60 protein-coding genes and 1 riboswitch (1 of these 61 cut by a window edge) are annotated in these 57,671 nt (G+C 40.3%); of the genes, 43 read left to right on the top strand and 17 right to left on the bottom strand.

Annotated features, from left to right (window positions below; translation table 11 throughout):
• From celB to ES896_RS04300, 4 genes are all read left to right on the top strand, one after another.
• A protein-coding gene (gene celB, locus ES896_RS04315; protein ID WP_007497888.1) for a PTS cellobiose transporter subunit IIC crosses the window boundary here: on the top strand, positions 1 to 684 show its 3' portion. 666 nt of this gene lie to the left of the window's left edge; the window shows 684 of its 1,350 coding nt (coding positions 667-1,350); its start codon lies off the left edge, out of view; it ends in the stop codon at positions 682 to 684.
• Positions 685 to 710: 26 nt separating this feature from the next.
• A complete protein-coding gene (locus ES896_RS04310; RefSeq protein ID WP_135226457.1) occupies positions 711 to 1,037 on the top strand; it encodes a PTS lactose/cellobiose transporter subunit IIA in 327 nt (108 codons plus the stop codon).
• Positions 1,034 to 2,362 (top strand): 6-phospho-beta-glucosidase, encoded by a 1,329-nt coding sequence (locus ES896_RS04305; protein WP_007497885.1) that lies wholly within the window; start codon positions 1,034 to 1,036, stop codon positions 2,360 to 2,362. Before ES896_RS04310 ends, ES896_RS04305 begins: the two co-directional genes overlap by 4 nt.
• A gap of 117 nt (positions 2,363 to 2,479) precedes the next feature.
• Entirely contained in the window at positions 2,480 to 2,878 is a 399-nt protein-coding gene (locus ES896_RS04300) for a hypothetical protein (RefSeq protein ID WP_007497884.1), read from the top strand.
• Between the two features lie 324 nt (positions 2,879 to 3,202).
• On the opposite strand, the gene ES896_RS04290 is transcribed toward ES896_RS04300, so the two are convergent.
• The gene (locus ES896_RS04290; RefSeq protein WP_007497882.1) at positions 3,203 to 4,294 is read right to left on the bottom strand and encodes a branched-chain amino acid aminotransferase; all 1,092 of its coding nucleotides are present in this window, start codon (positions 4,292 to 4,294) and stop codon (positions 3,203 to 3,205) included.
• Between the two features lie 359 nt (positions 4,295 to 4,653).
• Here ES896_RS04290 and ES896_RS04285 point away from each other — a divergent pair, with 359 nt between their 5' ends.
• The 5 genes from ES896_RS04285 (at position 4,654) to ywaC (ending at position 10,904) form a co-directional block, all read left to right on the top strand.
• Positions 4,654 to 6,081 (top strand): DUF1565 domain-containing protein, encoded by a 1,428-nt coding sequence (locus ES896_RS04285; RefSeq protein ID WP_135226455.1) that lies wholly within the window; start codon positions 4,654 to 4,656, stop codon positions 6,079 to 6,081.
• Positions 6,082 to 6,198: 117 nt separating this feature from the next.
• Positions 6,199 to 6,308: riboswitch (SAM riboswitch) on the top strand.
• Between the two features lie 172 nt (positions 6,309 to 6,480).
• Positions 6,481 to 7,599 carry a sugar ABC transporter substrate-binding protein gene (locus ES896_RS04280; protein WP_007497873.1) on the top strand — a complete coding sequence of 373 codons (1,119 nt, stop codon included), beginning with the start codon at positions 6,481 to 6,483 and terminating at the stop codon, positions 7,597 to 7,599.
• 72 nt (positions 7,600 to 7,671) lie between these two features.
• On the top strand, positions 7,672 to 9,168 hold the full coding sequence (locus ES896_RS04275; RefSeq protein WP_135226454.1) for a sugar ABC transporter ATP-binding protein: 1,497 nt from the start codon (positions 7,672 to 7,674) through the stop codon (positions 9,166 to 9,168).
• Positions 9,165 to 10,178 carry an ABC transporter permease gene (locus ES896_RS04270; RefSeq protein WP_017368303.1) on the top strand — a complete coding sequence of 338 codons (1,014 nt, stop codon included), beginning with the start codon at positions 9,165 to 9,167 and terminating at the stop codon, positions 10,176 to 10,178. Before ES896_RS04275 ends, ES896_RS04270 begins: the two co-directional genes overlap by 4 nt.
• A 93-nt stretch (positions 10,179 to 10,271) precedes the next feature.
• Positions 10,272 to 10,904 carry a GTP pyrophosphokinase YwaC gene (gene ywaC / locus ES896_RS04265; RefSeq protein ID WP_007497867.1) on the top strand — a complete coding sequence of 211 codons (633 nt, stop codon included), beginning with the start codon at positions 10,272 to 10,274 and terminating at the stop codon, positions 10,902 to 10,904.
• 50 nt (positions 10,905 to 10,954) lie between these two features.
• Here ywaC and ES896_RS20045 read toward each other — a convergent pair whose 3' ends face one another.
• A complete protein-coding gene (locus ES896_RS20045; RefSeq protein ID WP_167764438.1) occupies positions 10,955 to 11,104 on the bottom strand; it encodes a hypothetical protein in 150 nt (49 codons plus the stop codon).
• Positions 11,105 to 11,123: 19 nt separating this feature from the next.
• On the bottom strand, positions 11,124 to 12,209 hold the full coding sequence (locus ES896_RS04260) for a Rap family tetratricopeptide repeat protein (RefSeq protein ID WP_024719506.1): 1,086 nt from the start codon (positions 12,207 to 12,209) through the stop codon (positions 11,124 to 11,126).
• Between the two features lie 529 nt (positions 12,210 to 12,738).
• Here ES896_RS04260 and ES896_RS04250 point away from each other — a divergent pair.
• The 3 genes from ES896_RS04250 (at position 12,739) to ES896_RS04240 (ending at position 14,943) form a co-directional block, all read left to right on the top strand.
• A complete protein-coding gene (locus tag ES896_RS04250) occupies positions 12,739 to 13,503 on the top strand; it encodes a transporter substrate-binding domain-containing protein (protein WP_135226452.1) in 765 nt (254 codons plus the stop codon).
• Between the two features lie 70 nt (positions 13,504 to 13,573).
• Positions 13,574 to 14,218: an amino acid ABC transporter permease gene (locus tag ES896_RS04245; protein ID WP_039165129.1), complete on the top strand. Its 645-nt coding sequence runs from the start codon at positions 13,574 to 13,576 to the stop codon at positions 14,216 to 14,218.
• Entirely contained in the window at positions 14,215 to 14,943 is a 729-nt protein-coding gene (locus ES896_RS04240; RefSeq protein ID WP_007497858.1) for an amino acid ABC transporter ATP-binding protein, read from the top strand. The genes ES896_RS04245 and ES896_RS04240 overlap by 4 nt, the downstream gene beginning before the upstream one ends.
• 80 nt (positions 14,944 to 15,023) lie before the next feature.
• Here ES896_RS04240 and ES896_RS04235 read toward each other — a convergent pair whose 3' ends face one another.
• Positions 15,024 to 15,407 (bottom strand): VOC family protein, encoded by a 384-nt coding sequence (locus ES896_RS04235; protein ID WP_008345541.1) that lies wholly within the window; start codon positions 15,405 to 15,407, stop codon positions 15,024 to 15,026.
• Positions 15,408 to 15,524: 117 nt separating this feature from the next.
• Here ES896_RS04235 and ES896_RS04230 point away from each other — a divergent pair, with 117 nt between their 5' ends.
• Complete coding sequence (locus ES896_RS04230; protein WP_135226451.1) at positions 15,525 to 16,706, top strand: class I SAM-dependent rRNA methyltransferase; 1,182 nt, start codon at positions 15,525 to 15,527, stop codon at positions 16,704 to 16,706.
• A gap of 37 nt (positions 16,707 to 16,743) precedes the next feature.
• Here ES896_RS04230 and ES896_RS04225 read toward each other — a convergent pair whose 3' ends face one another.
• Together ES896_RS04225 and ES896_RS04220 are read right to left on the bottom strand one after the other, a co-directional pair.
• Positions 16,744 to 17,424: a CidB/LrgB family autolysis modulator gene (locus tag ES896_RS04225; RefSeq protein WP_007497850.1), complete on the bottom strand. Its 681-nt coding sequence runs from the start codon at positions 17,422 to 17,424 to the stop codon at positions 16,744 to 16,746.
• On the bottom strand, positions 17,418 to 17,801 hold the full coding sequence (locus ES896_RS04220; RefSeq protein ID WP_017360157.1) for a CidA/LrgA family holin-like protein: 384 nt from the start codon (positions 17,799 to 17,801) through the stop codon (positions 17,418 to 17,420). The genes ES896_RS04225 and ES896_RS04220 overlap by 7 nt, the downstream gene beginning before the upstream one ends.
• 165 nt (positions 17,802 to 17,966) lie before the next feature.
• Here ES896_RS04220 and cidR point away from each other — a divergent pair, with 165 nt between their 5' ends.
• From cidR to ES896_RS04195, 4 genes are all read left to right on the top strand, one after another.
• The gene (gene cidR / locus ES896_RS04215; protein ID WP_017360156.1) at positions 17,967 to 18,854 is read left to right on the top strand and encodes a cidABC operon transcriptional activator CidR; all 888 of its coding nucleotides are present in this window, start codon (positions 17,967 to 17,969) and stop codon (positions 18,852 to 18,854) included.
• 17 nt (positions 18,855 to 18,871) lie between these two features.
• The gene (gene thiM / locus ES896_RS04210) at positions 18,872 to 19,696 is read left to right on the top strand and encodes a hydroxyethylthiazole kinase (RefSeq protein ID WP_017360155.1); all 825 of its coding nucleotides are present in this window, start codon (positions 18,872 to 18,874) and stop codon (positions 19,694 to 19,696) included.
• Positions 19,683 to 20,372 (top strand): thiamine phosphate synthase, encoded by a 690-nt coding sequence (gene thiE, locus ES896_RS04205; RefSeq protein ID WP_081114246.1) that lies wholly within the window; start codon positions 19,683 to 19,685, stop codon positions 20,370 to 20,372. The genes thiM and thiE overlap by 14 nt, the downstream gene beginning before the upstream one ends.
• A gap of 314 nt (positions 20,373 to 20,686) precedes the next feature.
• The gene (locus tag ES896_RS04195; protein WP_008345523.1) at positions 20,687 to 21,061 is read left to right on the top strand and encodes a nuclear transport factor 2 family protein; all 375 of its coding nucleotides are present in this window, start codon (positions 20,687 to 20,689) and stop codon (positions 21,059 to 21,061) included.
• Between the two features lie 30 nt (positions 21,062 to 21,091).
• Here ES896_RS04195 and ES896_RS04190 read toward each other — a convergent pair whose 3' ends face one another.
• The 3 genes from ES896_RS04190 to ES896_RS04180 all read right to left on the bottom strand — a co-directional run bounded on the left by ES896_RS04190 (position 21,092) and on the right by ES896_RS04180 (position 23,948).
• Complete coding sequence (locus ES896_RS04190) at positions 21,092 to 22,630, bottom strand: solute symporter family protein (protein WP_017360150.1); 1,539 nt, start codon at positions 22,628 to 22,630, stop codon at positions 21,092 to 21,094.
• On the bottom strand, positions 22,627 to 22,941 hold the full coding sequence (locus tag ES896_RS04185; RefSeq protein ID WP_017360149.1) for a DUF485 domain-containing protein: 315 nt from the start codon (positions 22,939 to 22,941) through the stop codon (positions 22,627 to 22,629). Before ES896_RS04185 ends, ES896_RS04190 begins: the two co-directional genes overlap by 4 nt.
• Positions 22,942 to 23,276: 335 nt before the next feature.
• Positions 23,277 to 23,948: a hypothetical protein gene (locus ES896_RS04180; protein WP_135226450.1), complete on the bottom strand. Its 672-nt coding sequence runs from the start codon at positions 23,946 to 23,948 to the stop codon at positions 23,277 to 23,279.
• A gap of 412 nt (positions 23,949 to 24,360) precedes the next feature.
• Here ES896_RS04180 and ES896_RS20040 point away from each other — a divergent pair, with 412 nt between their 5' ends.
• From ES896_RS20040 to ES896_RS04165, 3 genes are all read left to right on the top strand, one after another.
• Complete coding sequence (locus tag ES896_RS20040) at positions 24,361 to 24,528, top strand: hypothetical protein (protein WP_155403686.1); 168 nt, start codon at positions 24,361 to 24,363, stop codon at positions 24,526 to 24,528.
• Positions 24,529 to 24,754: 226 nt separating this feature from the next.
• On the top strand, positions 24,755 to 25,882 hold the full coding sequence (locus ES896_RS04170; protein WP_047946596.1) for a response regulator aspartate phosphatase: 1,128 nt from the start codon (positions 24,755 to 24,757) through the stop codon (positions 25,880 to 25,882).
• Entirely contained in the window at positions 25,872 to 26,156 is a 285-nt protein-coding gene (locus tag ES896_RS04165; protein WP_048003004.1) for a hypothetical protein, read from the top strand. The genes ES896_RS04170 and ES896_RS04165 overlap by 11 nt, the downstream gene beginning before the upstream one ends.
• 342 nt (positions 26,157 to 26,498) lie before the next feature.
• On the opposite strand, the gene ES896_RS04155 is transcribed toward ES896_RS04165, so the two are convergent.
• The 3 genes from ES896_RS04155 to ES896_RS04145 all read right to left on the bottom strand — a co-directional run bounded on the left by ES896_RS04155 (position 26,499) and on the right by ES896_RS04145 (position 28,288).
• On the bottom strand, positions 26,499 to 27,167 hold the full coding sequence (locus ES896_RS04155; RefSeq protein WP_046526772.1) for a glycosyltransferase family protein: 669 nt from the start codon (positions 27,165 to 27,167) through the stop codon (positions 26,499 to 26,501).
• On the bottom strand, positions 27,160 to 27,849 hold the full coding sequence (locus ES896_RS04150) for a class I SAM-dependent methyltransferase (RefSeq protein ID WP_057078891.1): 690 nt from the start codon (positions 27,847 to 27,849) through the stop codon (positions 27,160 to 27,162). The genes ES896_RS04155 and ES896_RS04150 overlap by 8 nt, the downstream gene beginning before the upstream one ends.
• Before the next feature lie 298 nt (positions 27,850 to 28,147).
• Positions 28,148 to 28,288: an anti-repressor SinI family protein gene (locus tag ES896_RS04145; protein WP_008345506.1), complete on the bottom strand. Its 141-nt coding sequence runs from the start codon at positions 28,286 to 28,288 to the stop codon at positions 28,148 to 28,150.
• 458 nt (positions 28,289 to 28,746) lie between these two features.
• On the opposite strand from ES896_RS04145, the gene ES896_RS04140 reads away from it, so the two are divergent.
• Both ES896_RS04140 and ES896_RS04135 read left to right on the top strand, forming a co-directional pair.
• Positions 28,747 to 29,130: a GtrA family protein gene (locus tag ES896_RS04140; protein ID WP_024719496.1), complete on the top strand. Its 384-nt coding sequence runs from the start codon at positions 28,747 to 28,749 to the stop codon at positions 29,128 to 29,130.
• A 26-nt stretch (positions 29,131 to 29,156) separates the two neighbouring features.
• Entirely contained in the window at positions 29,157 to 29,414 is a 258-nt protein-coding gene (locus ES896_RS04135) for a hypothetical protein (RefSeq protein WP_008345502.1), read from the top strand.
• A gap of 34 nt (positions 29,415 to 29,448) precedes the next feature.
• On the opposite strand, the gene ES896_RS04130 is transcribed toward ES896_RS04135, so the two are convergent.
• Positions 29,449 to 30,294: an AraC family transcriptional regulator gene (locus ES896_RS04130; RefSeq protein WP_007497828.1), complete on the bottom strand. Its 846-nt coding sequence runs from the start codon at positions 30,292 to 30,294 to the stop codon at positions 29,449 to 29,451.
• A gap of 181 nt (positions 30,295 to 30,475) precedes the next feature.
• Here ES896_RS04130 and ES896_RS04125 point away from each other — a divergent pair, with 181 nt between their 5' ends.
• The 8 genes from ES896_RS04125 to qoxD all read left to right on the top strand — a co-directional run bounded on the left by ES896_RS04125 (position 30,476) and on the right by qoxD (position 39,744).
• A complete protein-coding gene (locus ES896_RS04125) occupies positions 30,476 to 31,654 on the top strand; it encodes a galactokinase (protein ID WP_072367419.1) in 1,179 nt (392 codons plus the stop codon).
• The gene (gene galE, locus ES896_RS04120; protein WP_024719494.1) at positions 31,654 to 32,646 is read left to right on the top strand and encodes a UDP-glucose 4-epimerase GalE; all 993 of its coding nucleotides are present in this window, start codon (positions 31,654 to 31,656) and stop codon (positions 32,644 to 32,646) included. The genes ES896_RS04125 and galE overlap by 1 nt, the downstream gene beginning before the upstream one ends.
• A gap of 31 nt (positions 32,647 to 32,677) precedes the next feature.
• Complete coding sequence (galT, locus tag ES896_RS04115; protein ID WP_135226449.1) at positions 32,678 to 34,198, top strand: UDP-glucose--hexose-1-phosphate uridylyltransferase; 1,521 nt, start codon at positions 32,678 to 32,680, stop codon at positions 34,196 to 34,198.
• A 7-nt stretch (positions 34,199 to 34,205) separates the two neighbouring features.
• Positions 34,206 to 35,288 (top strand): M24 family metallopeptidase, encoded by a 1,083-nt coding sequence (locus ES896_RS04110; protein ID WP_008345497.1) that lies wholly within the window; start codon positions 34,206 to 34,208, stop codon positions 35,286 to 35,288.
• 514 nt (positions 35,289 to 35,802) lie between these two features.
• Positions 35,803 to 36,759, top strand: a complete 957-nt coding sequence (qoxA, locus tag ES896_RS04105; RefSeq protein ID WP_089374137.1) for a cytochrome aa3 quinol oxidase subunit II — start codon at positions 35,803 to 35,805, stop codon at positions 36,757 to 36,759.
• 27 nt (positions 36,760 to 36,786) lie between these two features.
• The gene (gene qoxB / locus ES896_RS04100; RefSeq protein ID WP_008345496.1) at positions 36,787 to 38,745 is read left to right on the top strand and encodes a cytochrome aa3 quinol oxidase subunit I; all 1,959 of its coding nucleotides are present in this window, start codon (positions 36,787 to 36,789) and stop codon (positions 38,743 to 38,745) included.
• Positions 38,745 to 39,362: a cytochrome aa3 quinol oxidase subunit III gene (qoxC, locus tag ES896_RS04095; protein ID WP_007497820.1), complete on the top strand. Its 618-nt coding sequence runs from the start codon at positions 38,745 to 38,747 to the stop codon at positions 39,360 to 39,362. The genes qoxB and qoxC overlap by 1 nt, the downstream gene beginning before the upstream one ends.
• 1 nt (position 39,363) lies before the next feature.
• On the top strand, positions 39,364 to 39,744 hold the full coding sequence (qoxD, locus tag ES896_RS04090) for a cytochrome aa3 quinol oxidase subunit IV (protein ID WP_007497818.1): 381 nt from the start codon (positions 39,364 to 39,366) through the stop codon (positions 39,742 to 39,744).
• 77 nt (positions 39,745 to 39,821) lie between these two features.
• On the opposite strand, the gene ES896_RS04085 is transcribed toward qoxD, so the two are convergent.
• Entirely contained in the window at positions 39,822 to 40,085 is a 264-nt protein-coding gene (locus ES896_RS04085; RefSeq protein ID WP_008345491.1) for a spore morphogenesis/germination protein YwcE, read from the bottom strand.
• 477 nt (positions 40,086 to 40,562) lie between these two features.
• Between ES896_RS04085 and ES896_RS04080 the strand changes: the two genes are divergently transcribed.
• From ES896_RS04080 to ES896_RS04070, 3 genes are all read left to right on the top strand, one after another.
• Positions 40,563 to 41,774 carry an FtsW/RodA/SpoVE family cell cycle protein gene (locus ES896_RS04080; protein ID WP_008345489.1) on the top strand — a complete coding sequence of 404 codons (1,212 nt, stop codon included), beginning with the start codon at positions 40,563 to 40,565 and terminating at the stop codon, positions 41,772 to 41,774.
• Positions 41,775 to 41,884: 110 nt separating this feature from the next.
• Positions 41,885 to 42,634: an oxygen-insensitive NADPH nitroreductase gene (gene nfsA / locus ES896_RS04075; RefSeq protein ID WP_008345486.1), complete on the top strand. Its 750-nt coding sequence runs from the start codon at positions 41,885 to 41,887 to the stop codon at positions 42,632 to 42,634.
• Positions 42,635 to 42,688: 54 nt separating this feature from the next.
• Positions 42,689 to 43,693: an LLM class flavin-dependent oxidoreductase gene (locus ES896_RS04070; RefSeq protein WP_346427543.1), complete on the top strand. Its 1,005-nt coding sequence runs from the start codon at positions 42,689 to 42,691 to the stop codon at positions 43,691 to 43,693.
• An 11-nt stretch (positions 43,694 to 43,704) separates the two neighbouring features.
• Here the strand turns inward: ES896_RS04070 and ES896_RS04065 are convergent, their stop codons facing one another.
• Both ES896_RS04065 and ES896_RS04060 read right to left on the bottom strand, forming a co-directional pair.
• Positions 43,705 to 43,932 (bottom strand): hypothetical protein, encoded by a 228-nt coding sequence (locus tag ES896_RS04065; RefSeq protein ID WP_017360133.1) that lies wholly within the window; start codon positions 43,930 to 43,932, stop codon positions 43,705 to 43,707.
• A gap of 81 nt (positions 43,933 to 44,013) precedes the next feature.
• Positions 44,014 to 46,437, bottom strand: coding sequence for a S8 family peptidase (locus tag ES896_RS04060; protein ID WP_035389877.1), 2,424 nt, complete (start codon positions 46,435 to 46,437; stop codon positions 44,014 to 44,016).
• A 501-nt stretch (positions 46,438 to 46,938) separates the two neighbouring features.
• On the opposite strand from ES896_RS04060, the gene ES896_RS04055 reads away from it, so the two are divergent.
• From ES896_RS04055 to ES896_RS04035, 5 genes are all read left to right on the top strand, one after another.
• A complete protein-coding gene (locus ES896_RS04055; RefSeq protein ID WP_024719488.1) occupies positions 46,939 to 47,217 on the top strand; it encodes a hypothetical protein in 279 nt (92 codons plus the stop codon).
• A gap of 51 nt (positions 47,218 to 47,268) precedes the next feature.
• Positions 47,269 to 48,102, top strand: coding sequence for a PRD domain-containing protein (locus ES896_RS04050; RefSeq protein ID WP_050826726.1), 834 nt, complete (start codon positions 47,269 to 47,271; stop codon positions 48,100 to 48,102).
• Positions 48,103 to 48,357: 255 nt separating this feature from the next.
• On the top strand, positions 48,358 to 49,746 hold the full coding sequence (locus ES896_RS04045) for a sucrose-specific PTS transporter subunit IIBC (RefSeq protein WP_008345474.1): 1,389 nt from the start codon (positions 48,358 to 48,360) through the stop codon (positions 49,744 to 49,746).
• Positions 49,747 to 49,765: 19 nt separating this feature from the next.
• Positions 49,766 to 51,223, top strand: a complete 1,458-nt coding sequence (locus ES896_RS04040; protein ID WP_135226447.1) for a glycoside hydrolase family 32 protein — start codon at positions 49,766 to 49,768, stop codon at positions 51,221 to 51,223.
• Positions 51,224 to 51,410: 187 nt separating this feature from the next.
• Positions 51,411 to 51,665: a hypothetical protein gene (locus ES896_RS04035; protein ID WP_008359596.1), complete on the top strand. Its 255-nt coding sequence runs from the start codon at positions 51,411 to 51,413 to the stop codon at positions 51,663 to 51,665.
• Between the two features lie 378 nt (positions 51,666 to 52,043).
• Here ES896_RS04035 and ES896_RS04030 read toward each other — a convergent pair whose 3' ends face one another.
• On the bottom strand, positions 52,044 to 52,898 hold the full coding sequence (locus tag ES896_RS04030; protein WP_113746867.1) for a helix-turn-helix domain-containing protein: 855 nt from the start codon (positions 52,896 to 52,898) through the stop codon (positions 52,044 to 52,046).
• 238 nt (positions 52,899 to 53,136) lie between these two features.
• On the opposite strand from ES896_RS04030, the gene ES896_RS04025 reads away from it, so the two are divergent.
• From ES896_RS04025 to ES896_RS04005, 5 genes are all read left to right on the top strand, one after another.
• The gene (locus ES896_RS04025; protein ID WP_113746868.1) at positions 53,137 to 53,763 is read left to right on the top strand and encodes a YIP1 family protein; all 627 of its coding nucleotides are present in this window, start codon (positions 53,137 to 53,139) and stop codon (positions 53,761 to 53,763) included.
• A 35-nt stretch (positions 53,764 to 53,798) separates the two neighbouring features.
• Positions 53,799 to 53,993 (top strand): hypothetical protein, encoded by a 195-nt coding sequence (locus ES896_RS04020; protein WP_113746869.1) that lies wholly within the window; start codon positions 53,799 to 53,801, stop codon positions 53,991 to 53,993.
• A gap of 114 nt (positions 53,994 to 54,107) precedes the next feature.
• Positions 54,108 to 54,617, top strand: a complete 510-nt coding sequence (locus ES896_RS04015; protein ID WP_113746870.1) for a stage II sporulation protein M — start codon at positions 54,108 to 54,110, stop codon at positions 54,615 to 54,617.
• Positions 54,618 to 54,631: 14 nt separating this feature from the next.
• Entirely contained in the window at positions 54,632 to 56,413 is a 1,782-nt protein-coding gene (locus ES896_RS04010) for a hypothetical protein (RefSeq protein WP_135226446.1), read from the top strand.
• A gap of 3 nt (positions 56,414 to 56,416) precedes the next feature.
• Positions 56,417 to 57,145, top strand: coding sequence for an ABC transporter ATP-binding protein (locus tag ES896_RS04005; RefSeq protein WP_113746872.1), 729 nt, complete (start codon positions 56,417 to 56,419; stop codon positions 57,143 to 57,145).
• The last annotated feature ends 526 nt before the right edge of the window (positions 57,146 to 57,671 follow it).

Genomic DNA, 57,671 nt, shown 5'->3' with positions numbered 1-57,671 from the left:
ATCGGCACACCACTATCCATTCTTGGTGGAAGCTTAGGCGGAAGTATCGTTGCTATCGGTGTGCAAATGCTCCTCTGGGCATGTGGTATTCACGGAGCCACCATTGTCGGCGGAGTCATGGGTCCGATTTGGCTCGGTGCGATGGATGAAAACCGTCTTGCCTTCCAAGCAGGAGAAGTGCTGCCGAATATTTTCACAGCGCAGTTCTTTGAAATCTTTATCAATGTCGGCGGAAGCGGCGCGACGCTTGCTTTGGTACTGACCATGATCTTGCGTGCGAGAAGTAAACAAATGAAACAGCTTGGCCGTCTTGCGATTGGGCCAGCCATCTTTAACATCAACGAACCGATCATTTTTGGAATGCCGATTGTGATGAACCCAATGCTTCTCATTCCGTTTATCCTTACGCCAATTATGATGATCATCACCACATATATCGGAATGAGCACAGGACTTGTAGCAAAACCGGCAGGGATCGCTGTCCCGTGGACAATGCCGCCAATCATTTCAGGCTATCTCGCAACAGGCGGGAAAATCTCTGGCGCAGTCATGCAGCTGATTAACCTTGCCTTGTCATTTGCGCTATACTATCCATTCTTTAGAATGTGGGATAAGCAGAAATTGAAAGAAGAAAATGAGCTTGAAGCAAAAGCATCAACAGATGAAAATGTCGTCAGCATGTAATAGAGGGAACAAGGGGGATGCGGCCGATGGAAATGGAACAAATTGTGTTTCAACTCATCTTGCACGGTGGTAATGGCAGAAGCTCGGCCATGGAGGCCATTACATGTGCAAAGCAAGGCAATTTTGATGAGGCGAAGCAAAAATTGCAGGAAGCACAAGAAGCGTTAAATGAGGCGCATCACGCACAGACAGAGCTAATCCAAGGAGAAATCAGAGGAGAGAAAACCGACGTCAGTCTCTTGATGATTCATGCACAGGATCATCTGATGAACGCAATGACCGTCAAGGAGCTTGCGGCTGAAATCATTGAGCTCCATGAAAAAATGAAGCAATTCGGAGGTGTCAATTCATGAAAGACGGAATCAAAATTGTCACAATAGGCGGTGGATCAAGCTATACGCCTGAGCTGGTCGAAGGGTTTATCAAACGATATCAAGAATTGCCTGTAAAGGAATTATGGCTTGTGGATATTGAAGCAGGTCAGGAAAAGTTGAACATCGTGGGTGCCCTTGCAAAACGTATGGTTGAAAAAGCAGGTTTGCCGATTGAAGTGCACCTCACCCTTGACCGCCGGGCAGCTCTGAAAGATGCGGACTTTGTCACGACACAATTCCGTGTAGGACTGCTCGAAGCGAGAGCCAAGGATGAGAGAATCCCGCTTAAATATGGCGTCATTGGACAGGAAACGAATGGTCCAGGCGGGTTATTTAAAGGTCTACGCACTATTCCAGTCATTCTAGACATCGTGAAGGATATGGAAGAGCTTTGCCCAGATGCTTGGCTGGTGAACTTTACAAATCCAGCAGGCATGGTCACAGAGGCGGTGTTACGCTACACGAATCTGAAAAAAGTGGTCGGTCTATGCAATGTGCCGATTGGAATCAAAATGGGCATTGCAAAAGCGCTGGATGTCGATGTCGAACGCATTGAAGTACAATTTGCAGGCCTCAATCACATGGTCTATGGCTTAGATGTGTATTTAGACGGGGTCAGCATTATGGATCAAGTGCTCGATGAATTAGGAAATCCAAATAGCCAGTGGTCCATGAGGAATATTGAAGCGAAAAACTGGGAGCCTTCTTTCGTCAAAGGCTTAGGGGTCATTCCATGTCCGTATCATCGTTATTACTATAAAACGAAAGATATGCTGGAGGAAGAACAAAAAGCGGCTCAAGAAAAAGGAACAAGAGCAGAGGTTGTGCAGCAAGTCGAGCATGAATTGTTTGAGTTATATAAAGACCCAGATTTATCGATTAAACCGCCGCAGCTCGAAAAAAGAGGCGGGGCTTATTACAGCGATGCAGCATGTAATTTGATCAGTTCCATCTACAATGATAAACATGACATTCAACCGGTAAACACAGTGAACAGAGGAGCGATTGCCAGCATTCCGGCCGAATCAGCGGTTGAAGTGAACTGTATCATTACAAAGGACGGACCAAAACCAATCGCGACAGGTGATCTGCCTGTGGCTGTGAGAGGACTCGTTCAACAAATCAAGTCTTTCGAGCGTGTGGCAGCTGAAGCAGCTGTGACAGGAGATTACGAGACGGCTCTTGTCGCCATGACCATCAATCCACTCGTTCCATCTGATGAAATTGCAAAGCAAATCTTAGATGAAATGCTTGAAGCGCACCGTGAATATTTACCGCAGTTCTTCAAATCAGTAAATGCGTAAAATAAAATGGCCCCTTTATGGGGTCGTTTTTTATGATTTTTTCATATGGAAACCGGAGAAAGCAGTGTATGATAGAAAAAACAACATGTACTGCTTCAAAGAAAGGACGGTTAGAATATGGTGGCAATTGGGTTAATGCTTTACGGCTTTATCGTTCAACCTCTACTTAGTTACGGCACAGTGGTTTTGTTTTTGTATGGAATCATCGCTTCATTTATTGGCCTGATTCGGCATAGACAGGATGTGTGGATGTATGTTCTCCGCTTGCTCGTTTGTTTTACCATTCCAGTAACCAATCTGTTAATGTATTTCGCAACCATCGGTGGAGATGAAAGAGACTTTGATTTCCAGCCGATGCCGCCAGTTTATCATCTTGTTTTTATCCTAGAAATCATCATCGTCTTTTTACCAGAGATCTTTTTACTGATCGAGAGAAAGCGGAGTATCAAAGGGAAACAGTGGATATATGCAGGGGCCATTGTGGGGATATCGGTCTTGTTTTGGTGCACGCTTTGATGAGAGGCTGATGGACATCTAAGTCTTTTTCGCCTTTTTGTTGCGTAACCTCTTTCGCCTCATTTTTACAAAAGTAATGGAAAGAACAAAGATAGAAATTCCGAGAAACTTAAATAGAAAACGGGTGAAGAACGGTGAATCGTCGAAACCTGTAGCGATGATGATTGATCCGATGCAAATCCCAAAGAACGCAAGTAAATAAGTAAAAAACATACCATCACTCCTTAAGCGTGGAATAGATCCATATTTTCCATTATGAGGTAGTGAAGGAGATAAAGAAACAAAAAAAGAACCCTTCATCAAATGAAAGGTTCTTTCGCTTGCTTATGCCTGCTTGACGACCGAATCGACTTCTACTGTCCAGCCGAAGATGTCTGGCTGAGTTCCTTTTTGGATTCCGGTAATCGCTTCGTACAATTTCTTCGATACTTCGCCTGTTTGACCATTTTGAATGACGTATGGCTGATCGTGATAAATTAATTCACCGACAGGAGAAATGACGGCTGCCGTTCCTGTTCCGAAGATTTCTTCAAGTTCACCTGACTGATGTGCTTCAATTAACTCATCAATTGAAATTTTACGTTCTGTCACAGGGATTTCCCAATGCTTTAACAGCTCAAGCACAGAATTCCGTGTGATCCCTTCTAAAATGCTGCCGTTCAGTTCAGGCGTCACGATTTCTCCGTTGATTTTAAAGAAGATATTCATACTGCCGACTTCTTCAATGTACTTTTTCTCGATGCCATCAAGCCACAGGACTTGTGAAAATCCTTTTGTTTCAGCAACTTGCTGTGCTTTCAAGCTCGATGCATAGTTTCCAGCTGTTTTGGCATTTCCTGTTCCGCCTTTAACAGCGCGGACAAATTCGTTTTCCACCGCAATTTTGACCGGATGGATGCCTTCTTTATAATAAGAACCTACTGGAGATAAAATGATGATCAGCTTGTAGGTGCTTGACGGTGCAACACCTAAATAGGGCTCAGTAGAAATAATGAATGGTCGAATATACAAAGAAGTGCCCTCTGCATCAGGTACCCAATCCTTGTCAATGCGAATGAGTTCATTTAAGCCTTCTAAAACCGTTTCTGTATCAATTTGTGGGATACATAGGCGGTCATTTGATCTGTTTAAGCGTTCCATATTTTTTTCGGGACGGAATAAGAGAATCTTTTGATCCTCAGACACATACGCCTTCAAGCCTTCAAAAACAGATTGGCCATAATGATAAACCATAGAAGCTGGGTCCATTGGAATCGCCTGATAAGGAATAATTCTCGGATCATACCAGCCTTTATCAATTGAATAATCCATCACAAACATGTGGTCTGTGAAGATTTTTCCGAATTCAAGTTGATCAGATTGAGGTTTTGGTTTTTTTGTTGAACTAATTTCAACGCGGATGGGTTGTTTTGGCATCGTAAATCTCCTTGCTGTTTGATTATTTGAAAATTCTAATAATATGAAATAATTATGATTCTATTCTATACCTTCACAAAATATTAGCAATAGGTTTTCTGGAATTCAGACAAGAAAAATCTGTTAAAGCGCTTTCCTCCTCTCTGTCGTGGTTTTACTGAAGTTTCCCCTTAGAAATAAAATCCAATTTCATTATTAACTGATTAATCTGACAATTTAAAAGCGATTTGTTTTCCTGTAAGATATTCTTTCAACCATACACCTTTTGACTAGTACATTGCAAGGGGCATTGCCATATTTTAATCCTCTTTTTTTTAACCGATAAAGGTAGAAGAGAGTGGAAGGGAGCAAACAACGAGATGAAACGAATGATATCAGGCGCCTTATTGATTTTATTGATGACCGCCATTAGTTTTGGCTGTCAAGCGATGACGGAGGAGGCTGGTGCGAAGCAAGGTACTGCCTATTACGTCGCAGCAAATGGGAACGACAAACATCCAGGGACAAAGCAAAAGCCTTTCCGTACGCTGAAAAAAGCGGCAAGTATCGCGAAAGCTGGAACAACAGTTTATATGAGAGGCGGTACATACAAAGAGAAATTGATTGTCCGCCATTCTGGAACAAAGAAAGCACCAGTTGTTTTTCAAGCGTATGGAAAAGAGAAGCCTGTCATTAGCGGAGCATCTCTTAAAGGAAATCAAGCAGACGGTGGTCTTGTGAAGATTGATCAAAAAAGCTATATCACCCTGAAAGGGCTGACAGTCGGTCGTATTAAAACGAATCAAGAAGATGTGACACCCATCGGTATATTCATCACAGGCAGCGGCAAAGGCGTCAAACTGCTTAACAACCGTGTGTACGACATTCAGACGACACATCAAAATGGGAATGCTCATGGCATTGCGGTCTATGGAACGAAAGCACCTGCAGCCATTGAAGACATCGAAATCAAAGGAAACACTGTGGAAAAGTTAAAGCTAGGTTTTAGTGAAGCCCTTGTGCTAAACGGAAACGTTAAAAAATTCCGCGTGACACATAATACAGTCCGGCATACGGACAATATCGGGATTGATTTAATTGGTTTTGAGAATGTCGCACCTTCTAAAAAGTATGATCAAGTGAGAAATGGTGTCGTATCTAGAAACAAAGTTTATGAGATTACGAGTGTTGGGAATCCAGCGTACGGCAAGGACATCTCCGCAGGAGGAATCTATGTGGATGGCGGGAAAGACATCGTGATTGATCATAACATTAGCCATCATAATGACCTTGGGATTGAGGTCACAAGTGAACATAAAGGGAAGATGGCCGAACGCATTCGCATTGAGCACAATCAAGTATATTTAAATCGTTATACAGGCATCTCCATTGGCGGCTATGACAAGAAGCGGGGCGGAACCACAAACACGACCATCTCCCATAATATTTTGTACAAAAATGACACAGCCGGCTTAGAAGGCGGTCAATTGCTCATGCAATATCAATCGGTGAACAATCGAATCACGAATAATATCATGACAGCCAGTGCTTCGCATTACTTAGTCGTGAATCTCTACGAAGTGAACAAGAAGAATACATTCCAAAAGAATGTCTACGATGACCGCAAAGGTGCAAAAGCCTCACAGTGGGTATGGCGCGGGAAATGGCTGGAAGGCTACAAAACGTATCGCTCGAAAAGCGGTCAAGATAAAGGTTCAGCACACCTCAATCCCCAATTTGTGAATGAGAAAAAATATGATTTCCGTCTTAAGGCATCATCACCTGCTAAGAAAATCATCGGCAGTTAAACAAGGCATTCGGTGCAAATGATCATTTTAGAAATTTTCAAAAAAGTCATTGACATTGATGAGACATCACATTAAAGTAAAGAAGACATTTCAACTAAAACAAATTTCATAACGGATCTCTTATCAAGAGAGGCAGAGGGACTGGCCCTATGACGCCCAGCAACCGTTTCTATCTAAGAAATTGGTGCTAATTCCTGCAAAGCTGTTACAGCTTTGACAGATAAGAGAGGAAGACTTCCCGATACATGTTTCATGCAACGGTGATCAAGCCTCTCTTTATCAAGAGAGGCTTTTTTGATCTCTTTTTTTAGAATCAAAAGACTGGGTTCACAGGCATATTTCCACTTTTTTACCTAGTTTTCCGATGTGAAAAATAAAACAACTTGAGGAGGAACAGCAATGAAACGTAAATATTGGACATCATCTCTTGTATTATTGACGGTCCTGACCGTGCTATTATCTGGTTGCGGTACGGGATCAAGCGCAGGCTCAAAGGCTAATGCAAACGAAAAGGTCTCCTTTGACAATGTCCCGAAGCGATTTGCAAAAGGACAGGGAGCAAAAATTAAAGTCATCCGTAAAATTGGCGGGGACGATCATACTGCTCAGTTTTTAGCAGGAACGAAGGCAGAAGGGGAAGCGCTAGGCTTTACAGTAGATGTCTACACGGCAAATGGTGATACGGCGAAGTTTCATGATGCCATTTCTCAAGCACTAGAAGAAAACTATGATGGCTTTATCATCTCTCATGGGGATGATGAGGCGACAGTTGCTGATGTGAAGAAGATCACAGCGAAAGGCATTCCAGTTGTGGCGTTTGATTCAAATCCGAAGCTGAAGGATATCAAAGGAGTCACAGTGACGTCTCAAGATGACGAGCAATTAGCGAAAAAATCATTAGATGCACTCGTGGCTGATTTTAAAGGGAAAGCAAATATTGCGTATCTTTGGGTAGACGGATTCCCTCCAATGGTGAGACGAAACAAGGTGTACCAAGAAACGCTCAAACAGCATACAGGGATCAAGGAACTTGACCGATTTGGCGTTGCGGCCTCTGATACATCAGTTCAAACACAAAATGCGGTTGCGGCGATGCTGAATAAATATCCAAAGGGTAAACTGGATGCGATTTTTGCGACGTGGGATGCATTTGCGATTGGTGCTGCAAGAGCTTTAAAAGAAGCGGGGAGAACCGAAGTGAAGATTTACGGTATTGATGTATCTAATGCCGATCTCCAAGAAATGACTGCGAAAGACAGTCCTTGGAAGTACACTGCCGCTGTCGATCCGAAGCTCATTGGTGCAATCGACGTAAGGATTCTTGCGAAGAAACTAGCTGGCGAGAAAACGCCATCTTCCTATGACCTTGAGGCCTCTCTCATTTCACAAAAGCAGCTTCAGGATGCAGGAAAGGCCATCAATATGGTCAATCTTGCAGATGAAGTAAAAGGATTCGGTTCTTCGACTGCTTTTGAAGAAGACTGGATGAAGACCTTGAAGAAGCATTATGCAAAATAAACAACGTGCACTCTCTTTTCATAGAGGGTGTTTCGTTTTTCAATTGACGATCAGGAGAGAAGGAGGACACCTATGACAACGCCGCTTGTTCATATGAAAAACATTTCGATTGAATTCCCAGGAGTCAAAGCGTTAGATCAAGCAAATTTCACATTAAAAAGAGGCACAGTCCATGCCCTGATTGGGGCTAACGGTGCTGGGAAGTCAACGTTAATGAAAGTTCTCTCTGGTGCTCATTCACATTTTGAAGGAAGCATCCACATCAATGGCGAGGCGGCGACCATTCATACACCGAAGGATGCGGCCTCATACGGTGTGCAGACCGTCCATCAAGAAGTGGATACAGCTCTAGTGCCATATTTAAGTGTTGGCGAAAATATGATGATCCATGAAATTGAGAAAAATCCATTCGTCCGCTGGAAAGAGATTCACCGCAAGGCAGCACAGCTGTTAAAAGAGATGGACATTGACATCTCGACGAAGCGTCTTGTGAGTGATTTGACACTGGCAGAAAAACAAATGGTGCTCATTGCCAAGGCTGTGTCGATCAAATGCAGCATTTTAATTTTAGATGAACCAACCGCTCCACTTAGTCATGCAGAAACAAGCAAGCTATTCTCAATGATTCATCAATTGAAAAAGAACGGCACAGGCATCATTTTTATCTCGCATCGCATGCCAGAAATTTTCAACATCTGTGATGAACTGACTGTGATGAAGAATGGAACCGATGTGGCGGCGCACCTCATTAAAGAAACCGATCCAAAGCAGGTCATTGAAGAAATGCTTGGCGCGCCATTAGAGGATCAATTCCCATTCCGTTCACCGCTTGAGGATGCACCGATTGTGCTTGACGTGAAAGAGTTGCATGACCAGCATAAATTAAACAACATTCATCTTCATGTGAAAAAAGGAGAAATTCTCGGGATTGCAGGACTAGTCGGTGCTGGTAAAACAGAATTGTGCAAAGCCCTATTCGGCGCCTCAGAAAAAAAGTCAGGCACTGTGCAGCTGCATGGTCAAACCATTCATATCAAGTCGCCTCATCACGCTGTGAGAGCGGGTATTGCCCTTGTGCCTGAGGAACGGAGAAAAGAAGGGATTTTAACAGAAGAAACTGTTGGATGGAACGTAACAGCTGCAAGTCTACGTTCGTTTACACGGCCGTTCAGCTTCTTACATCGTTCTAAGGAACGGAAGGCAGCAGATGGAATCGTCAAGCGGCTTGGCGTCAAGACACCTTCTCTTGAAGCGAAGGTGAAGCATCTCTCTGGTGGAAATCAGCAAAAGATTGCGATTGGAAAATGGCTGTTGGCTGAGGCGGATGTCTATCTCTTTGATGAACCAACCAAAGGTGTAGACGTTGGAGCAAAAAAGGACATTTTCTCTCTCATTGCAGAACTAGCTGCAAGAGGAAAAGCGGTTATTTATGCTTCAAGTGAGCTTTCAGAAATTGCAGGAATCGCCGACCGAGTATACGTCTTATATGATGGCAGCATTGCCCGGGAAATGACGGCACCAATGACTGAAGAAGAGCTTTTATATCATTCAACAGGAGGACAATCATGAGTGAACGACAAGTTTCAGCCCCAGTTCAACAAATCAAGAAACAGCGGCCATCCTTTCATCTGTTTGATTTCTTTTATCAATATGGCACCATCTTAACGATTGTCGTATTGATTGTTGTCTTTGCGGCAGCCAATCCGGCATTTTTACAGTCAGGAAATATCATCAACATTTTACGATCGATCTCGATTGTAACCATCATTGCAGTAGGGCTGACGATCTCATTAGCAGTGAATGGCTTTGATTTATCTGTAGGCTCAGTTGCAACGTTATCAAATGCAATTGTGATCTCCATGTTTGTATGGTTCTCGCAAAACCCACTCATTGCGATCCTTTCTGCGCTGGCGGCTTCTCTTATTGTCGGTTTGCTGAATGCTTGGATGATTGTCAAAATGAAGATTCCAGATATGCTCATGACACTAGCCATGATGTTTATCATTCAAGGGCTGGCACAAACCTATACGAAAGGTGCGACCATTTCTGAAAATATGGTGCTGCCTGATGGTACTTTTTCAACTGGCACCATCCCTGCCTTTTTCAGCAAGATTGGGCAGGTCCCCTATATCATTTTGATTATGGCGGCCATTGTGCTTTTTGCACATGTTTTTATGACTTACACAAAGCATGGGCGGTTGATGTATATCATTGGTGGAAATAAAGAAGCCGCCCGATTGTCTGGTATTCATGTGAACAAATACAAAATCGCAGCATATCTGTTGTCTGCCTTATTTGCGGCGATCGGTGGTATCGTGCTGGCATCAAGGGTGATGACAGCAGAAATTAACGCAGGAACGCCATATTTAATGGATGGGGTAGCTGCTGCTTTTATTGGGTTTTCAGTCATGGGAGCAGGTAAACCAAACGCATTCGGTACATTTATTGGTGCGGTGCTCATCGGTATTTTGCAAAATGGACTTGTGATGATGTCTGTCCCGTATTATGCAATGGATATCGTGAAAGGATCTGTGCTTGCACTGGCACTCGCGCTGACTTATTACAAACAGCGTGGCTAAGATGTATTTTTTTAAAACCATTTGCGTCCTCTCTCCGTCTAGTAAACGGAAAGCAGTGTAACAGCTGTTTGCCAAAAGGAGATGACAAAAAGAATGAATATGTCAGCAACTCATGTAGAAGATTTGAAAAGTGTCATGGAAGACTGGAAAAATGAATTATTAGTATATAAATTTGCATTAGATGAAATGGATACAAAGTTTTCGATTATTAGTCAGGAATATAATTTAATCCATGGACACAACCCAATAGAGCATACAAAATCACGGATCAAATCCTTTGAAAGCATCGTGAATAAACTAGCGAGAAAAGGATGTGACATCACCACACAATGTGCCAAGGAGTACATACATGATATCGCTGGTGTCCGCATCATCTGCTCGTTTATTCAAGATATCTATAACATCATTGATGTTCTGAGGCAAAGAGAGGATTTAAAGATCCTTGAAGTGAAGGATTACATTCAGCATCCGAAACCAAATGGCTATCGAAGTCTTCATTTAATTGTTGAGATTCCTGTTTACTTAACGAATCGTGTGGAGCATGTGAAGGTTGAAATTCAGGTGCGGACCATTGCGATGGATTTCTGGGCGAGTCTCGAACATAAAATCTATTATAAACTGCAAAACGATGTTCCTCATCAGCTCACCGATGAACTAAAGGAAGCGGCAGATATCGCTCACTACTTAGATGAAAAAATGCAAAATATCAAACGAGAAATTGATTAACCAATAAAAAGAGTAGCTGTTTTGAATGACAGCTACTCTTTTCAGTCTTATTAAGGGTTGGTGCCTCGATCTCTCTTTTGAATGATCGTACCGTCATCTTGCGATTGTGCAGACGGGCTGCTTTTTTGTGTAGAAATGCCAATCCAAACACCTGTGAACAAGAGCGTAAAAATCGCACTTGAGATCAGCCATTTTTTCATCATACATCACTCCATCTTCTTAACAAGTTTTGAATGACAATGCCTTGTTCTGAAAATAAATCGCTTCTTTCGGAAGACCATTTTCAGTTAAGTAGGCGGCTACATCCTGACAGATAGCCTCAAGATCAACAAGGAAATTCATAGATTCTAATTGATCACAATAAGAAATGATCTGCTCAATCATGTTGTCTGGCTGGAGCATCAATGTTTCTAAAATGGATAATTTAAGTGAAATGTTTCGTTGTTTTAAATTTTCTGCTTTTTGAAGTGAAAGCTGTACATAATAGTGGAACAAACCAGGCTTTTTCAGCTTAAACAGCGCTTTCGTGTAGGCATACAAGGCCAGTAAATAGCCGCCTGGAGAAGAAGTTTCGAATGCCTCAATCAATAAAGCCTTTTCTAGGAGCGGTACAGCTTCACTGTATTCATTTCTTAGACTTTTAATAAAGGCTGCATTGCAATACGCGTGACCAAGTAAATCTGGATCCTCCATCTGTTCGAGTGAGTGAATCACCTGTTCAAACAAAGTTTCTGCCTCATCATATTTCGATTGATCCGCATAATTCAGAGCAAGCATCATTTGACAGCTGATTGATTTTTTCACATAACATGGATCTGCGTCGTAAATAGACGAAGCCTTTTTTAAGTGGTGGATGGAGAGAAGTGTGGATCTTATATTATAGTATAGACAGCCTGTTTTATAATGGAATTCTGCCTTTTCAATGTCATCATGTACGAGATCTAATTTATCCTCGGCCAATTTCAAATGGTGAAATGCTGTATCTTGATTCCCTCTGCGCATTTCATACATGCCTTTAAAGAAATAGAAATAGTAGCTGAGCATATCATCTGTACGAATCGCATTTTCATCCACAAAAAGACTGTGATCTAACGAAGCTGTATCTTCGACTAAATCTTTGAAACGGTATTCTAAAAGTTGATAGTAGAGTAAGACGTCTTGATTCTCTTCCATTCGATCAAATGCTTGAAGAATCTCTTCTTTTAGCTGTATTGCTTCTTGTATGTCTCTTTTTTTCATCAAGACATACCAGTCATTTAGCATATTTGCTACATCAACTGATGACAAAACACCTGTTTCTGCCAATTGGTATCCTCCTTTCTTCACCTATTCATTTCTGCTGATTCTTATTTGTCTGAATCATCTTTCCATATTAAGTATCTTCTTATATTTTAAGCGGTCTATCTCAATTTGTAAAACATGTTTTTTGATGTAAATTCAACCAGTAGTGAAAAAAATAGGGAGTAACGATCGAATTGTATACGCTTACATTTTTTTAGGTAAAAAGAGGATATTGAAAAAAATATATCAGGATATCAATAGAGGAAGAGAGACAGTGAAAGAGGGTTTTTTCATAGGTGAGAAAGAAGTGTTATTGATAAAGGAGTGTTCGCGGTTTTTTGTGAGATTATATCACATGAATATTGTGAAACATGCTTCTTTCAGAATAAAATGAGTTATTCGCAAAAAAGTAAAATTTAAAGAGACTATCGATCTAGAATTGTATGGATCTTTGGTATTGATAAAAAATATCACACAGTATAGCTTTAGCGTGGTATAGTAAGATTGTTGTTGCGAATATTTAGACAAAACTGACAATTGGGGGTCGTGTTTTATGAAGAAATCGATGTTACTGATCATGGGACTAATTGTTGTGCTCGTCATGGCAGCCTGTGGTTCAAAATCAGACAGCGGTTCGGGAGAAGGCAAAGGCACATATAAAATCGGGATAGATGTAACATATCCGCCATTTGAATTTGAAAAGGGCGGTAAAACTGTGGGAATAGACGTTGATTTAATTAACGCCATTGCGAAAGACCAAGACTTCAAAGTGAAGCTTGAAGCAATGGATTTCTCAGGGATTATTCCAGCGATGCAAGCAGGTCAGCTTGATGTTGGAATGGGTGGTATGAGTATTACAGATGAGCGTAAAAAGAAAGTGGATTTCTCAGATCCATACTTCGACGCTGGTCTGACAGTTGTTGTGAAAAAGGACAGCAGCATCAAATCAATTGATGATTTAAAGGGGAAAAAGCTAGCTGTTAAAAATGGGACAACAGGTGCAAAATTTGCAACAGATAACGCAGACAAATATGGGTATGAAGTAGTTCAATTCAATGACAGTCCATCTATGTTCCAAGAAGTATCTAACGGAAATGCAGATGCTTTAATTGAGGATTACCCTGTCATTACGTATGCGATCGCACAGCAAGACTTGAAATTGAAAACAGTTGGAGATCGCTTGAATGGAGACCAATACGGGATCTCAGTGATGAAGGGGAAAAACCAGGACTTATTGAAGAAAATCAATAAAGGGCTGGAAAACCTAAAGAAAAACGGTGATTATGACAAAATTATTGAGAAATATTTGAAGTCATAACACAAGCGAGGCGCGCTCAGAGCGCGCTTTCTTTATGTGTCAACCGTATGTGAATTAGGGAGGGAGAAACATGGATACGATTGTTAATGCATTTCCGTATTTAATGGAGGGTTTGCAAACCACTTTATATATCTTTGTTGTTGCTATCATTTTAGGTTTTATCATCGGGTTGATTGTGGCGCTATTCCGCCTGTCACCATTTAAAATCTTGAACTTTATTTCACTCATTTTTGTCAATGCCATTCGAGGTACGCCATTTATCGTACAGCTATTCTTCATTTATTTTGGGCTAAATACACTTGAATTCATTTCACTTGACCGAGTGCCGGCAGGGATTATTACAGTAGCGATTAACGCAGGAGCTTATTTCTCAGAAATTATTCGTGCAGGGATTCAGTCCATCGATAAAGGACAAACTGAAGCCGCACGCTCTTTAGGATTCACAGGTGGACAAAACATGCGCTTTATCGTCCTTCCACAGGCATTTCGCCGTATGCTTCCAGCCATTACGAACCAAGCCATCATCAGTTTGAAGGACACCTCTCTCTTATCGATTATCGGTATTGCTGATATCATGCAGCGGGGACAAGTTCAAGCATCGGCTACCTTTGATCCTTTGAATGTCTGGCTCATTGTCGGTGTCATTTATTTCGTGATCATTTATTTACTTTCTCTACTGGCTAGCTACGCAGAAAGGAGATTTGATGTGAAATGAGTATGATTACGGTGAAAAACTTAAAGAAATCCTTTGGTGACAACGAAGTCTTAAAGGATATTAATGCAGTCATCGAGGAAAAAGAGGTTGTATGTGTCATTGGTCCTTCAGGATCAGGGAAAAGCACATTTCTAAGATGTCTCAATAAATTAGAGGATATTACGGCTGGGGAAGTTGTTGTCCACGGACATACGATTACAGACCCAAAAGTGAATATCAATAAAGTACGACAAGAAGTTGGTATGGTGTTTCAGCACTTTAATTTATTTCCTCATAAAACCGTGTTAGAAAATATCACGATCGCACCAGTGAAAGTAAAAGGGATGGAGAAGAAAGCGGCAGTCGATAAAGCATTAGACTTGCTTGAAAAGGTCGGCTTGAAAGATAAGGCTAAAAGTTACCCTAACCAATTATCTGGTGGACAAAAACAGCGTGTTGCCATTGCAAGAGCTTTGGCGATGGACCCGAAAGTGCTCTTATTCGATGAGCCGACATCTGCTCTTGACCCTGAGGTCGTTGGGGATGTTTTAGCTGTTATGAAACAATTAGCAGTTGAAGGAATGACGATGATTGTCGTCACACATGAAATGGGCTTTGCAAGAGAAGTGGGAGACCGCGTGATCTTTATGGATGGTGGATATATCGTCGAAGAAGACAAACCAGAAGCACTCTTTGGAAACCCACAGCACGAGCGTACCAAATTGTTTCTTAGTAAGGTGCTATAAAAAAAGAGTAAGAGCAGGTATGCTCTTACTCTTTTTCTTTGTGACGAGAATGAATATTCGCATGCATTTCCTAGGAAATATTATCGTTGGAAGAACTCAATCCACTCTTGGTCTGGCCCTCGGAAAAAGAAGTAGCAATAGCCATTGGGCAATGTTGTGATTTCTTCATCTATTAGCTCAATTTGCAGCTTTTGAATACGGTTGAATTCCGCGTGGATATTATCTGTTGTGAAGGCGAGATGGTGGACCTTTCCTTCAGATGGAAGGTCACTGCTATACCCTTGAATGAGTTCAATTTCCGTTTCCGCTTCGTCTTTAAAGCCAAGAAAGGCAAGTTCAATGACTCCGTTTGTATGAGTGATGCGATCCTTTAATTTCATGCCCACCACTTTTTCATAAAAATCAATGGACTGATCAATATTTGTCACCATAATCCCTGTATGATCTAAGCGTAATGTTGTCAAAAAAGAGCCTCCTCTATGTCGAGTTGATATTTTTCTCCTCATCTTATCATAATAGAAGTAACGTATACATTCATATGGTAGGATAGAGAGAGTCAATTTAGGATAAGGATGACACAAATGAAAAAAATCTCATTAAAACAAACATTTGCAGAACAAGTGAAAAAGGGATATCCGCTTATTTCAAAAGATGCTGTGTCGCGTGTGAACGGTGTACAGGAAGGCGAGCTCATTGAATGGATAGATGAAAGAGGCTCTTTTTTAGGGAAAGGATATTATGGTGTGCAAAATAAAGGCATCGGTTGGGTGCTTTCCTTTGACGCTAACGAAAAAATAGATCAGGCCTTTTTTGTTTCTAAACTTGAACAGGCATCCAAAAGCAGAACGCATCTATTTCGTGATGCACAGACGACGGCTTTCCGTGTGTTCAATGGAGAAGGGGATGGAATTGGTGGAATCACGATTGATTATTATGATGGATTCTATCTCATCCAATGGTATAGCGAAGGCGTTTATACATTAAAAGAAGATGTATTGGCTGCGATTGAGCAGGTGTACCCTGACTATAAAGGCATTTATGAAAAGAAGCGATTTGATACGTCTGGACAATATATCGAAGATGACGATTTTGTAAAAGGGGAGAAAGGTGAATTTCCCCTTATCGTCAAAGAAAATGGGATGAACGTGGCGGTTTATCTAAATGATGGTGCGATGACAGGTATTTTCCTTGATCAGCGTCATGTGCGAAAAGCAATTCGAGACCGCTATGCAAAAGGAAAGACCGTCCTTAATACGTTCTCTTATACCGGCGCTTTCTCTGTAGCAGCAGCGCTTGGCGGGGCAAGCCGTACGACAAGTGTAGATGTTGCAAACCGCAGTTTGAAAAAAACATCTGAGCAGTTTGAAGTGAATGGCATTGATGTAGACGGGCAGGATATCAAAGTCATGGATGTCTTTAAATATTTCCTGTTTGCGGCGAAAAAAGGCTGGAGCTATGATGTCGTGATCTTGGACCCACCCTCCTTTGCACGAACGAAGAAACACACATTCAGTGCAGCGAAGGATTATAAGAAACTATTAAAAGAAGCCATCCAGATCACAGCTGAGAACGGCGTCATTGTGGCGTCAACCAATAGCAGTGCATTTGGGATGAAAAAGTTTAAAGGATTTATTGCACAGGCCTTTAAAGAATCTGGGAAAACGTATCGTATTCTTGAGGAATATTCACTTCCTGAGGACTTCCGTACAACGAAAAATTATCCTGAGGGGAACTATTTAAAGGTTGTCTTCATCCAAGCATAAGAAAAAGCCATTTTCCGATAAGGGGAAATGGCTTTTTCTATAGGGCAAACGACATCAGGATAGGCGCTGCACATAATGTAATAATGGCCGAAATGATCATGGACACACTTGAGATCGTGCCTGAGACCGAGCTCAGTTCAAAGGCCTTCGATGTGCCTGCACCATGTGCTCCTGTACCAAGCAGAACGCCCATTGCAATGTCATTATCAATACGGAAATAACGGATAACCAATGGTCCAATGATTGAGCCAAATAATGCTGTTAAAATGACGAATACAGCCGTAACGGACGGCATCCCGCCAATCATCTCAGACACACTCATTGCAACAGGTGTTGTGACGGATCTTGGGACGAGGCTCTCGATCAGACTCGTATCCAAATGAAACAATTTGGCGATAAACGCTGTTGATAAAATCGCAACGATAGAACCGCAAGCCACATTTAAAATAATTTCTACTGCATGCTTCTTCAGAATGTGAAAATACTTATATAAAGGAATGGCAAATGCCACAGTCGCAGGTTGAAGCATATTTGTCAGCCATTTTCCGCCTTGATTGTAAGCATCGTAAGGAATGTTCACGATTAACAACAAGACCACAAGAACAACCGGTGTTACAAGTAAAGGGGAGACATAGACTTTCGGATGACGTTTATAAACCGCTTTTGATCCGAGATAGATCAGAATGGTTAGGATCAAAAATAGTCCACCAACTAACATAGCTTTTTTCGCTCCTTTCTTTTCGCAATCATCTGCGTCATTATGCCAGTCGAGAGCATGACCACAAAGGTACTAAGTAAAACCACAAGGACAATACTTGTGCCAGATTGAGAAAGTAATGTTCTGTAATCAATCACACCTACTGCTGAAGGGATAAAGAAGAGCAGCAGTTCTCCGAGCAGCCATACGGCGCCAAGTTCAATCCATTTTAATTTAATGATGTTAAAATGAAGTAATAAGAAAATGACAAGAATGCCTAAGATCGTGCCCGGAATTCTTAAATGCAAAAAGGCCGCCAGCACATTCATCAATTTCGCAAAAGCAAATAAAGCCATAATCTGAAGGGTAGCAATCAGCGACGTTTTGAGCAATTGCACTTTCTGTTCACTCCTTTTTCTATATAAATTGTTCACTGTTTCACAAAAACAACACAACGTTCTAATCGGTGAGCTTACTTTAAAGTGTACAGCACGTTCTATTATAGGTAAAATACATATATCGAATAGTTAGTATTCCTTTTGTCTATAGAAAGGATGAATCATGTGGACATCAGACATTTAACATATTTCTTAGAAGTGGCACGGTTAAAGAGTTTTACGAAAGCATCACAATCGCTCTATGTGTCGCAGCCGACCATTTCCAAGATGGTCAAAAACCTAGAGGATGAGCTAGGTGTGCAGTTGTTTTACCGTAATGGCAGACAGGTTGAAATGACAGATGCTGGACAAACCATGTATACACAGGCGAGTGAAATCACACAATCCTTTCAGAATTTAACGAGTGAATTAAATGATTTAATGAATGTGAAAAAAGGACATATCCGAATAGGACTGCCGCCCATGATTGGATCAAGCTTTTTCCCAAATGTGATGGGGGAATTCCGCCAGCAGTATCCAGATGTCACCTTTCAATTGGTGGAGCACGGCTCCATTAAAGTAGAGGAAGGGGTAGAGGATGGATCATTAGATATTGGTGTCATTGTTCTGCCTGCAAATGATAAAATTTTTCATACATACACCATCATTAAAGAGAATATGAAGCTTGTCACCCATCCATCACATCCGATGGCAGGACGTGGTGAGGTTCATTTGGCTGATTTAAAGGAAGAGTCTTTTATTTTCTTTCGAGAAGATTTCGTTCTGCACAGCCGAATCTTAAATGAATGTATGAATGCTGGATTCAGGCCGAACGTTATTTATGAAACGTCACAATGGGATTTCATCAGTGAAATGGTTGCTGAGAATCTTGGGATTGGGCTTCTGCCTGAACGGATTTGCCGTGATCTAGATCCAGATAAAGTGAGGATCATTTCCTTAAATCCGTCTATTCCGTGGCATTTGGGTGTCATTTGGCGAAAGGACCGCTACTTGTCCTTTGCTGCAAGAGAATGGTTAAAGCATACAAAATCCTATGTGTGGGATGCAGAGTAAAAGGGAGGACGATACAGATGAAATTAAGCTGCGTGTCTCATCTTTTGGAAAAGATTCGAGCGGAAAATCCGCTTGTCCATAATATCACCAACCAAGTTGTGACGAACTTTACAGCGAATGGACTGCTTGCTTTAGGTGCTTCTCCAGTCATGGCAAACGCCAAAGAAGAAGTGGCAGAAATGGCGCAATTAGCGGATGCACTTGTGCTGAATATCGGCACACTAACAAAGGATACAGTGGAGGCAATGGTCATTGCTGGACAAGCGGCCAATGAAAAAGGTGTACCGGTTCTATTAGATCCTGTTGGTGTTGGTGCGACAACGTTTCGGACGAGTGCGGCGAAACAGCTGTTACAGCAAGTGGACATCACTGTTGTTAGAGGGAATGCTGCTGAAATGGCTCATTTAATTGGAGTGAATGGCTGGCAGTCAAAAGGGGTTGATGCAAAAGGGGCAAATGGAGATGTATCGTCTTTAGCAAAGCAGGCGGCAAAAGCACTTCAAACCGTTGTGGCGATTACGGGGAAAGTGGATGTCGTGTCAGATGGAGAAGAGGTTCTATCTATTCATAATGGACACGAATGGTTAACCAAGGTGACAGGGACTGGCTGTTTACTCACCTCTGTCATAGGGGCATTTTGTGCAACAGGGGAACGTCCAATTCATGCGTCGGCATCAGCTCTGCTGTTTTATGGTGTCGCTGCAGAAAAGGCAGCTCAGCAGACAGATGAGAAAGGGCCAGGGACCTTTCAAATCGAATTGCTAAACGCGCTGTCCAATACAAATGGTCAAGATGTAATCACGTTAGGGAAAATAGGGGGAGTTTTGCATGACGAAGGTTGATCAGCAGCTAATCAAACAGCAATTATCGGTTTATTTTATTATGGGAACAGCGAATACAAGCCGGCATCCGCTTGATGTGGTAAAAGAGGCCATTCAAGGCGGGATCACGATGTTTCAGTTTCGTGAAAAGGGTGAAGGTGCTCTGCAAGGTGAAGAAAAGAAAAAAATCGCTCATCAGATTCAAGCACTTTGCCAAGAAGCGAATATTCCCTTTATCGTAAATGATGATGTACAGCTTGCAATCGATCTTGATGCAGATGGTGTCCATGTTGGGCAGGAAGATACACTTGCACTAGACGTACGGCAAAGGATCGGGAATAAAATATTAGGCGTGTCCACGCACAATCTAGATGAAGTGAGACAAGCGATGAAGGACGGGGCAGATTACGTTGGGATGGGTCCAGTCTATCCTACAGAAACAAAAAAGGATACACGCAGTGTCCAGGGTGTTTCTTTAATCAACGAAGTACGTCAACATGGTCTTCACATTCCCATTGTGGGTATCGGCGGTATCACATATGAAAATGCGGCACCAGTCATCCAAGCGGGAGCCGATGGCATTAGCATCATCAGCGCCATTAGCCAAAGCGCTGATCCGAAAAAAGCTGCGGAAGAACTAACATCTCTTGTCGAGTCAGAGAAAGCAGCTCTTTCATCTGTAAAAGACATGGATTAACTCATCCATGTCTCAGCGTGTAGACAAACCCTCGCATTCGGTGTCAGTCCTGCGCGCTGGTACTCACGAATGTCAAATTCGCTCCGTGAAAGTAGCTGTCCTTCCTAGACTTCAAAGGTTTTCTATCACGCTGAAAAGAAGACAAAGGGCTAAAATAAAGTTCATTTTAGCCCTTTGTCAACAATCTGAGACATGGATTAACTCATCCATATCTTTTCTTATCTACGTGAAAAATAGACAGTAGAGATACAATTGTGTACAATCTAATTGTTCGATTGTTTTCGAAATGACAGGTAAATAAAGGAGAATGAATCATGGAAGTGCTCGATACGTATTTTCGCCGATATGATGAAGCGGGAAAAGGGCAAGAGCAAATGAACGAATTGCTGGCATTGTTTTCAGATGATGTCATGATTGTCTTAAATGGTGCTGAAAAGCCTGGCATCCAAGCGTTCACACAGTTTTTGAACACATTTTTCCACGTACATGAAGACATTAAGCATATGTGGGATGGCTGGGTGAAACGTGAAGATGGGAAGTATGAAACAAACTGGGCTGTTTGCGGAAAGTTAACAGACGGTCGTGTATATACAGCAGAAGGCATTGATATTGCGGAGCTGGATGATCAAGGAAAGATCGTTTATTTAGAAAACGTCCCGAAAAACCCAGAGTTATTCCAGCGATATTAAGAAGCCGGCAGAGCAGCCGGCTTTTTCTCATCAATCTGTATCCATATGCATACCTGTGTGTGCTTTTACTTGAATTTCTGTAAAGGTGTCTTCATCTGCTTTTTCAGAGGAGAAAATGGTGCCTAAGTAAGCTGCAAGGAATCCGAGCGGGATCGAGATAATCCCAGGGTTCGATAGTGGGATAAGCGGCTCTCCTGTGAAAATGGCTGCCCCTGATGGGTCCCAGACGCTTGGGCTGAGTGACACGATCAGGAGTGCGCTCAGAAGGCCTGTTAAGCTTCCTGCGATAGCACCTGTTGAGTTAAATCGTTTCCAAAAGACAGTGAAGATAATCAACGGTAAATTCGCACTTGCTGCCACTGCGAAGGCAAGTGACACAAGAAAAGCGACGTTTAAAGATTGCGCAAATAATGCAAGAATGATGGAAAGGATGGCCACGCCGATAGAAGCAAAGCGTGCCGCCTTCACCTGTTCACGTTCACTCGCTTTCCCTTTGCGGATAATCTGGCTATAAAAGTCATGAGCAAAGGCAGACGCGGCGGATAAAACAAGACCTGTCACCACTGCCAAAATGGTCGCAAAGGCAATAGCGGAAACAAAGGCAAATAATAAATCTCCCCCTAGGGCCTGTGCAAGCAGTGGTGCTGCCATGTTTCCTGCTGCATCGGCTGCCGTAATTGCATCTGTTCCGACAAAAGCAGCGGCACCGAAGCCCAGGAAAACCGTCATTAAATAAAAAATCCCGATAATCCATGTAGCGGATAGAACAGATTTACGCGCAGAAATGGCATCCTTTACTGTATAAAAACGGATCAAAATGTGCGGCAAACCTGCTGTTCCAAGCACAAGTGCAAGGTTCAGAGACAAGGTCTCTAAAGGCACATCATATTTATTTCCCGGGTGAAGAAATGCCCCACCAAGCGGGGTCGCTGTTTTCATCTGCTCAAACATCTTCAGCAGACTAAAATCAAACTTGGCAAACACAAGCAGCGAAATAATCAGCGTGCCCAGCATGAGAAGCACAGCTTTCGTGATCTGTACCCAGCTTGTTGCGATCATGCCGCCAAACACGACATAAATGGTCATCAAGACACCTACGATCAGCACCGCAATCCAGTAATCAATGCCAAGAAGCAGTTTGATTAATGCACCTGCCCCAACAAGCTGTGCAATCATATAAAAAGTGGAAACCGTGATGGTGTTAAAAGCAGCCACGCCTCGAATAGCAGGGCGTTTGAATCGTGCAGCAATCATATCAGCCATCGTATATTTTCCTAGATTTCGAAGCGGTTCAGCCACGACATAAAGGACGACAAGATACGCTACAAGAAAACCAATACTATAGAAAAAGCCGTCAAATCCATTTAAGGCGATCATGCCGGCGATCCCTAAAAATGAAGCAGCAGACATATAGTCCCCGGCAATGGCAAGGCCGTTCTGAAACCCAGTCAGACCGCCGCCTGCGGTGTAAAAATCACTCGCATTGCTTGTTTTTTTCGCAGCAAAATACGTGATGACCAATGTGAGCCCTACGATCGCTATGAATAAAATAAAAGCGGTCATACTCATTCGTCATCACCTCTAGATTCAATTTTTAAAGCGCTTACATATTTGTCGAACTGAGCTGCTTTTTTTGCATAAAGCCCACATAAAACCCATGTCATCACAAATTGCGTGAGGGCAAATAACCAAGCCCACGTGATCGCTCCAATTGCTGGCGTGTTCAAAAAGGTGAAGTAGGATGTAGCAACCGGAAGTGAAAAGTAAAAGAGAAAAAAGAAAATCGTCATCGGTACGATAAATCTGCGTTTTTCCTCAAGAAGTTTTCGAAAATCCTTTGAAGCGGCAACCTTCTTATAATGAACGTTTTTGTCTGCCATTGTTTCCTCCTTTGTACGAATTAGGGACAAGGTACTCCAATGCATATGAGACGATCTGGTTGTTTATGACAGTATATCATAAAAAAGGCACCCGAAAAGGGTGCTTAGCCTGATCAATTGTGGATATAAATATTGGGAAAATGAAAATAAACACAAGAAGCTGGAAATCAAATATAAGATCAAAGAAAAAAACTCTGTGATATCCATTGTCACATAGTCTGTAGATTCGATTTAGCAAATGAAACATTTTAGGTCATAATGCGTTGGCATATTAACATCAAGAATTACATTACATAAACATGTAGAGAAGCAGGCTGATGGAGCCTGCTTCTCTTTTAATATTTTTTCCCAAGACGTGTCGTATGTGAAACTGTTTTAACATGCTTTTTACGCTTTGAATCTTTGTAGACAGATAGGACAAATTTGTTGTTCCAGTAACCATTTTTCGGGCTGTAGTATGTTTTGAATGTGTAATGAAAGACTTTTTGACCTGTTGATCCTGAAGCTGTAGTTACTGTTGTAGCGAGTATGGCTATTGCTTTTAGTGTCAAGACTGCGCCAGCAACAGCACCGGTCCCTGTCGGTAATGCCAAAATTGTTGTTGTCACAAGAACGACAATAGCAAGAGTAACGTTGAATTTGTTTTTATAGGTTTTTACAAGTCTCCACTGATAATCTTTGTTTGATTTTGTGTTAAATTCGTCGTCTTCACTTAATAATTCTGATCCAACTTCTTTAAATTCTTTAATGTCTACTAGTTCATTGTTAATACGGAGTTCTTCTTTTGCCCGGTCATAAGAGACGCTATCTATTTGTTCACCATTATCAATCGTTATTGTTTGAGTGCTGCCTTTCACTACAGAATTGAAAGTATGTAGTTTGCCTTCAATTTCAGTTTGATAAGATTCTTTAATTTCTTGAGGTTCTAGGGTTACTGTGGCTACGGTTTGTAATGGAATTGTTAAAAATAGCGTCAGGCCTAAAAGTCCGATTATGAACTTTTTCATTTTGGATATTTCCCCCTTGTTTTTTGTGCAATAATAAACATATGGATAAAAAATGCTTTTCTTTTAAAAAAAGTTAATTGAGGAGTGATTGATGTGTTTTGGAATTGGGTAGTAGGCATGATCGGGATAATCATAGGGGCTTGTATCTTTGCAACGGAGTTCGAAGATGCTACTTTCTTCACTCGCTTTATTTTCAAGCTTATTGCGATTTTACTTCTTGTGTTTTCAGTGGCTTTTATTAAGTGGCGGCGTAAAAAAATACAACAGCATAATAATTCATAGTGCTCCCTCCTTTTTTGACATGTTTTCATCCTATCATTGATTGATTCGCATTTGGGAATTCGTTGGAAAATTTCTTTTTGGGTTGCGGTGACCGCAATTTAGGTTCTTTTATTTGGGAGGCGAATTTATGATGACGGTAATATCAGTATTGATGATGTTAAATGGTGCTTGTTATTTTGCTGTTTATATGAAAAAACGTAAGAATAATAAAGAAAAAGAGATGGGGTATAAAGTTATTTTTGCTGTTGTTTTCTTTTTACTAAGTGTCCCATTCATCAATATGGTCATCACTGGATAATAAAGAACAGGCTAAAGAGCCTGTTTTTTTGTTATTTAAAATACATGGCGCCTATTTCAAAAACACCAATGCGATTGCGTATAAAAACCGATATGTCTTGTGCCCTACTTGCTTAAAAAGTGCTTGCGCTATGCCGAAAACTTTACATATAAATGGGTAAATAGGGTTTTATTAGGAGTTGTTGTGCTAACATTTATTAAAAATTGGTTTTCTAGGGGGATTGTAGATGGCGTCTATACCGTCTCCAGTTGTAGCGATCAAGATAAATGAATGGTATAAGCAAATAAAAAGATTCAATGTTAAAGAGGCTCAGAAGCTAAGAGAAGAGGTTAGAAAAGAAATCGATGTCATGGAAGAAGATGAACAGGCGGTTCTTTATTTTCAGTTGATGGAGTTCCGTCATCAATTGATGACAGACTATGTGCAGCCTTCTAAAGAACCACTTGAAAAATCGGATTACTTGAAAGCTGTAGAAGGACAAGGCAAGAAGATGTCAGCCATTCTTGAATACTATTTTAATTTTTTTCAAGGAATGTATGAATTTAAAAAAGGTGAGTTTATTAGAGCTATTGTGTTCTATAAGCGCGCGGAAAAGCGCCTGGAGCAAGTAGGGGATGAGTTAGAAAGAGCTGAATTTTATTACAAATTATCAGAAGTGTTTTATCACATGAAACAGACACACGTATCTATGTATTACGTTGGTCTTTCTTATGATACTTATAAGGCACATAAGAGCAATTCCCTTTATATGATTCGAGAAATTAATTGTCTAACTGTTATGGCAGGTAATTTCATTGATTTTGAATGCAGAGAAAAGGCGCTTCCTCATTTATTGTCAGCTTTAGAAAAATCTAAGGCAATGTCTAATAAGCCAATGATTGTGAAGTCATTATTTAATATTGGGTGTTGTTTTAAAGGATTAGGTGATTTTAATAGGGCACTAGCTTATTTTAATCAGGTTATTCTAGAAGGAGAGCCTATTAATGCTACAGAGTTGCTTTTGGTTTATTATGAATTATCGTTATTTCATTTGAGTCAAAAGGAATTTATTGAGGGTGAAAGATTTTTCAAAAGAGGCTGGGAAGAAGCGAAGAATAGAAAAAATGATCTATTTTTATCGTTACTGATGGTATTGGAAATTTTATTTTTAAAAACAGCAAACTTAAGTGAAGTCATGAGCTCATTGGAAAAATTAGAGAATGAGAGGGGTTATCCATACATGGAAGACCTAGCGCTCGAAGCGGCTCGGTACTATAATGAGAATGGGCGTATGGATGAATCTGTAAAAATGTATGAAAAAGTGATGTACGCCCGAAAACAAATCCAAAGGGGCGACTGTTCATATGAATTTTAAAACGGTTCTTACTGGTTTTTTGAGTGCTTCAACATTGCTAGGTGTGATCTCATTATCATCTGTCGATTTTGATGTGAATTCAAGAAATGCTACTTCTCCAGAATCCACTGATCTGACTGTAAGAAATGCTACAGGCAGTAGCGTTACTACTGAGGATTTTCCTCTTATAACTTTATCTCAACAAGATAACGATTTTGCTGTGAGGAATGGAACCCGTTCTAGTGAAAATCCTGATGTTCGTTTTGGAACCCGTGATTCTAGATTATCTACTTGATGAATCAAACAGACCTTTAGGGTCTGTCAGGCTGTCGAGAAAATCTCGACAGCTTTATTGTCCCCATTAAAACTTACATCTCCCCATTTTATAATAGAGAAAAGCATATACAACAACGGATCGGAAAGGTTATCGGTTCTACAAATCAGATCCGAAAGTATGAGCTCCGTGTCCTTTTCTTGAAAGCTGCACAAGATCTCAAAAGCACCAAAAGGCCATTTCAAGACATGTGTGGGAGGCATTTTCATTCATGCTCACCTAACATCATGACGTGGAAAATAAAAAAAGAATGTAGAAAAACATGAGTTTCTCTACATTCTGGGCACCCGAAAAGGGTGCTTTCTATCGATAATTTGCAAGAAATGTTTGTCTTGCTTTTTCATATGCTTCTGCATCAAAATGATCTCCGCATTTGTGAATACACCAGGGCTCCACTTGCCTTGCAATCCCAACCTCATATCCTTGCTGTGCAAACTCAAAAGATTGTGACACATCATAAAAATGAAAGCCGTCTAAAAGATCCTCACGCCACTTGATATCATATTGTGTTGCCATAAAAAGACCGTCAATAGCAGAAGCTTTGATATAACCTTGGGGCTCTGTCTGTGGATGACCAGATTCAAACGTCAGTAGCTGATAGGTGTCGTGCCGATATTCAATGACTTTCCCTCTGCAATCATGGCTCTCCCACCAGATTCCATTGTCTGGCACACTTTCTGCACCTATTACCCCAAGCATGCCAAGTGACGGATTTTGCAAGAAAAGTGGGATCAGCTCGAGAAGCATATGCTGTTTGACGATGAGTGTATCTTGATGAAGATAAATTTTAAACTGTGCAGGATGAGTGAGAGCTTCATTGTATCCAGAGGCCATACTTGATGCATGTCTAATGGGCAAAACCTCTACATGATACCCGTGCGGAGCAGGAAGTGAAGCGAGCTGCCGGAAGCAAGCTTGAAACATCGACTCATCATTTACACATAAAACAAATAAGATGGTGGGGCTACTCATTGAGTTGAACCGCCTCAACCACGTATTGATAGGCTGTCGCTGCCTCGTTAAAATCAAAACGGATGCCATGTTTTACGAGTAATTCATGTAGATCATTCATGACGCCCGTATAGGAAGGGTGTTGTACACGAATGGTTTCAAGCTCACGAACATGAAACCCGGCTGACTGAAAGAGGGCATGAATTTCGTGAAGGGTAAAGAAGCGTAAATGTGTTTGATCCATTAATCCTGCATCTGTATAAGAGAATCTCCCAGCCAGTAATTCTAAAACCGTTGAAATATGACCAATATTCGGAATGGAAGACAAGATGACCCCTTCCTTTTTCAGAAAAGGTTTGACCTTTTTTAAAACGGCCCAAGGGTCCAATAAATGTTCAAGAACATCTCCGAAAATGATGCAGTCAAATTGTTCATGCTGATAAGGCAGCGCCATCTGTTCAATATTGCCGCATAAAACATGATTCAGCGCTTTCTCAGCCTGCTTTGCCGCATCTTCAAAAGATTCAATTCCATATATGGTACGGTCTTGTTGTTTTAAGACTTTCCCAAGCTGACCTGTGCCGCATCCGATATCCAAGATAGACGTCCATTCCTTGCGAATACGATGGACAATCACAGGGTTCACACCGTGATAATATTGATCCTTCTTTTGATGATAATAAGATAGGGAATCTGAACTCACGCGCCACCCACCTTTCTTCTTTCTTGTGTCTTATGCTTAATATATGGGTGGGGAGCTTGGTTTTATAACGAAAATGGGCAATTTTCATGAATGACAGCTAAAAAGGGGTCATATAAAGAACAGGGAACGGACTGTCCTCCTAAAAATAGAAAGACAGAACCCCATTGAGTGGAAGGGATTGGTATGATGAGGTGTTCAATTATTGTAGCGTATCGTCATGAAAGGATGTTTAAAAGGTCAATTGACAGGTTAGAACTTTAGCCAAAGCAATCTGAAAGACAAAGGATAACGGCGTTGATTACGGTTTGTTTATCATCTTCTGATCACCGTTGGATGTTAAAAAAGCTTGTATTTCCTCGATGCCTAGTCCAATTTTTTTCGCTTCTTGAATCAAATAAACCCACTCTTCGTCAACTCTTCTTTTCACTTGCGTATCCATAATATCCTCCAGTTCAATAAGACATATTCATCTGCAACCAATGACTTGAACAAACCGTCTAGTAACTGTACGTGTATGTGAATGGAGTACAAAAATAGATTTTTGTCGAAAAATGATGACATTTAACCTATTTTGTAAAATCTATCACCTACCACGTCCCTAAAAAAATGACTAAAAAACCCATAAATATTGAATTCTTACTTCTCATAATAAACAATTGTAAAGTCAGTTAAAAGATTATAAATTAAAATAATGATAAAGACCTAAATCATTTGACTCATATAAACCCATAAGGTTGACATATGCCATTAGCGAGAACAAATTTCATCTTTACAGGACGCACATATTGTTCGTTTGGGAAGTTCTTCTTAAGATGGTATTCTAAAAGAAACAGAATTCACCAAGAAGGAATGAAGAAAGACATGTATAGCCTTTTTCAAAAGTATCAAGAAGTTGTCATGTATCTGATCATGGGTGTGTGTACAACCATTGTCAACATAGTCAGCTTCTATTTATTCGTTGAGATGTTTTCTATGGATTACAAAACAGCAACGGTTGTTTCATGGGTATTTGCTGTGCTCTTTGCTTATATCACCAATAAGAAGTATGTCTTCAAGCAAAAGGCTCGTGACACAAAAAGCCTGATGCGTGAGCTTTCTTCATTTTTTAGTGTCCGTCTCATGTCTCTAGGTGTAGATCTGGGGCTGATGATTTTATTTGTGAGCCAAATGGCGCTCAACGAAACCGTCGCAAAAATTCTTGTTAACTTTGTAATTGTCGTGGTCAATTATGTCGCCAGTAAATGGTTCGTCTTCAAGAAAACAAAAGAAGATGCGATTTAACACATGAAAAAGATAGGTGATGTGAAATGAGCAGCAGGCCAGACGAATTATATGATGCCATATATCAACAAACAGAAAAGCAGCATGAACAAGTGTTGAGGCTAGTCAAAGAAATGACCGCACATCCAGAAGCATTTTCTGAACAAGAAAAGGAAAAGATCAACCGAATGGACATTGCGCTTCAAACAGCGACGGACATTTTAGAAAATTTAATGACCCCTGATACGCAAATGACCATTGTTTTAAGACAAGGGAGAATTCGTGTTGACCTGACGAAAGCGTAAAAGAAGCAGCCAATTGAAAAGCGGCTGCTTTTTATTATGCATCGCTTGTTTCCCGGAGTTGCTTTGGAGACATGCCGATTTTCTTTCGAAAGACTTTATTCAAGTAATTCGCGTTTCGGTAGCCGCACTGTATGGCGATTTCTTCAATCGAGTATTTCGTTGTTTTCAGTAACGTTTCCGCCTTTTCTAAACGAATATTGGTTAAATAATGAATCGGTGTGAAGCCAGTTGCCTTTTTGAATTCCCTCGTAAAATGACTTTTGGATAAACGTGCCGCAGCTGCCATATCGTCAGGCCCAATCTCCTCGTGAAAATGGTGGCTTGCAAATAAGGCCGCTTGGACGATGGGCTCAGGCCATTTCTCCATTTGTCCCTCAAGCTTTGGCAAATATGAATACAGTTCCATGACAAATTGATAAGCAAGGCTAGACCCCTCAAATGGATTGGTAATCCGTCTTTCACTGGCTTCATCATAAATCTTCTTTAGCAGGCGGATCGGTTTGGAATTCGGATGAAAACGCATGACCTGCTTTCCTTGATCGATAAATTGATCAAAGCAAAGGTCACAGGCTTCCCCATAAAGTGTTAAATAGAGAAATTCCCAATGTTCACTGTCTTCTGGAAAATAGTATTGATAAGCACTGGGGCTTTTCACCAGAAAGGCCTGTCCAGGCAATACTTTGAATCGTTTCTGTCCGATTTCAATCATGCCGTGTCCAGACAGTGTGAGCTGAAAGATGCACTTGCCCTGATCCTTCCGCTCTACGCCATTCCAGCTGTATAACGAGGATGATTGAACTTCCCAGCCAACAGACCAGATTTGGGCCGGCAATGTCACATCAGAATGGTGAAAACGAAATGCAAATGCTTCCTTCTTCAAATTGGAAACCCTCCTTCACAGCAAAAAACAACCTTTTTCTATTTTGAATCATGTTACACCTCATATCACATCGTACCATTCACAGCAAAAAAAGGGTATTTTTTAACGATTTTTTTACCATTGAACTTCAGCTGATGGGGCAACTAAAATAAGATTATCAGAAGAGAAAAGGGGAATGGATATGATCGACACATTACGAGCAGCATTTCACCAGCAATTTGGAGATCAGGATGAACTCCGCTATTTTTTCGCCCCAGGCAGAGTCAATCTGATTGGTGAACACACAGATTATAATGGGGGCCATGTCTTTCCATGTGCACTCACTCTTGGTACATATGCTGCGGGAGCAAGACGATCAGATGGACGCGTCAGAATGTATTCCTTGAATTTTGAAGAAGAAGGTGTGAAAGAGTTCGACCTTTTTGAAATCGCTTTCTTAAAATCGGACGGCTGGGCGAACTATCCGAAGGGAGTATTCCAACAGTTTATCGAAGCAGGCATGGATGTGAAAGAAGGCTTTGATATTGTGTATGCTGGCAATATTCCAAATGGCGCAGGCCTGTCATCCTCTGCCTCTATTGAGCTCGTCACGGCTGTCTTGATCAATGAATGGTCGTCATTCGGCGTAACGCAAATCGACCTAGCCCTTCTTGCGCAGCGTGCTGAAAATGAGTTTATTGGCGTGAACTGCGGCATTATGGATCAATTTTCAATTAGTCTTGGAAAAAAAGGTCACGCTATTTTGCTCAATTGTGACACGCTTTCCTTTGAATACAGCCCATTTCGGCAAGAGGGTCTGGCACTTGTCATTGCCAATACAAATAAAAAACGAACACTTGCAGATTCCAAATACAATGAACGCCGTTCAGAATGTCAATCTGCTTTAAACGATCTTAGAAAAGAACGAGATATTGTGCATTTATGTGAGCTCACAGTGGATGAATTCGCTAAGCATGAACATTTGATACAAGATGAAACGTGTAGAAGACGTGCAAGACATGCCATCACGGAAAACGAGAGGACCATGAAAGCAGTAAATTTTCTGAAAGATGATAAAATGGAAGAACTAGGTGCACTCATGAAGGCATCTCACCTTTCTTTAAAGAATGATTATGAAGTCACTGGGCTTGAGCTAGATGCACTGGCTGAAGCCGCATGGCAACATCCAGGGGCGATTGGTTCTCGTATGACAGGTGCTGGCTTTGGGGGCTGTACCGTCAGCATTGTGAAAGAAGAGCTACTGGACTCATTTATAGAAGAAACAGGTGCGATTTATCAAGAAAAAACAGGCATTCAAGCCTCTTTTTACACAGCTGGAATTGGAGGCGGCGCTAGAGAATTAACGAAGGAGGAATTTTGATGGCAATTTTAGTATGTGGGGGAGCAGGTTTTATTGGCAGTCATGCGGTAGCGGCTCTTTTGGCTAAAGGAGAACAAGTGGTGATTGTGGATAATTTGCAGACAGGTCATAAAGAGGCAGTCGTAAAGGGTGCCGTATTAGAAGAAGGCGATTTAAGGGATCATGCTTTTTTAAGACGGGTTTTTCAAACGCATGACATAGAAGCGGTCATGCACTTTGCGGCAGATTCACTTGTTGGAGAAAGTGTAACAGACCCGCTGAAGTACTATGACAACAATGTCGGAGGGGCAACGGCTTTACTTCAGGTGATGAATGAATTTGATGTGAAACGCATTGTATTCTCTTCAACTGCTGCGACATATGGTGAACCAAAGCGTGTACCGATCGTTGAAACGGATGAGACGAACCCAACGAATCCTTATGGGGAAACAAAGCTCGCGATTGAGAAAATGCTGAAGTGGTCTGAGCAGGCATATGGTATTGAATATGTTGTGCTTCGTTATTTTAATGTAGCCGGTGCTCATACAGAAGGGATTGTCGGTGAAGATCATCAGCCAGAAACGCATTTAATCCCGATTATTCTACAAGTGGCTTTAGGAAAGCGTGATCAAATCATGATTTACGGTGATGATTATGAAACAGAGGATGGTACATGCATTAGAGACTACATTCATGTCATGGATTTAGTAGAGGCGCACATTCTAGCGGTTGAGCGTCTGCGTGAAGGAAAAGGAAGTGCGACGTACAACTTAGGGAACGGCACAGGTTTCTCTGTGAAGCAGGTCGTAGAAGCTGCAAGAGAAGTGACGGGGCATGCCATTCCAGCACAGGTGGCAGAAAGACGTGCGGGTGATCCAGCTAAGCTGATTGCTTCATCAGAAAAAGCGCTGAAAGAACTAGGATGGAAGCCGCAATATGCAGATCTCCACACCATCATTCAAAGTGCATGGGATTGGTTTCAGAAACATCCAGATGGCTATCAAAGTGAGTAACGTGTAGCAGGCAGGGGAGGAGACAAAGGGAATGGCGATTGATATTTTTGAGAAGCTAGAACAGCTGATTCAATACGGGATCAATAAAGAGCTAATATCACCACTAGATATGGATTATACAAGGAACCGGCTGTTAGAGGTGCTTGGTCTCGATGATGCTGAGGCAAGAACAGTCTCAGGAGACAGCGACCTTGAAGACATCTTAATGCCGATGCTCGATTGGGCAGTTGAAACAGGTCTTATTCCTGACGGGACAGATACGTATCGTGATTTATTAGATGCCAAAATCATGGGCTGCTTGGTGGCGCCTCCGAGTGTCATCTATGCAAAGTTTGAAGAGAAACGCAAGCATTGCGGACCAAAGGCAGCGACAAGCTGGTTTTATGAAATGCAGCAGCATGCCCACTATATTCATACAGGCAGAATCGCCAAAAATGTGCGGTGGTTTACAACGACAGAAGATGGTGAGCTTGAGATCACGATTAATCTATCGAAACCGGAAAAGGACCCAAAAGCGATCGCTGAAGCCAAACAGCTTAGTCAAAAGCAATATCCTCTTTGTCTCCTTTGTAAAGAAAACGTTGGGTTTGGGGGACGCATCAATCACCCAGCAAGACAGAATCACCGGATTATTCCGGTGACACTTACAAATGAGTCGTGGTTTATGCAATTCTCGCCGTATGTGTATTACAACGAACATTGTATTGTGTTCAAGGGCGAGCATGAACCAATGCAGATATCTAAAAAGACCTTCGAGCGTCTGCTTTCCTTCATATCTATATATCCGCACTATTTCATAGGATCAAATGCTGATCTTCCCATTGTTGGCGGCAGCATATTAAGTCATGACCATTTTCAAGGTGGTGCTCATGAATTTCCGATGGCGAAAGCAGAGATGGAAGAAGTGTTTTCTCTCGAAAAGTTTCCGAGGGTGAAGACGGGTATTGTGAAATGGCCGATGTCAGTGATTAGGCTTCAAAGCAGCGACCAGCAGACACTTGCGGAGGTAGCGGATTTTATATTACATGAGTGGAAAATGTATTCAGATCCAGAAGCGGGGCTGTTCTCTCATACAGGAGAGACCCCGCACAATACCATTACACCAATTGCACGCCGTCATGGGGATGAGTACGAATTAGATCTCGTGCTACGAAATAATCGTACAGACAAGCAGCACCCAGGCGGAATCTTCCATCCGCACAAAGAAGTTCATCATATTAAAAAAGAGAATATCGGTTTAATTGAGGTCATGGGTCTCGCCGTCCTTCCTGGAAGATTAGCAGAGGAATTAAGCCAGCTAAAAGCGGCGCTGCTATCCAAAAACCCTCTTGAAGAAATCAAAGCCTGTCCGCCTATCATGAAGCACGAGTCATGGGCAGAGCGTCTGATCGAAGAGAATACCTTTACGAAGGACAACGTAGAAACCATTTTACAAAAAGAAATCGGCCTCATTTTTTCTCGTATACTCGCGCAGGCGGGTGTGTTTAAAAGAACAGAGCAAGGGAAAACAGCATTTAAACGTTTCGTTCAAACACTCCATACAGGCAGGTGATGAGTTGATGATTGAACAGGTAAGAACTTTAATGGAAGAAAAACAACTCGATGGTGTTCTGATTCAAAAGCGTAATAACTTTTCTTGGCTTACAGGAGGAAGAAGAAACCACATTGTGTTAAACACGCCAGAGGGCGTTTGTCAGCTACTTGTGTTGAAAGACGACATTGTTCTAGTTGTGAATCAAATGGAAGAAAAACGAATCATTGAAGAAGAAATGGCGTATTTTGACCATCCCTTTCAAGTCGTCACAATGGATTGGTTTGAGGATGAGACTCCTTACATTCAAACACTCATAAAAGACAAACGAATCGGTGCGGATATTCACATGGAAGGAGTGGAATGGATCGAACCCGATTTGTCTCGTGTTCGATCAATCCTTTCAGCACCACAGCTCAGCCAATACGAAACCCTTTGTCATGACACAGCTGTTATTGTAGAAAGTGTCTGTCAAGAAATCGTTCCAGGACAGACGGAGCATGAAATTGCTTCGCTTGTTGCTCAAAGAGCGATCGGGCAGGGGATGACGATAGAAGTGCTACTCGTGGCGACAGATGACCGGATTCATCAATATCGCCACCCGATCCCAACAGAAAAAGCACTTCAAAAGCATGCACTGGTTGTCCTTTGTGCTGAACGGCATGGACTCGTGGCAAATGTCACAAGATCCGTTTACTTTGGACAGCTACCAAAGGAGCTTGAAGAAAACAAGGAAAGGCTTGCGCGAATTGACACGGTCATGAATGCAGCCACTCGTCCAGGGAACACCATTGGAGATGTATTGAAGGCAGGCATTGCTCAATATGAAAAAGAAGGATTTCCTGATAGCTGGAAAAAGCTTCACCAAGGAGGGAAGACTGGATTTGTGTCTAGAGAGATCATTGCAGTTCCTTCATCCGTGGAAGAGATCCAGCTTCATCAAGTATTCACTTGGAATCCTTCCTTACCAGGATTGAAATCAGAGGATACGATGGTCGTAGAGAAAGAGGGGAATCGCTTTTTAACCTATACAGGCAAGTGGACGTATATAGACATAGAACATGAAGGAAGCATCTATAGGCGACCAGACATTTTGGTGAGAGATGAATAAATGAGAAACCGGCGATGAGCCGGTTTTTTGCTGGAAGTCTTTAGTGAGTTTCCACTCATTTATCACCATTACCAATCATTACAGCGCATAGGCGAGCGATCGATACTTTCTTTTCTTGTCGACTTGCGTTAAAATGAGTAAGGTTTTTGTTAAATATGGGGATACCTATTTCGGAATTGTTTACCTAGATAAAATTTCATAAAGTTAAATTGAAATTTGACCAAACTTTTTTATTGTGGTAAACCTAAATTTGACAAAGTTCTTGATTGTATGTCCTTTGCCTTCAACTCTCAACTTTTCAAAATCCTAGAAATTTATTGTGTGTGCAATAATATATATTTATGTCGAATTTATGACATTTTAATAGAAATCTGTTGAAAAATAAATGAACTTTTGAAAAAAGGGAAGCTAACTCCAACAGATTTTGATAGCATTACAAAGGGAAGAAAAGTTTTCGAAGGCAGATGGCTTTTCACAATTATTCAGCAATTTATACATTATTTAAGGAAGGATGGTGATCTTCTTGTTCAGAGCCATTAAACCTATGCTTTTATTAGCGATGCTCGTGAGTGTTTTTGTATTAGGAGGTTGCAGCAATATCGCTGTTTTAGATCCTAAAGGACCAGTCGCAGCACAACAAAAAGACTTAATCCTTTTATCTATTGGATTCATGCTCTTTATCGTTGGTGCGGTATTTGTACTGTTTACCATCATTTTGGTTAAATACCGTGAGCGTAAGGACGTTGGAAACGCCTCTTATAACCCAGAACTACACGGGAATACGCTTCTAGAAGTTGTCTGGACAGTGATCCCAATATTAATCGTTGCTGCCCTTTCAGTTCCAACTGTAAAAACCATTTACTCTTTGGAAGAGGCGCCTCAAGCAACAAGTCATAAAGATCCACTTGTCGTTTATGCTACAGCAGTTGATTGGAAATGGATCTTCAGCTATCCAGAGGAAAATATTGAAACAGTGAACTACTTAAACATTCCAAAAGATCAGCCGGTTTTATTTAAAATCACTTCTGCTGATACAATGGCATCACTATGGATTCCTCAGCTAGGCGGGGAGAAGTATGCGATGGCTGGAATGGAAATGGAACAATATCTTCAAGCTGATGAAGTAGGCACATATGAAGGAAGAAACGCCAACTTCACAGGCGAAGGCTTTGCTCAGCAAAAATTCAAAGTCAATGCGATGACGCAGTCTGACTATGATAAATGGGTAAATAAAACGAAAAAAGAAGCACCAAAGTTAACGAAGAAAACGTATGACTACTTGATGCTTCCTGATGCTGCAGATGTGCAGACATTCTCATCAACACATTTATCTTTTGCGAAGCACGGAGAGGATTCTGAATATGCACTCCAAGCACGCAAACGTTTAGGTTACCAATCAGTTTCTCCGCATTCCAAGACAGATCCTTTCGAGAATGTGAAGAACTATAAAAGAAAACTAGAAAACGAATAAACTGACTAAGGAAAGGAGGAGGCCGTTATGCATTTAAAATGGGATGAGTTTTTTGTAACTGGAGACCCATTAATTCTTGGTGCGCAAATTTCTATCGCTCTTACTTCCATTGCCATTGTGTTTGTTTTAACCTACTTCAAAAAGTGGAAATGGCTCTGGAAAGAATGGCTGACATCAGTTGATCATAAAAAGCTTGGAATCATGTATATCCTTGCTGCTGTGATTATGTTCTTCCGCGGTGGGGTAGACGGACTGATGATGCGCGCGCAGCTGGCGCTTCCTAATAATACGTTTTTAGATTCAAACCACTATAATGAAATTTTCACAACGCATGGTACGATCATGATTTTATTCATGGCGATGCCATTCTTAATTGGTTTAATCAACGTCGTGGTTCCTCTTCAAATTGGTGCACGTGACGTTGCATTCCCGTATTTGAACAACTTGAGCTTCTGGACATTTATGGTCGGAGCAATGCTGTTCAACATTTCCTTCGTTATTGGAGGATCACCAAGTGCAGGCTGGACGAGTTACATGCCGCTCGCCGGAAATGATTTCTCACCAGGACCTGGACAGAACTACTACTTGCTCGGGCTCCAAATTGCAGGTATTGGTACACTAATGACAGGTATTAACTTCATGGTGACCATCTTAAAAATGCGTACCAAAGGTATGACGCTTATGCGTATGCCGATGTTTACATGGACAACATTGATCACGTCTGTCATTATCGTTTTCGCATTCCCTGTTTTAACAGTTGCTTTAGCACTTATGACATTCGATCGTTTATTCGGTTCAGCATTCTTTACACTCGAAGCGGGCGGTATGCCAATGCTTTGGGCGAACCTTTTCTGGATTTGGGGACATCCTGAGGTATATATCGTTATCCTGCCGGCTTTCGGTATTTTCTCAGAAATCTTTGCGACGTTCTCAAGAAAGCAGTTGTTTGGTTACAAAGCGATGGTTGTATCGATTGTGGCAATCTCTGTTCTTAGTTTCCTTGTGTGGGTTCACCACTTCTTTACAATGGGGAACAGTGCAGCGGTTAACTCATTCTTCTCGATTACAACAATGGCGATTTCTGTACCAACAGGTGTGAAAATCTTTAACTGGCTCTTTACAATGTATCGAGGCCGTATCAGTTTTACATCCCCAATGCTTTGGGCACTTGGTTTCATCCCGAACTTCGTAATCGGTGGTGTGACTGGGGTTATGCTTGCGATGGCAGCTGCGGATTACCAGTACCATAATACGTACTTCCTTGTATCCCACTTCCACTATGTATTAATCGCAGGTACTGTATTTGCTTGTTTTGCAGGTCTTGTTTTCTGGTATCCGAAAATGTTTGGTTACAAGTTAAACGAACGAATCGGCAAATGGTTCTTCTGGGTATTCATGATCGGATTTAACATCTGTTTCTTCCCGCAGTACTTCTTAGGACTGCAAGGAATGCCAAGACGTATTTATACGTATGGACCAGAAGATGGCTGGACTGCACTAAACTTTATTTCAACAATTGGTGCATTCATGATGGGTATCGGATTCATCATCCTTTGCTATAACATTTACTACAGCTGGAGACACGCGAAACGTGAAGTGTCTGGAGACAGCTGGGGAGAAGGACGTACGCTTGACTGGGCGACATCTTCTGCAATTCCGCCGCATTATAACTTTGCAGCACTTCCAGAAGTGACGTCACCAGATGCATTCCATCATTGGAAGCAAAACAATGTAGACGTTCATCCTGAAAAAGAATTCAAGAAAATTCACATGCCGCACAATTCAGGCAGACCGCTTATCATGTCTGCATTCTTCGGACTTGGTGCATTCGGTCTTGTATTTGAATGGTACTGGATTGGCGTTATCGGCTTAATCGGTGTATTCGCAACAATGATTTTACGTTCATTTGAATATGACGATGGCTACTATATTCCTGTTGAAGAAGTGATTGAAACAGAGAAAAAGAATAAGGAGGCGCAGAAGTAATGGGACATAATGATAGCAGCTATGCAAATGCACCGCTTGAATATCAGTCTGAAACAGGACGTTTAAACATCCTTGGTTTCTGGATATTCCTTGGCGCGGAAATCGTGTTATTCTCAACACTTTTTGCGACCTACTTTGTTCTTCATGGCAGAACAGCTGGCGGCGTTTTGCCAGCTGAGCTATTTGATATGAAGCTTGTATTGATCATGACATTCCTGCTATTGGTGAGTTCATTTACATGCGGGATTGCGGTTCATGAAATGCGCCGTGGAAGTACAAAAGGGGTTGTCATTTGGACGATTCTGACACTGCTTCTAGGTGCAGGCTTCGTTGGTTTTGAGATTTTCGAATTCTTCCATTATGTACATGAGGGTGCGAGCATCCATACAAGTGCATACTGGTCTGCATTCTTTGTTCTTTTAGGAACTCACGGATTACACGTATCCATCGGTATCTTCTGGATTACGGGCGTCTTGTTCCAAATTAAAAAACGTGGATTAACACCACAAACAGCAGCGAAGATCTTTATCTCAAGTCTATACTGGCATTTCCTTGATGTTGTATGGATTTTCATCTTCACAGCTGTGTACTTGATCGGATTAGGGGGGCTTTTGTGATATGGCTGGAAAAACACATTCCTCAGCAGAGCACGAACACTTCCCTTGGAAACACGTAGTCGGCTTCATTCTCTCCATTGTGCTAACCATCTTAGCATTCTGGATTGCCATCGGAGCTGAAATTGGCAGTTCTGCAAAACTATGGATTATCTTTGGTTTTGCCTTCATTCAAGCATTCTTGCAACTGTTCATGTTCATGCACATGACAGAGAGTGAGAACGGGACTGTTCAAGTCGGAAATACTTTGTTTGGTCTGTTCTGTGCGATCATTTTCGTCATCGGGTCTGTTTGGATCTTCGCGGCTCACTACAGCCACGGAGAGAACAGCAAAGACGGTTATTCACCATCTGCGCCAAAGCAGTCTGAGCATTCAGAGAAATAATAAAAAACCACTCATCTTTCATAGGTGAGTGGTTTTTATGCTGATTGTGATAACGCTTCCAATTGATGATGAGATATCTATCTGCTGCTGAATCTTTTGCGAATGAATGGAAGTCCATAGATGAGGAAAGCTGCAATGTGAGCCAGAATCACGTTAATGGCAAAGAATGCGATCATGAAGGTATGTCCTGCTGGAGATAAACTGCTTGTCATGTAAAGACCGAAGAAAATCCACATAATCATGATGGGTGGAATAGATGCTAATGCAATCTTTCTGTTTTCCAACCATAAAAACAGGGGTGTAGCTGTTGCAATACATAGGTACGCAAAGAACATATCCATCGTATCCAACTCCTTTGTAAGTTGATGTTCAATTCAAATGAGAGGTCAGGATGCAATTGTGTCTGTTTTTAGGAGATATTGTGAACATTTTGTTACAAATATTATACCACAATTGACTTTGAAGTAAACTTAATAATTGGAAAATGGGCCTTATTCCGCAGAAATTGTTTTTTTTTCTTATACCTCAGTTAAGCTTATGCTGGCAAGATGTTCACCTTTCATATCGCCACATAAGTCATTGAATTTTCCCCTTAAAATCTGTAAAATAATCTTTTTAAAGGACTTATGATCGGTTGTCATGATAGAGTGGAAAGGAATTTTTTCCTATTGTTAGGATGAAAAGTATTTCATTTTTTGAAATTAGAATGGAACCTTTCAGGTGTCACTTCCGTCATATTTAAGGTGAGTTGCTTTTGTGAAAATTTCAATCTAATATAAATAAGGGCTTTTATGTTTTGTAATAAGGGTGGTTAGTTCATGAACAAGCAGAATACATCTCCTTACTATCAGGGAGATTTGATTTTTATATTTTTAGCCTTCTTTGCCATCAGTGTCATCGCTATTTATGCTGCGGGACAGTTTGGGCAATATGGATCTAATGCATGGACCAGACAGATCATTTACTACATGGTCGGGGTCATCTGTATTGTGGCTATTAATTACTTCGATCTGGAACAATTAGAAAAGTTGAGCTTATATATTTTTATAGGCGGCATTATGCTCTTAATTCTTTTAAAAATTGCTCCTGCACAAATTGCAGGTCATGATTTTGCTCCAATTAAAAATGGTGCAAAAAGTTGGTTTGTGTTACCGGGAATTGGAACATTTCAGCCTTCAGAGTTCATGAAAATTGGTTTGATTATGATGCTCGCCTCTGTCATTGGGAAGGCAACCCCAAGAGGAAAACGAACATTAGAAGATGATATTTTCCTACTATTAAAAATTGCCGGCGTGGCTGCTGTACCAGTCGGACTCATCTTTTTGCAAGATGCAGGTACGGCTGCGGTATGTATGTTTATTGTCGTTGTCATGGTCTTTTTATCAGGGGTCAACTGGAAATTGATCTCTCTCATCGGTTCAGTGGTTGTGCTCTTAGTTGCCGCTGTGTTAGCCGTGATTATTCTATTCCCTGATTTCGCACAAAAGATCGGAATTCAGCAGTATCAGATCAACCGGATTACCGCTTGGCTGCCTGATAGTTCTTCGACAGCCAACCAAGCCCAGACACAGGATGCATCTGGATCGGATAAATATCAAGTCGAGCAAGCCATTATGGCAATTGGGGCAGGACAAATTTTCGGGAACGGTGTTAAAAATTTAAAAGTATATGTTCCAGAAGCTCAGACAGATATGATTTTCTCTATCATAGGGGAAGCCTTTGGTTTTGTCGGCTGCGCATTTGTGGTGATCATGTTCTTCTTCCTGATTTACAGGCTTGTTGTGCTGATTGACCGTATCCATCCTTATAGCCGGTTTGCGTCATTTTTCTGTGTAGGATATACAGCATTGATTGTCATCCATACATTCCAGAACATTGGCATGAACATAGGCGTCATGCCTGTAACGGGGATACCACTCTTATTCATCAGCTTCGGGGGAAGCTCTGTTTTATCTGTTCTGATTGGATTTGGTATCGCCTATAATGCAAGTGTTCAGTTAACGAAATATCAAAGTTATTTATTTAAATAAAACGGGTAAAGGGCAGTCTAAGCGTAGGCTGCCTTTTTGGTGTGAGTTCTAACTTTTGAAAAGCAATGTTCATTTGACTTATGATAGTAGGAGTGAAGGAGGTCTTCGAATTGAATAAAACGATAGAAACCATCTTAAATCATCGGTCCATCCGTTCGTTTACAGATGAGCGTCTGACAGACGAAGAAGTGCTGACACTTATCAAAAGTGCACAGGCTGCTTCGACATCAAGCTATGTACAGGCGTATAGTATCATTGGTGTAACAGATCAGGAGAAGAAGGCGAAGCTTGCTGAACTGGCTGGAAATCAGCCATACGTTGAGAAGAATGGGCATTTCTTTGTTTTCTGTGCGGACTTGAAACGCCACGACTATATCGCAAAAAAAGCAGGAAAAAACCATCAAGAAGCGCTTGAGAATACAGAAGCCTTTCTTATCAGTGTGATTGATGCGGCGCTCGCTGCGCAAAATGTCAGTGTCGCCGCAGAATCTATGGGACTTGGCATCTGCTATATCGGCGGACTGCGTAATCAGCTGAAGGAAGTATCAGAATTACTTGAAACGCCTTCCTATGTGCTGCCGCTATTCGGTCTGGCCATAGGACATCCTGCCAATCCATCATCTCAAAAGGAACGGCTACCCGTTGAGCTGATCTACCATGAAAACACATATCAGCAAGACGAAGCTCATGTGGATCGTTATTTAAAAGAATACGATGATCGTATTTCATCATATTATGAAGAACGAACAAACGGTGAGAGAAAAGATACATGGTCTGAGCAAATGCTTCGAGGCTTTAGCCAGCCAAAACGTGCCTTCCTCGGAGATTTTGTGAAAGAGAAGGGCTTTAATCGAAAATAAATCAGGAAATCCCCCTTTCGAGTGAGAGAGGGGGATTTGTGTAGGAGGTGCGACATCATGAAATTAAGTATACTTGATCAATCTCCTTTGATTGGAGATGCGACGCCTGCTGAGGCGCTGAAGCAAACAGTCGAGCTGGCGAAGCAGGCAGAGAAATGGGGTTATCATCGATTTTGGGTATCAGAGCATCACTTTTCAAACCGGCTCGCAGGATCGAGTCCAGAGGTGCTTCTCGGTCATTTATCAGCTGTGACGTCACATATCCGTATTGGTTCAGGTGGCGTCATGCTGCCCCACTACAGTGCCTATAAAGTAGCAGAGAACTTCAGAGTGCTCGAAGCCTTGGCTCCGGGCAGAATTGATCTTGGCATTGGACGTGCTCCTGGAGGTATGCCGATCTCCTCCATTGCCCTTCATCATGGAGAACGGAAGCGACTTGGTGATCAATACCCCGAGCAGGTAGAAGAATTAAGGGTGTATTTACATGATTTAGCCGATGAATTTTATCCGCTGCCTCACCTGACCGCTTCTCCGAAAGTAGATACTGCCCCAGAGGTATGGATGTTAGGTTCCTCTGGAGGAAGTGCACGGCTTGCCGCAAAAGCAGGTGCAGGTTATACGTTTGCTCTTTTCATTAATGGAGAAGGCGGAGAAGACTCTGTGTCGCAGTATATCAACCGATTTGAACCTTCGGAATTTGGTGATGAGCCGCGTGTCAGTCTTGCGGTCTTCGTTTTATGTGCAGAAACAGAGGAACAGGCAGAAAAATTGGCTGTCAGCTTAGATTTATCATTATTAGCTAGCGAACAAGGACAGAACCTTGGCGGCTTTCCTTCATTTGAACAGGCAAAGGCCTATTCCTACAGTTCATATGAACAAAAACGAGTAGCAGCCAATCGACAGAGAATGGTTGTTGGCACACCATCTTCTGTGAAGCAGCAGCTGACAGCACTCGCAAAGGTGTATCGTACAGATGAAGTGATCGCTGTGACCATCACACATCACATGCAAGACCGTCTCACATCGTATCGTTTATTAAAAGAAGCTTTTGACGCATAACGTATGTAAATTTACCGTCTGCGCAGCCAATAAAAGGGATAGAGGAGCATCATGGTGAGAATAAAGGCAGCTGTCACCGCCAAGCTAAGCGGATAAATGCAGGTGGTATAGACAGTCAGTTCACATGCTTGATGAAAAGGACGAGGCTGTTTTGCATGTAAAAAGGTAAAAAAATAAACCAAGGTGATCGTGAGAAAAAAAGCCGTCATAAAAGAAACGATCCATAGCCATATCAACATGAATTTCTCTTTCCTCCATATATGATAGAAAAGCCTTGTTGAGCTGATGGGCTCATACAAGGCTTTTTATGTGATTCTTATTTATTCAGGATAAATATCGAATGGTTCTTTCGTTTGAACCGTATCTGATTTGCCTTTCAGGCTTGCATATGCAAGCATTGTATACTCACCTGCTTCTAACTTCTGTCCTTTATTGATCGTGCCATTCCATTTCACACGATGCTCTCCTTTATCAACATGTTGATAAACTCCTGCTTCACCTAAATACTCTCCATCTGTCGAGTAGACGAGGAATGCAAGATTTTCAGCACCGCCTGGGAGATAGCTACTAATGACATAGCTTCCAGCACGGTTATCCGGCTCTACGGAAACCGAAGTGACGCGCGGGTAATCAGGCTCTTTTACAATCAATAAAGTAGGGATTTCAGTGACCTTTCTGCCATTTTCGCGAATGGTGATACTGCCTTGGTACGTTCCTTTTTTCGTTTTTCCATAATTCACTTGTACTGCGGAAGTAAAGGACCCTGTGGAATTCCCTTTCACTGTGATTTTTTTCGTGCCGTTTGTGCTAATACCGTTGCCATCGAACTTGTAATCAATGGTATAGGTTTTCGGTGCTTTTGACAGGTTTTCTACTTTGAACTTCTTCGTTTTGATTTGAACGCCCTTTTCTTTTAAGAAAGTGCCGTACGAATAGCTTGCATCAGACACAATAGAAGACGCTTGAAGTGATTCGATGATTCGAACGCTGCCTGTGCCCTGCGTATTGTGAGGGAACGGGCTGCCATTTGGGTCATACAATGTTTCTGCTGTATTCATCATCAGCGCTTTAATTTGCTCTGTAGAATACGATGGTTTTGCTTGTTTAATAATCGCTGCTACTCCGGCTACATGAGGAGATGCCATGCTTGTTCCTTGCTTCGATCCATAGCCGTATGGCTGAGAAGGATCGTGTGTCGGAATGGTGCTGACAATACTCACGCCAGGTGCTGAAAGATCTGGTTTGATCATCCACGTATCGACAACAGGTCCACGAGATGAGAAGTCAGCGACTTGTTCACTTAACTCTTTCACAAATTGAATCGAGAAAGTCGTTGTATTGTTACCAGCCTCAATGGCTTTAACAAGCGCTGTTCCTTCCGCTTTTGACAGCTTAATCGTCGGAAGGGCTAGACCTGGTACATCCACAGGGATTTCTCCATCGGTATTGTTGTACATGACAACGCCGATCGCACCAGCAGCTTTCGCATTGTCCACTTTATCAACAAAGGCAATGGCTCCACGTTCAATCACTGCCACCTTTCCTTTGACATCGATGTTTTCAAAATCTTTTTCGTCACCGATGCCTGCTTGGACGAGTGTGACTTGTTTTTGGTCAAGTGCTTTTAAATCATTTTCTTGATAGTAGCCCATCACTTTTGCTGTTGAATAGTTCGGGAATTTCACGTTGTATAAACTGTACGGAAGCTGAGTGGCTCCGACAGAAATAGCATCTCTTGATGTCCCAGGAGATCCAACGGTCCAGCTGTTTGGCCCACTGTTTCCATTTGATGTGACAGCGACAACCCCTTCTGACATAGCCCAATCAAGTGCGATGCTTGTTGCATAATCAGGGTTATTCACACTGTTTCCAAGAGAGAGGTTCATGACATCGGCTCCGTCAGTGACAGCCCGGTCGATGCCTGCTAGGACATTTTCAGTTGTTCCTGATCCGCCTGGTCCAAGGACACGGTAGGCGAGAAGGGTGGCATCTTTTGCGACACCTTTAATTTGTCCATTTGCCGCAATTGTTCCTGCGACGTGTGTACCATGATCTGTCGATTCGCCTCTAGGATCTCCTTTTGGTGTTTCTTGTGGAGAATAGTCATTATCAACAAAGTCATAGCCTTTGTATAATCCGAAGTTTCCTTTTAAATCAGGGTGGGTATAGTCTACTCCAGTATCAATGACAGCGACTTTTACTCCTTTTCCAGAGTAGCCGGCATCCCAAGCTTTTGGTGCACCGATAAATGGGGCGCTTTTATCCATGAGTGGAGAGACATCCTCATTTGGAAGCTGGACGCTTTTCTTTTTCACTTCATCTGTTTGATATGTAACATCCGGATAAACGGCTTTTACTCCGTCAACTGCGAGCAGTTTCGGGATTTCGTTTGCAGGAAGTTTCATAGAGAAACCAGAGAAGACTTTTTCATATTCTTGATGAACACTCGCTTTATCTAACTTTTTGAGTGCTGCATTCTTTACTTTCGTTCGAGATTTTTTGAGGGAGGCTTTTGTTTGTGCTTCGCCTTCTTGCTTGGCTTCAACTAAGGATTTTTCCTTTAATTCAACAATGACAGTGGTGTGTTTTCTAGACTTAACATTGATTTCGCCGAAGATTTCTGCTTTTTCCAGTTCCACCTGTTTGTTCGATGGAGCGGCAGCAGCCTGACCTGAAAAGAATGTGGATAAGGTAAAAATAGTGGAGAACAATAGAACAGAAGAACGAGAGATTACTTTTTTCAATTAATTTTCCCCTTTCTAGCTGTGTATTTAGGGAGATAGCCTTTCTTTTTGTGGATAAATAGGAAAGATTCACTGCCCGTTATTAAGTATTCCATACGATGAAACCAATTCCTTTACTAAAATGGTCTTATTTTACATAGTCATAAAGAACTATTTTGTTTATAAAGTCACACTTATGCACAATAATCTGTTGATAACTCGATTATTCAGATATATATATGGAAAATAAAAAAATCTCATACACAAAATCTAGTAAGAGGGTGTTGATATGTGGATAAACCCTGTTGATAAGATGTGCTTATCTTTGGGATAGTGTGTGTATAAAATTTTCAAAGAAACATTGTGGAACATGCTCATCTTCTGCACTTTTCAACAAAACTTCTGAAAACTAGTTCGTTTTTTCACCCAGATTGTGACAAACCTCTCTTTTTTCTCGGGATATGATAGGAACAGTTAATTTGCTAGAACTGCTAGATTCTAAGGAAAGCGGAGGGATGTTCAGTGAAGAAATGGAAGAACTGGTTGAGTGTATGGTTTGGTTTTGTGATGAATGTGCTTGTGAATCCTGGTGAGCTGCTGAAGAAGCAAGGGGTGAAAGTGGCAGCAGTGGATGGAGGATTCTTTCTTGCGGTGAATGAGAGAAAGCTAGAGAAACTGGCAGATGAAAAGAAGAAGAAGCGCAGGACAGAAAAGCCGTTTCAAGAAAGTCTGATGATGCTTTATGAAAAGACAACGAGAGAGGCGCGTGCCGGTCCGTTCTTATCTTTACAGAAAAGTTGAAACAGGGTAAAATCCCACATAAGACACGTTATCTGTGGGAGAGGATGCCCCTTGAAGATATATAAAATATTGAATAACAATGCAGTGGTTGTAAAGGAGGATGATCAGGAGAAAATTGTGATGGGGCCCGGAATTGCTTTTCAGAAGGGGAAAAATGACGTCGTTCCCGTTCAAAAAATAGAGAAGATTTTTGTTGTGCGTGAAGAAAATGAGAAGTTTAAACAAATTCTTGCGACATTGCCAGAAGCGCATATTGAGGTGGCAGAGCATATTATTAGTTATGCAGAGGGTGAACTCATGATGCCGCTCAGTGATCATATCCACATTTCACTGACAGATCATTTATCCTTTGCCATTGAACGCGTTCAAAAAGGCATTGTCTTATATAATAAATTGCTTGGTGAGATCAAAGTCTTATATAAGCAGGAATATGATATTGGAAAGTATGCCATTCGTTATGTAAAGGAGCGGCTTGGGGTTGACCTGCCGGACGATGAGGCAGGGTATGTGGCACTTCATATTCATACGGCCAAAATGAATACGGAGTCCATGAAGAAGACGGTCAAATACACAACGATGATCAAAGAAATGATCGAGCATGTCGAAAGCGTTTTTGAGCGCTCGATTGATGAGGATAGTATTTCATATCAGCGGCTTGTGACACATTTGAGGTATGCATTAGGCAGGTTGGAATCGAATGAAGCATTTCAAATCATGGACGATGACATGCTGACTTTTATCCAAACAAAGTATGATTCGGCTTACCGGTGTGCACTTGGACTGGCTGATTTGCTGAAAAAAGAATATGGACTTCATCTCCCTAAATCGGAGATCGGCTACATCACGCTGCATGTCCAGCGTCTGCAGGATGCCGAATTGGTGTAAAGGTTGTGCCTGTCCGCAGGCTTTTTTTTATGCACACTACTTTAATTAGTGTATATGGGTCATTTGATTCGAAAAAATAGGTTGACGCAGGTCACGCTCTTATAATATGATGAAAGCGTAATCAAAAACCAATATCGTGGGATTGTGACTGTCAGGCAGGCAAGACCTAAAATTTGCGTAACGAGGGGACGTGTATGTCCTTTCATCGTTGGTGAATTTTAGGTCTTTTTTGTTTTAAAAAAAGGGGGAGACAACATGGATTATCAAAAAACAGCCAAAGAATTAACAACATTATTAGGCGGCAAAGAAAATGTCATTAGCGCAACACATTGTGCCACACGACTCCGATTGGTGATGAAAGATGAGGCGTTAATTGACAAAGATGCCATTGAAGAACTTGAGGGTGTGAAGGGTGCCTTCTCAAGCTCGGGTCAATTCCAGATCATATTTGGAACAGGTTCTGTCAACAAAGTATATGAGCCTTTTGCGCGTGAGGCGGGTCTTGAGGCAGACGACGAGAATCAAAAACCAGCCAGCCATGATGAAGCCGTGAAGCAAAAAATGAATCCACTTGCACGTTTTGCCAAGACGCTATCGAATATTTTTGTACCAATCATTCCAGCGATTGTAGCAAGCGGTTTATTAATGGGCCTATTAGGTATGATGAAAGCCTTCAAATGGGCTGATCCAAGCTCTGCCATCTTCCAAATGCTAGATATGTTCTCAAGTGCTGCCTTTATCATTTTACCGATTTTAATTGGGGTTAGTGCAGCCAAAGAGTTTGGTGGAAATCCATATTTAGGAGCCGTCATTGGGGGCATTATGATTCACCCGAGCTTGCTGAATCCATGGGGACTGACAGACGCAAAACCAGAATATATGCATCTATTCAACTTTGATATTGCGCTTCTTGGTTACCAAGGAACGGTCATTCCCGTGTTATTGACTGTGTATATCATGTGCGTGATTGAAAAGAATTTAAGAAAAGTTGTGCCGAACAGTATTGATTTACTTGTGACGCCGTTTGTGACAGTGATTGTGACTGGATTTGTGACGTTTATTGCTGTAGGACCGCTAGGGAGAATGCTTGGTACAGGGATCTCGAATGCACTCACTTATGTTTATGACCATGCAGGATTCTTAGCTGGACTGATTTTCGGAGGCGCTTATTCTTTAATTGTACTGACAGGTGTTCATCATAGCTTCCATGCGATTGAGGCAGGACTTCTGAATGATATTGGACGGAATTATTTGCTGCCGATCTGGGCCATGTCCAACGTCGCTCAAGGCGGAGCTGGGCTAGCGGTCTTTTTCTTAGCAAAGCGTGCAAAAACAAAAGAAATTGCATTACCAGCAGCATTTTCTGCTTTCTTAGGTATTACTGAGCCGGTCATATTCGGTGTGAATCTTCGTTATCGTAAGCCATTTATTGCTGCAATGATCGGAGGTGCATTAGGCGGGGCGTTTGTCGTCTTCACGAAGGTAGCCGCCAACGCTTATGGTTTAACAGGGATTCCGATGATTGCCATTGCAGCTCCATTCGGTTTACAAAATGTGGTAAATTATGTTATTGGTATGTTAATAGCTGTTGCTGTTTCATTTATTCTTACCATCATCTTTAAAGTCAAAGAAGTCGAAAAATAATCAAGGAGTGGTCACAGTGATGACAACAACGGACGCAGCACTTCGTCAAAAGGTAACAGATCGTATTCGAAACTATGAGCATTTGGTGAAAAAAGATGTGTACCGTCAGAACTTCCATTTAATGCCGCCAGTCGGTCTTTTAAATGACCCGAATGGATTGATTCAGTGGAAGGGAGTCTACCATGTGTTTTATCAGTGGCAGCCATTTAAAACAGGACATGGGGCAAAATTCTGGGGTCACTACACATCAACCGATCTAGTGAATTGGCAGCATGAAGAGGCTGCCCTCACGCCAAGTGATTGGTTTGATCAAAATGGCTGTTATTCTGGCAGTGCAGTCATTGACGATGGTCGTATGTATGTGATGTATACCGGAAATGTCCGTGATGAGCAAGGAAATCGTGAGACATATCAATGTTTAGCTGTGTCAGAGGATGGGGTTCATTTTGAGAAAAAAGGTGTCGTGGCGACTTTGCCAGCAGGATTTACTGCACATTTTCGTGACCCGAAGGTGTGGAAGCGGAATGGAAAGTGGTACATGGTCCTTGGAGCACAAAGTGAAGATCTCAAAGGACATCTTGTCTTATTCACATCTGATACATTAGACAATTGGACGTTTCAAGGCATTATTGCAGGCAGTGGAAAGAATGGATTAGATCATTTCGGATACATGTGGGAATGTCCAGATCTGTTTGAATTAGACGGTCAGGATGTATTGATCGTGTCACCACAGGGGCTGAAGCCTGATGGATTCAAATACAACAATACACATCAATCTGGTTATTTTGTTGGTACATTGGATGATCGTACCTACCAATATACGCATGGAGCGTTTGAGGAGCTGGATCGTGGCTTTGACTTTTATGCACAGCAGACTTTCCAAGATGAATCGGGCAGACGCATTTTAATGGGATGGATGGGTGTACCAGATCAAGGGGAAGAGCATCATCCAACCATCTCTTATCAATGGATCCATTGCTTGACGATTCCGAGAGAGCTTCGTTTAGATGATGAAGGACGTCTTATTCAACAGCCGGTAAGTGAACTTCGATCTATGCGGACAAATGAGCAGGAGCATGTTTTTCACGTTAAACGATCTGTTCACTCCATTCCTGTTGAAGATATGACGAGCGCAGAGGTATTCATTGATCAAATTGAAACACAAAAAGGATTTGAATGCTGTATTCGTGCTGCTGCTCGTATCATTTATGATAAAGATGATGGCAAACTAACGTTAGAGAGAGATCGATTTGAAGATCGAACAAAGGAAGTTCGTGAAGTAGAAATTGAGGAATTACAGGATTTGCATATCTTTATTGATGCATCATCGATTGAGATTTTTGTCAACGGAGGCCGGGAAGTATTTACTGCACGTTACTTTCCTTCCCCGGGAAATAAATCAATCTCCATCAGTGGTAGAAATGAAACGAAGCTTAAATTGAAGACGTGGCATTTGCAAAAAGAAGCAGATCAATGATCTGCTTTTTCTAGTGAGATCAGCCTGTATCTTAAAGCCTATATCATGTATATACAAGGTTGGCCTAAAGCGGTTTGATGACGTTTTACATATATGATAACAGGTTCAATTATGGTATCATTTTAAAATATATACAGCTGAGGCTGACGTTTATCCAAATGCGGTAGGACAAAAAGGGGTTGTTTACTTGAATTCAAAACAGCAGCCGACGACTAGAAAACGCTTGGAGACAATGGCAGATCATGTTGAAGATAAACGTGAAGAATATAAAGAATTGCTGATTCAAGTCCAATCTATTCTCGGTGAACCTTCTCTAGAGCAGGAAGAATTAAAAGAGAAGCTGTCAGATACGTATAAACAAATGAAAGAATATGCCTTATTTGTTGAATCCATTGAAGCCTTTATTCGAAAAATGGCGAAAGAATCCGATCAGCAAAAGTAGGTAAAAAAGTATGGTGAAAGAGTGTACCTGGGTGCGGGTATGCTTTTTTTATTTAAAGATTATCTATGTCAGTTTTATTCTAAATCTTAATGTATGAAGATAATAGAAATTTGTAGATAGAATATTTAATGTATATGAGTTATAAAAGTGCAAGAAACATTATAATGCGGAAGGATAACCATTCTTCTCAAAACAGAGAACTGATATCCATATTTTATTTAATATATGAGTAGATAGTAAAAATAATCCTAAGGTCTGTCTTAGGATTATTTTTTGAAATTCTTTTATGTATTTCTTGAACCCACTTTCAATCCAGTAAAGTGAGATCAATTATTGTATTTTGTATCTTATGGAATTGTGGAATTTATTTTTATGGCTTTAATAATAGTTTTTGATCTCCGTATATAACATTTCTTCTAGTTTTTTTTCCTCTAGTATACTAAGGACTGTTACAGCTTTTTCAGTATACTCTTCAGGTGAATCCATGTTTAAGTTTTTTAGACATATCCCTTTACGACCATAGCAGATTGCCATCTCCCTGTATGCACCATGTCTTTTACAGAGAGGGATTGCTTCTTCTAATACAACTAATGCCGACTTAAATTTATTGTATTTTATTAAAAGAAGCGAAAAATTAACTCGAATATTAATTTCAATTTTATAAGTATCTTGAAAATTCTTATATATATTAAGTCTTTTCAATGCATTCTTTGCTATATGTATAGCGGTTTCTATAGGAAATATAAAAAGTATAGAGTTTATCAGTCTAATATCAATCAGGTACCAATTTTCATGCTTAGAAAGACGTTCCCAAACAGTATCTACGTGATTGCATGCTTGTTCAATACTACCCGTTTCATGAAGCACTATTAAAGCTGTACAAATACATTGAATATCACTGACCAATTGGTCCTCCGAATCTGATAGCAACCTTTCAGATTCTGTTATCAATTGTCTTAATTTGTTCGGATGATTGAAAGTCGTACGAAAAAAATCGTTAATAAACTTTTGCCTTCGAGTATATTGAAAATCGTTCATAATATAGTGAAACTCATCTAAAGAAACGTCTACTTTTTCCAGTAAAGCCATAAAAGATGACGCAAGTATGTCGATTCGATGTAGTTCAAACTTTGAATAAGCACTTTGTGATAGCAAACCACTAGAAACATAATGCTGAGTATATCCTTTGTTCTTTCTAATTGATCGCATAGTCTGTCCTATATTACTAAGCAATTTATTGTCCCCTTTCAGTCTTATTTGACTAGAATGATATGAATGGTTTATACCATAGTACAATAAATTTAGGAGGTGTTACAAATGTTGGGTTTTATAGATGGGTTAATTAAATCCTTAGATATTTGGTTTATAGGTTGAGAGTATATTAATATAGATATCTTCTATAATACTCAATTCTTCGAACTTTAATTTATATACATAGAAATTATTTTTAGTAAGTGCTAGGGGTGAGGATTTGTTACATTGGATAAGTGTTTTGTTCAATCCTATTAAAACATTTGAGAAGACACAGGAAAATAAAAGAGCTGTACTAAACATCATATTTGTTTTCACAGCGTTAGCTATTTTGCACTATTTTTCAATTCTTAATTTAACAAGTTCCGTACATATAAAAGAATTGGATGAGTTACCAGAAGATTTCCCAATGTCATTATTGGTAATAATAGTTACTGCAATTCAATTAATTGTCGCTTTAATGAGTATTATCCTTTTGACTATAATATTTAAAGTCATTTCGTTGTTTATCTTTAAAGGGATAGGGTTTAAAACTATATTATTTATTATAATTTTATCTCAAATTCCAAATGCACTTAGTGCATTGCTAAATTCCTTTTTTGTTAATAGCATTGGTGATGGTATGCTCTTATCCTTATTTGGACTTGGCTATGCAATTAGTAACTACACAAACAATGTAGTAGTATTGAATTTTTTGAATTCAATTGAAATATTTAAAATCTGGGCTGCTTTTATTACAGCTACAGGATTTTATGTTTATACAAAAAAATACAGCTTAACCAAAACTTGTGTTATCATAATAATGATAAATGTAGTAATTAATACTTTAACAGGTGTATTTATGTAACAAGATTTTTATTGTATTGAAAGGGGGTGAATAAAATGGAAATCGTATTTTTAATGGATTTACTAGTAGGAGCAGGTATTCCTCCTACAGCTGCTAAAGTCGCAGCGGATATGATAGATGCAGGAATGGCAGTTGCTTCTATTGTAACATTCTTAAGTGGACTTGGAGTGGGTCTTACTGTAATTAGAATGGCTCTAAAAGCATCAGGGAAAAAAGCAATTGTAGCATAAATAAACAAGAAATGAGAAGGGTAGAGATGAAAACATTTACTCTTCTCTTCTTGTTATTTTAATTGAAAGAATTGGGTGAGCTCTCTTCACCTATAAAGGAGTAATATTTGATATATGAATTTCATGAAAAAAATGAGTTTCCTATTGTCCATTTCTACAATATTGTTCAGTTTAGCCTTTTTATTCGGATATTTGACAGGCGACCACATAGATTTTTCTGAAAAAAACACTTTATTAGCTGCACCTTTACCTAGTATTGAGTTAACTATAGATCTTTTTGTTAACAATATTACGGTATGCTTATTTCTGATTAGTGGAGTTTTTTTATTCAGTATACCAACTTTTTTTTTACTTTTACTTAATGGTTTTTTTCTGGGTATCGGTGTAAAATCATTAATGATGTTAGGGCTAAATGGAACAAATCTCTTTATGAAGCTATTGCCACATGGAATACTAGAAATCCCTGCATTCTTATTATCAGCTAGCATAGGATTTTTAGGTTTAACTTTTTATTTCAATTCTCCTAAAAAATATCTGAAGAAAATACTAAAACCGTTGATTTTGGTAGTCATTTTAGTTTTTATGGCTGCTATAATTGAAGGTTTTATAACTGTTTCTTTATAAAGTGAGTGATTACTTTGCAAACAATATTTTCATGGGTTAAATGGAAAACTTATATTAGATGGAAAAGTACATGGGGGTCTTTTTACTTTGTAAGCGGTAAATGGGGTGAGAGACTGGGTTTATTAATTCTATTAATAGATTCAGTTAAAGCTATACTTTATACAACAGTATATTACTCAGTGTTTACATTTATTATATTTAATGAAAATTTGGATTTAATTGATAATCAAAACACAACTATTGGATACATAATAAATAAAATAGCCAGTATACAAAATAATTCTTTAATAATATGGAATATTTATTTTTTAATCCTGCTAATGTATTGTGTATTCGTTGGTGTCAAAGCCTCTAACTGGAGTCAGTTTTCAGAGGATATAGAACTATTATCAAACACTAAATTGTCAAAAAAGTATACTAGAGCACTTTTACTTTTTGAGTCGATGATATGGAACTACAGAACTTTTGTTTTAAATATAGTTACTTTAGGTATATCCTTAAATTTAGCTGCGGGAGCAAATTTTATTAATATAGTTGTTTTTTTCATAATTGCGAATTTACTTTATCTTATTTTGAGTTTTTCTTTTGCTCTCATACACTATTTGTATATATTTTATAGAAGCTATTGGATGAAAGGAAGTATATTGATCCTCCAAATAGTTTTAACCAGACTCATATTGATTTGTGTTGGATATAATTTAGCATCAATATTTCAAAATTGGATTCGGAAAGCACCATTTTATTCAACTGGATTTACTAACGAAGACTTAGAATTATGGACTCACCAGGGTTATTCTATTGTGACAGATAATATATCTTTTCTTTTCACTTCAAAATGGATTCCATACAACTATATATCCTCATTATATTATAATGATAAATTTGGTTTGCTATTTTTGATTTTATTCGCTTCAGTATTAATAATTTTTTTCGTACTAGTCATATTCAAAAATATATTCACATTCGAAAAATACAAGTCTGATTATAATTACACACTCCTACCTCTTTTGGAAAAGTTACATCGTAATTTTATATTTAAAATACCATTTATGGGTAAAAAGAGCAATTATTTTAAAATGTTTTTCCGTTCTCCTATTGCCTTTAGAAAAATGGATCATCTTGTGGGGGGATTGTTCTTTTGGGGATTAATCGGGATATATAGTGGTTTGCTAAGCGGAACCGATCTATCTGAAAAACCTTCAATATTTATTATATATTTAATTGTCTATTTTCATACATATTTTTTCTGTGAAAATTTTTATAATCACTTTAAAGGTTTAATAGCTCTAGATAGCGAAGGAGAGAAAGCTTTGCTTTATCTAAACACAAGTCAAAACCTATGGAAATTATTGAAACAAAAGATATTAATATTCTCAGTATATACAATTTTAACTACCCTTATTTCACAAACTATATTAACAGTTGTTTCAGGATCTAATTTGAATTTAATGATTTGGTTATTATTAAGCCAGACGTCATCTTTAATCATGTTTATTCTCTTTTTGCTAATTCCAAGTGTCTATAATGCTCACTTTAATTTCTTTAATATTGAACAAGTAGGGGAATTTGCAGATCAAAAAACAACTTCTTCTATCATAAATCTAGTTATAACAGGAGCTTTAATTCCACTATTAATGATACCTTGTATCTTGTATTTATTTGAAAGAATTGATTTAAACAAGTTGATATCTGTGAATTGTATAATTATTTTAGGGCAATTTCTTGTATCTATTGGATTAATTGTCTTGTTTAAGAAAAAAGTGAGTAATACAAAATATTTTTGGGGGAGGTATTAGAGTATGAAGGTGGCAACTGAAGATATTTTTTTTGAAGTATCTAACTTAACAAAGAAATTAGGAGATACAGTTGTTTTGGATAATTTATCTTTTAGAATTCCTCAGGGATCCATTGTAGGTTTTTTAGGACAAAATGGAGCTGGAAAAACTACAACACTAAAAGTACTTGCAAATATTATTCCTAAAGATAGTGGCATTCTGAAGTTTAATGGTAAAGTCCATACTCAGAAGGATAAAGGGGAAATCATGTTTCTTCCAGATACACCATTAGTATATTCGGTACTAACTGGTAAAGAATATCTTTCTTTTATGAGTGAATTATTGCAACATGATGCAAGTAACTACTCTTACTATACAAAAAAGTTATGTATAGAGGATGCTCTTGATAAAAAGATTTCGGAGTATTCTTTAGGTATGAAAAAAAAGATATCGCTTATACCATTATTATTGAAAAGACCAAAACTCCTCTTATTAGATGAGTATTTCTCAGGTATAGACCCTATCAGTATGAGAGACATAAAGATAGTTTTAAATGAATATATAATAGATGGTAATAGTGTTCTATTATCTACGCACCAATTGGATGCAGCACAAAGCACATGTGATTTTATAATAGTAATTGATAAAGGTAAGATACATAAACCAGTCATTAGTATGGAAGAAATTTTGGGAAATGAAAATAGTGTAGAGGACTATTTTATAAACAGCATTACAAATATAGAGGAGAGTTGACTAAATGATAATTTGGGCTTTAATCACTACAATAGTATCTTTTATTTTAATTTTTTATTTTTGGAATGAAGATAGAAAAACATCATATGTATTCATAATGGCGACTATTTTTCTTATTTTCCTTGACCTTGGTTTAATATTTATTTGAGTATTAAAATTGTGTTTATTTTGCGGGTTGAAATAAGAATATTTGTCGTGATGATGATTTCTCGCCTAATATTAATAACTGCTACGAGATGAAATCAGGAAAAGTTCGACTTAAATAGTACCAAAAATTGTCGTGTTGCAACTTTATGTGAACTCTATGTTCCACGGAAGATGTGGAAAGGTATTTTGGAAAAGATAGTATCAAAACGAATTAAGATTGATTAAATCAAATGAATGGAACATTCGGAGTTTATAAAAATAGGAGAATTCAGGAAATATCTAAGTGGAAGAACTCTTATAATGACTGAGCGGAAGGCTTGTAATACTGAAATAAGTTGAACCCCCAAAATTGACTTATTACATATAGAATGCAACAAAT

Source organism: Bacillus sp. 005/A4HT-01/001, assembly GCF_004634445.1.
GTDB lineage: Bacteria > Bacillota > Bacilli > Bacillales > Bacillaceae > Bacillus > Bacillus altitudinis.
This window is presented reverse-complemented; position numbering and strand designations above follow the sequence as displayed.

Bases quoted from the DNA above. Each gene is read 5' to 3' on its own strand.
- ES896_RS04310 (WP_135226457.1), top strand. From the start codon at position 711: ATGGAAATGGAACAAATTGTGTTTCAACTCATCTTGCACGGTGGTAAT.
- ES896_RS04305 (WP_007497885.1), top strand. From the start codon at position 1,034: ATGAAAGACGGAATCAAAATTGTCACAATAGGCGGTGGATCAAGCTAT.
- ES896_RS04300 (WP_007497884.1), top strand. From the start codon at position 2,480: ATGGTGGCAATTGGGTTAATGCTTTACGGCTTTATCGTTCAACCTCTA.
- ES896_RS04290 (WP_007497882.1), bottom strand. From the start codon at position 4,294: ATGCCAAAACAACCCATCCGCGTTGAAATTAGTTCAACAAAAAAACCA.
- ES896_RS04285 (WP_135226455.1), top strand. From the start codon at position 4,654: ATGAAACGAATGATATCAGGCGCCTTATTGATTTTATTGATGACCGCC.
- ES896_RS04280 (WP_007497873.1), top strand. From the start codon at position 6,481: ATGAAACGTAAATATTGGACATCATCTCTTGTATTATTGACGGTCCTG.
- ES896_RS04275 (WP_135226454.1), top strand. From the start codon at position 7,672: ATGACAACGCCGCTTGTTCATATGAAAAACATTTCGATTGAATTCCCA.
- ES896_RS04270 (WP_017368303.1), top strand. From the start codon at position 9,165: ATGAGTGAACGACAAGTTTCAGCCCCAGTTCAACAAATCAAGAAACAG.
- ywaC (WP_007497867.1), top strand. From the start codon at position 10,272: ATGAATATGTCAGCAACTCATGTAGAAGATTTGAAAAGTGTCATGGAA.
- ES896_RS20045 (WP_167764438.1), bottom strand. From the start codon at position 11,104: ATGAAAAAATGGCTGATCTCAAGTGCGATTTTTACGCTCTTGTTCACA.
- ES896_RS04250 (WP_135226452.1), top strand. From the start codon at position 12,739: ATGAAGAAATCGATGTTACTGATCATGGGACTAATTGTTGTGCTCGTC.
- ES896_RS04245 (WP_039165129.1), top strand. From the start codon at position 13,574: ATGGATACGATTGTTAATGCATTTCCGTATTTAATGGAGGGTTTGCAA.
- ES896_RS04240 (WP_007497858.1), top strand. From the start codon at position 14,215: ATGAGTATGATTACGGTGAAAAACTTAAAGAAATCCTTTGGTGACAAC.
- ES896_RS04230 (WP_135226451.1), top strand. From the start codon at position 15,525: ATGAAAAAAATCTCATTAAAACAAACATTTGCAGAACAAGTGAAAAAG.
- ES896_RS04225 (WP_007497850.1), bottom strand. From the start codon at position 17,424: ATGTTAGTTGGTGGACTATTTTTGATCCTAACCATTCTGATCTATCTC.
- thiM (WP_017360155.1), top strand. From the start codon at position 18,872: ATGAAATTAAGCTGCGTGTCTCATCTTTTGGAAAAGATTCGAGCGGAA.
- thiE (WP_081114246.1), top strand. From the start codon at position 19,683: ATGACGAAGGTTGATCAGCAGCTAATCAAACAGCAATTATCGGTTTAT.
- ES896_RS04195 (WP_008345523.1), top strand. From the start codon at position 20,687: ATGGAAGTGCTCGATACGTATTTTCGCCGATATGATGAAGCGGGAAAA.
- ES896_RS04190 (WP_017360150.1), bottom strand. From the start codon at position 22,630: ATGAGTATGACCGCTTTTATTTTATTCATAGCGATCGTAGGGCTCACA.
- ES896_RS04185 (WP_017360149.1), bottom strand. From the start codon at position 22,941: ATGGCAGACAAAAACGTTCATTATAAGAAGGTTGCCGCTTCAAAGGAT.
- ES896_RS04180 (WP_135226450.1), bottom strand. From the start codon at position 23,948: ATGAAAAAGTTCATAATCGGACTTTTAGGCCTGACGCTATTTTTAACA.
- ES896_RS20040 (WP_155403686.1), top strand. From the start codon at position 24,361: ATGACGGTAATATCAGTATTGATGATGTTAAATGGTGCTTGTTATTTT.
- ES896_RS04170 (WP_047946596.1), top strand. From the start codon at position 24,755: ATGGCGTCTATACCGTCTCCAGTTGTAGCGATCAAGATAAATGAATGG.
- ES896_RS04165 (WP_048003004.1), top strand. From the start codon at position 25,872: ATGAATTTTAAAACGGTTCTTACTGGTTTTTTGAGTGCTTCAACATTG.
- ES896_RS04155 (WP_046526772.1), bottom strand. From the start codon at position 27,167: ATGAGTAGCCCCACCATCTTATTTGTTTTATGTGTAAATGATGAGTCG.
- ES896_RS04145 (WP_008345506.1), bottom strand. From the start codon at position 28,288: ATGGATACGCAAGTGAAAAGAAGAGTTGACGAAGAGTGGGTTTATTTG.
- ES896_RS04140 (WP_024719496.1), top strand. From the start codon at position 28,747: ATGTATCTGATCATGGGTGTGTGTACAACCATTGTCAACATAGTCAGC.
- ES896_RS04135 (WP_008345502.1), top strand. From the start codon at position 29,157: ATGAGCAGCAGGCCAGACGAATTATATGATGCCATATATCAACAAACA.
- ES896_RS04125 (WP_072367419.1), top strand. From the start codon at position 30,476: ATGATCGACACATTACGAGCAGCATTTCACCAGCAATTTGGAGATCAG.
- galE (WP_024719494.1), top strand. From the start codon at position 31,654: ATGGCAATTTTAGTATGTGGGGGAGCAGGTTTTATTGGCAGTCATGCG.
- galT (WP_135226449.1), top strand. From the start codon at position 32,678: ATGGCGATTGATATTTTTGAGAAGCTAGAACAGCTGATTCAATACGGG.
- ES896_RS04110 (WP_008345497.1), top strand. From the start codon at position 34,206: ATGATTGAACAGGTAAGAACTTTAATGGAAGAAAAACAACTCGATGGT.
- qoxB (WP_008345496.1), top strand. From the start codon at position 36,787: ATGCATTTAAAATGGGATGAGTTTTTTGTAACTGGAGACCCATTAATT.
- qoxC (WP_007497820.1), top strand. From the start codon at position 38,745: ATGGGACATAATGATAGCAGCTATGCAAATGCACCGCTTGAATATCAG.
- qoxD (WP_007497818.1), top strand. From the start codon at position 39,364: ATGGCTGGAAAAACACATTCCTCAGCAGAGCACGAACACTTCCCTTGG.
- ES896_RS04085 (WP_008345491.1), bottom strand. From the start codon at position 40,085: ATGGATATGTTCTTTGCGTACCTATGTATTGCAACAGCTACACCCCTG.
- ES896_RS04080 (WP_008345489.1), top strand. From the start codon at position 40,563: ATGAACAAGCAGAATACATCTCCTTACTATCAGGGAGATTTGATTTTT.
- ES896_RS04065 (WP_017360133.1), bottom strand. From the start codon at position 43,932: ATGTTGATATGGCTATGGATCGTTTCTTTTATGACGGCTTTTTTTCTC.
- ES896_RS04045 (WP_008345474.1), top strand. From the start codon at position 48,358: ATGGATTATCAAAAAACAGCCAAAGAATTAACAACATTATTAGGCGGC.
- ES896_RS04040 (WP_135226447.1), top strand. From the start codon at position 49,766: ATGACAACAACGGACGCAGCACTTCGTCAAAAGGTAACAGATCGTATT.
- ES896_RS04020 (WP_113746869.1), top strand. From the start codon at position 53,799: ATGGAAATCGTATTTTTAATGGATTTACTAGTAGGAGCAGGTATTCCT.
- ES896_RS04015 (WP_113746870.1), top strand. From the start codon at position 54,108: ATGAATTTCATGAAAAAAATGAGTTTCCTATTGTCCATTTCTACAATA.
- ES896_RS04005 (WP_113746872.1), top strand. From the start codon at position 56,417: ATGAAGGTGGCAACTGAAGATATTTTTTTTGAAGTATCTAACTTAACA.